Genomic DNA, 57,671 nt, shown 5'->3' with positions numbered 1-57,671 from the left:
TTTTACCGCATGATGGTTTAGTGAATAATCAGATTCCAGGATTTGAAAATGTTTTGATTTCAATTTTAGGCTCACCTGCTCTTGGCGCTAGCTTTAATGATTATATTGCAGAGTTCCAAGAAGGCGGTAAGAACGAACGTGGTTTTGGTGGAGAAGGGCTTGAAACATTTGCTTATGTTATCTCAGGCAAATTAAAAGTAAGTGATGGTAAAGAAGAACACCTATTAACAGATGGTGGCTATGCTTTCTTCCCAGTAGATCAATTAATGTATCTAGAAAATGCTCAAAAAGAGATAACAGAAGTTTTCTTGTACCAACGACGTTATGATGCTATTGAAGGTCATGAAGCGCATAAAGTGGTGGGTAATAAAGCTGATTTACAACCAATTGAGTATGAAGGTATGAAAGACGTCCTCTTATGGAACTTCTTGCCAACAGATGATTTTGGCTTTGATATGAATATTCATATTCTTGAATTCCAACCAGGAGCTAGTCATGGATATATCGAAACCCACTATCAAGAACATGGTGCTTATCTACTTTCTGGTCAAGGAATGTATAACCTTGATAATAAGTGGTTCCCGGTCGAAAAAGGTGACTACATCTTTATGGGAAGATATTCTTTACAATGTGCTTATGCTGTTGGACGTGACGAACCTTTATCTTATGTTTATTCTAAAGATGCTAACCGCAACCCTAAACTATAGGAGGATAAAATGACAGATAAAAATGAAACAGTAAAAATTCAAGCCAGTCGTCTACAAGACTTAATAAAAAAGAAGTTAATGGCAGCAGGACTACCAGAAGATTCGGCTTTAGAAACGGCTAAACACTTAACTTATGCTGATTTATCTGATATTCATTCTCACGGAGCTGTTCGTGTTGCATATTATGCTGAACGCATTGCCAAGGGGGGCGTGACCAAAGAACCGAAGATTACTTATACAAAAACAGGTCCTGCGACAGCTACTTTTGATGGTGACAATGGTCAAGGACATTATATTGCTAATCTTGCTTTAGAAAAAGTCATCGAATTAGTAAAAGAAAATGGAATTGCCATGGTAGGAGTCACCCATGTTAGTCATACAGGTATGTTAGCTTACTATGTTGAGAAGTTGGCAGAAGCTGGTTATGTTAGCCTGTCGATGACACAATCTGATCCTATGGTAGTGCCTTTTGGAGGGTCTGAAAATTATTTTGGAACCAATCCGATTGCTTTTGGTGCACCTCGCAAGGAGGGTCGTCCAATCTTCTTTGATATGGCAACCACTGTTCAAGCTTGGGGCAAAGTCTTGGATGCGCGTTCAAAGGGCGAGTCAATTCCGGATACCTGGGCAGTTGATGCTGAAGGTAATTCGACCACCGATCCACATAAAGTAGCAGGTCTTTTACCAATTGCGGGTCCCAAGGGATATGGTTTAATGATGATTGTTGATATTCTTTCGGGTATGCTCTTTGGCTTACCTTTTGGTAAGAGTGTCTCTTCAATGTATAATGATTTAGACAAGGGCAGAGACTTAGGACACGTTTATATCGCGGTCGACCCAGCACGCTTTACTAGCTTGGATCAATTTACTTCCAATATTGAACAAATGGTAGAGGAGTTGCATGCTATCAAACCAGCTGATGGCTTCGATCAGGTCTACTATCCTGGAGAATTAGCGGTTTTAAGCACAGAACGTAATCTTGAAAAAGGGATTGATATTCCAAAACATATTATCGATTACCTTGAGTCAGATACTGTTCATTTTAATCAGTATGGTAATAAAGGCGCTTTTGCTGAATAAACCACATAAGCTTAGAAAAAACAAGATAATTAATAAATTTAAAAATAGTCTAACAATCTATCAATTGCTAGACTATTTTTTATATTGAAGAAAGTGATAAGCGTCAAGTCTTTTAAAAAAGGAAGATGAAAATCAGTTATAAAATTGCTCAAGCAAGAAATTGTTATTTTGGTTAGTCTCAGTCTAAGTTGTTTTATATCCTATAAAAGATGGCTTGTAAAAGTAGGAAGGAATTAAATCTCTTGGTATAATGAGTTTACTAAGGAGATGGTTTGTGTGGTATCCGTAGAAAAATTATTAACAATCGACTACCTCTCGGAGATTAAATTATTAACAGATAGAAAAACAATTGAACACCAAGAAGTTAGTAACGTCGAAATAACTGAAACACCCGATGTTGAGTTTTATATCAGTCCGGAGACGTTAATTCTTACAACCGGAATGATTTTTAAAGATGATCAGTTGCAGATGATTCCCTTTATCGATTCATTAATTCGTGCTAAAGGAGTAGGTTTAGCCATTAAATCAGGACGTTTTCTTAATGGAGAACTCCATCCCAAAGTGATTGATTATGCCAATCAGCGCAACTTTCCTATTATTAATATACCTGATAAATATCCACTCGGACGCTTACTCCATCAAATTTCAAATTATATCTGGAATCAACGAAAAGAAGAAATTGAGTTTGCGCTAAGTATTCAAAAGCAATTCTCAGACCTTTTACTTAACAATACTTCCATTGATAAAGTAATCAATGAATTCAGTAAAATCATTAAATGTCCGATTATTCTCTTGAGCCCAATAAAAAAAGTGGTGAGTTATTCGCATCATTTCACTAAAAAACCACTTCTTATCCAATCGTTGCAGGAGCAGTTTCAAAAGCGATTTAAACAAAAACAAGTCCCTAATGATTATTTTAAAATGAAAGATGAAAATGACCAGACACTTCTAATCTCTGCCAGCAGTGTCTTTGTATTTAAATACTTTCCCCATTACTTGCTCATACTAAACCCAGAGAATATGACCTACCCCATATCTGCCTTTACGATTGATCAAGCCAAATTAGTTCTTTCCTATATTCTTTATAAAACGGAAAAAGTTTTTTCCAGCTATTTACACACTTCCTCTAGTTTTATGTTAGAGACTATGGGAGGAGATACCTTAAATAAAGGGATTCTTTATAAAACGATTGAAGAAATTAAATATGTTGACTCCAACTATTACTTGGCTGTTGAAGTAAATGTTTCAAGTGCACTGGAACCTAAATTAAAAACAGTTAAACTCTATGAAAAATATGCGTTAATTTTAGATTTTCTAAAAATTTATGGTCAAGAATATTTTAAGGATATGTTTTTATTTCAAACAGACGCTAATGCCCATCTCTATCTAATCTTACAAAATCATGTCGGTAATCTGGATGAGAAATTAATGCAGTGTCATGATGATTTGTTAAAACTGGTTAATATTGACATGATTTTTAGCGTCGGCGAATCAGTCAGCTCAATTGATCAAGTATCCAGGTCGATTGACCAAGCGTCCTTAGCATTTAAAGCTCGATTGACAGATTATAATAAAGAGACTATTAGCTATTATAACAATTCGGGAGTTCAACATCTTTTTCACGATATCGACAGTAAAGATATTAATTATTTTTGCGAATCAGTACTAAAAGAGTTAGCGTATCCTCAAACAAATAATTTAAAAGAATTACGTGAAACCCTTAAGGTATACTTAGATAATCAGTGTGAGACAACGTTAACTGCCAATATACTATTTGTTCATCGAAATACCGTCAAATATCGTATTGAGAAATGTCAAGAATTATTAGGAGTTGATGTTACCGACCCAAGAGCGTCCTTAAACATTAGAATAGCCTTAATGCTTAGCGTCTAGCTTATCAGTCATATGCAGATCAGTTTGAGCAAACTCTTATGGCTCATCGCTGGAGTTAAGAGAGTTTGCTATTTTATTGCAAAGGACTTTAATAAAGATAAAAAATGCTAAAAGTTAAAACCTCTTGAAAAAAACGAACGTACGTTCTATAATGTTGAAGAGGTGATTCGATGTTGAAGGAAGAACAAGCGCTGGAAATTAATTTTTTTGATTTGGCCTATCGACAATTAGAAGAAGATTATATGAGATATTCAGCTGTAGGTTTGCCTCTTTATTGTGTAATCGACAGCATTATTAAGATGATGCAAAGAGATGAGATAACATTTTTTATCTTACCTCGAGCAAAAAGTTTAGACGGCAAAAATCATTGTTTTTATTTTCGTGTAGTTGATAAGTTCTATGAATATCGTGGCTGTGATTTGTTTTAAAATTTATTTAATGGACAAACATGCAGAACATATTATTAATAAGTAAAGATGTTATAATCAAAATGGAAACGTTTTTTTGAATTGAGTTGAGGGGTACCTAAAGGTCGTTAGTTTAAAATGTAAAAAGGAATGATAAATATGTTAGAACAAACAAAGAGTCAAGCTGTTAATAGAACAAATTTTTGGATAATAGCTGATTTCATCTCTTTTTTTCTTACCATATTTGTCAATTATTTGGGGGGATCAGGTTTAATTAATGATATGAGCCAGCAAGAAGTATCTGCTAAATATACAACACTGATTACTCCCGCTGGTTTTGCTTTTAGTATATGGGGTGTGATTTACACCTTAGTGTTAATCACGCTGACTTATTTAGCCTTTAAGCGTGATGATAAAAAAATTATGCATACTATTTCACTGATTTCTCCTTTATTTATCGTTTCCTGTCTTTTTAATATGGGTTGGATCTTTAGTTTTTCATACGAATTGATAGGTCTTTCTGTTGTGATGATTTTTATATTACTCTTAGCATTAATGAAACTGATTGAAAAAATTAATTATAATAGTAAAAACATTTCTTATAATTTACCAGCTTACGCTTTTACACTCTATGCTGCTTGGGTTTTAATCGCAACTTTTTTAAACATCTCTATTTTCTTAGTCAAAATAGGCTGGGATGGCTTTGGTATCTCAGATTCAGTGTGGTCATTGGTGGTTATTATTATTGCCATTGTTTTTGTTGTAGGCTATGTCTTTATGTATAAGAATGCTTTCTTTCCTATCTCAATAGCTTGGGCTTTCTATGGCATTTATAGTAATTATGAAGAAGGTGTACATAGTTCGGAATTAGTAACAAGTATTAAAGCTGTCTTATTAGCTGGTTTAGCTATCTTAGTAGTATCGTCTATCTATCGGTTTGTTAGGAATAAAAATAGCATCTTCCCAAAGGATCTAAACAGCCAAAATCAATGAGTAGAAAGGGAACAAATATGGTGGGTCAAAATTTCAAAAAAAGAAAGTCAATCTCTTTGGAGAAGAAATAAGTATTTAGTTCTTTCTAAATTACAAAATATTTACTTAGAGATTAAAGAGCACCTTAAAAATGATCATGTTGACCTCGAATATGTTCGTGGAAAAAAGATATTGCCGAAAAATGCCAGAAAACCAAAAGCAAAGCGTAAATGCCTTGCTTCATGGATGGGCTTATTTTAAAAAACAAGCCAATCAGCAGGAAAAAGATGATTTTTAAGCAGCTTAGAGGTCTATCCACAAGGAAAAATCGAACCAAAAGATGTCATTAAATATATCAACCATTTACTTGAGCGATACACCAATTCTTATTTGCAGGCATCGACTTTACTAAAATAAAAGCGAATTTAAATAAATTTCCAATTAGAGTCTTCTACTCATTTAATTTAAGTTTTTAACTAGGATTGAATGGTGAAAGGCTCTTTTTATTAGAAAAAACCTTCCAAAAGGAAGGTCAAAATTAATTAGAGTTAATTTGAAGGTTGATATCTACCAAATGCGATAAGCTATAGCAAAATCCATTTGGCCAATAGCTTTATCCCAACGACAAGTCATAAAGGCAGCCATGTCATCGCCATTTCCGTAATAGGCAAGGAAGGGAATAGAATCTTCATTATAGAAATAGTTATATTGGAAGTCGGTTTGAATGGGAATGATTGCTGTGATTTCATAGCCTTTGGATATTCCGTCCTTATCTGTAACAATAAATTCATTACCCGGTTCAAAATAATTGTTGCTAGCAAAGGGAGCAAAAGCTCCTGTATTAATATGGTCATAATAATGACCAAAAAAGGTACGGATACCATTCATTCCAACTTGAGGAACACCATCTATCCCTAATACATCATTCACTTGGTCAAAGTCATCTTTACTGCCTGTATTATCTTCTAAAGGAATATATTCGACGACGATCCCATTTGATTCGATGGTATTGGGGGTTTTTCCTAAAACTTTTCCCTCGGTATGCATAACGTCTAAATAGTTTTTTGGAATGATGGCTTCTTGATTTTGATAGTCTTTGTTCTTCTTATCATACTCTGTGACTTTTGAATTGCCATCCTTGATTAATTGTTCGGTCATCGCCCCTGCTTTAGCAGTTTCTTTTTTTTCTAGTTTCAAACTGGATTGAATTTTTGCAGGAATTCTCTCTTTTTCTTTATTTTCAGCACTGGCCTCAAGGGTTACTGTCATAATTCCTAATGTTAAACAGAGGACTTTAATAAAAAATTTATTCTTCATAGTGACCACCTCTCAAATGATTTGTTATTTATAATATGCTATACTAGTTATCAAATAGCAACAACTTTCACTTTAATGTAATATAGAAGAAAGATTGATATATAAATCTATAACATTAAATCAGATTATTCAGCTTAAAATTATCAAGCAATAAATTTAATTCTTAGCTAAAAAGGGTGTGTAAGATGAATATTCATTATCAAAGTAAACAAAATCTATCTAATAACGACATACAAGCAGCAAAAGATCTCTTAACACACAAACATCAAGTGGATCGAACCTTTTCTGATCCGTATCTATTTAATCGATACAATTTTGATCGATCAATGCCTAGTTTTTTTACGGCCTATAAAGATCGGAAAATGATAGGTTTATTAGCAGTTTATGCCGATGATGCTGAAGCGGAACTTTCAATAATTGTCGATCCAAACTATCGACGCAAGGGCATAGCATCTAAACTTTACGAAAACTTTCAATCAGAAACTGCTTCTTATGGAATTAAATCTCTTACTTTTAAAACGGAACGCATATTTATAGATGAAAATCCAAAATTTTTAGTCTCTTTAAACTTATTGTTAACAGATGAGGAAGTATTAATGGCTTATGGGACAAGTCCTTACTCAGTTGAAGAACGTTTTGATATTAAAGTTCTGATTGCTTCTGAGGAACATGTAGAGGAAATTGCTCGCTTTCAATCCGAAAGCTTTGAGGATGATTATGAGCTGAGCCTACGATATGCTAGAGAAACAGTAGCAAACCAAGAAAGCCCCATCTATGTAGCCCTATGCCAAGGGAATGTAGTTGCATCCATTTCTGCTGACCAAAGCTCAGATGTCAATTATTTATTTGGTGTTGCAGTGGACCCAAATTTTCAAGGGCAGGGAATTGCCACTTACCTAATGAAGCAAACAATTAATGATTTGATTCAATCAAATCATAAGCCTTTCCACTTAACAGTTGAAGCAGATAACCAAACTGCATTTAATCTTTATAAAAAGTTAGGGTTTAAGGAAATCACTCGTATTGTCCACTTAGAACTTAAAAAATAGAACATTTAGTACAGCCACTTGACTTTCTAGCTCTTAATTTATGAAAGCATTATTTACTTTCAAATAAAGTTTGACAGATCAATAATTTTGGACTATACTAGGTGAGTAGTAAAGAAATAAGTTAATTAAGTCATTTCCATTCAACAAATGTAAATCTTCTTTTTAATTATTTAGTTATTGCAATACAAAGTGCTTAAGACGCACACAGGAGGATTTATATATGAATACAGGTACAGTGAAATGGTTTAATGCCGATAAAGGTTTTGGTTTCATCGAAGGACAAGATGGGAAAGATGTTTTTGCACATTTCTCAGCTATTTCTGGAGACGGCTTCAAAACATTAGATGAAGGCCAAGCAGTGTCTTACGATGTTGTTTCAGGCGATCGTGGCGACCAAGCCGCAAACATCGTAAAACTTTAATATAATTTAAACCCACCAGCTTTGCTGGTGGGTTTTTTTGTGTTTTTTATAAAAGGGTTGACAAGTGTTATATACTGTTATACACTGTTTACGAAAGGGGCAAAATGCATGCAAATAATTATCGATAATACAAGTATGACTCCTCTTTATGAACAAATTGTAGACCAGATAACTGCAATGATTCTAGCAGGAGAAATACCGACTGCAAGTGCGCTTCCTTCCGTGAGATCCCTTTCTAAGGAATTGAAGATCAGTGCGCTAACGGTCAAAAAAGCTTATGACCAATTGGAGAGAGAAGGGTTTATTGAGACAGTTCATGGTAAAGGCTCCTATGTTTTAGAAGCCAATCAAGAACTTTTACGTAATGAACAGTTGATGCAAGTGGAAGCTATAATGGCTCAAGCAATTGAGAAAGCACAACTTTTTCACTTAAGTAAAGATGAAATGCAGTCCATATTTGATTTATTAATGGGGGATTGGGATGTTAAAAGTTAATCATTTAAAGAAAAATTACGGTTCTTTTCAGCTCGATTGCAGTTTGCAAGTTAAAGAAGGAATGGTAACTGGCTTTTTGGGTAGGAACGGATCTGGCAAGACAACGACGATTAAGGCGATTCTTGGTTTGATCTTTCCTGATCAAGGGGAAGTTGAACTTCTTGGGCGTCTGGTTAATCAGTTATCTGGTCATGACAAGGAGAAGTTGGGGGTCGTTTTGTCGGATTCCAATTTTAGTCGAGTGATGAATTGTAAAGATGTTTTAGCTATCTTAAAGCGTAGCTATCGAAACTTTGATGAGGCCATGTTTAGACATTTTGTAGACCAGCAAGGCTTAACGTGGGATAAAAAGTTTGAAAAATTTTCGACAGGTATGCAGGCAAAACTGAAAGTAATTACGGCCATTTCGCATAAAGCTCAATTTTTAATAATGGATGAGCCGACCTCAGGGTTGGATGTAGTGGCGCGTGAAGAAATATTAGATATTTTGCGTGAATACTTAGACGAGTCTCCGCAAACGAGCATTTTAATTTCTTCCCATATTGCCACAGATTTGGAAGGGATTTGCGATGATTTCTACCTTATCGATCAAGGTAAAATAGTTATGTACGAGGAAATGGATCAACTTTTATCTAGCTATGGTATTTTAAAGCTTCGTCAAGAAGAACTGGATCAGATCGATCAATCGCATATCATTAAGATTGATCAGACAAATTATGGTTATTGCTGCTTAACCAATCAAAGACAGTTTTATTTGGAAAATTATCCACAAGTAATTATCGAAAAAGCTTCGGTGGATGATTTAATTAAATTAATGGTAGGTGGTTGCAAATGAAAGGATTGCTTTATAAAGATTGGCTACTAATTCGTAAGATGGGTCTGCAATTTCTGATACCAGTAGTGGTAGGAATCATTGTGCTTTATAGTGGGGACGATAAATTATTTTTTATGACTTACACCTCGATGGTAGGTCTATTCTCCATTATTTCGACTATTTCTTACGATGAGTATGATAATGGCATGCCCATGCTTTTATCGCTACCGTATACACGGCAAGACTATGTGCGTTCAAAATATTTGTTTGCAGTTATAACCATCGTTACTTTATTGATTTTTGAAGTGGGCTTAATCACCAGTATGGCTACCTTCAAAAATATTGAAGAATTTTCTTTTACTGACAACTTTCTTGAAATATTGAGTACTTTAGTGGTATCTTCTGCTATGTGTTGGATTTTGCTTCCCATTTATTTAAAATATGGTGTTAAAAAAGCAATGATTGCCATGATGGTAGTAGGTGGCTTATTATTTGGAGGAATAATGGGAGTTCTTTATCTTATTAAGGAGTTTAAGTTAATTTCATTGGATCAAATACAGTTCTTGCAAAATTTCTTAGCAAATGATTGGAATGTTTTCTTTTTATTTATACTAGTGATAGCAGGAATGATGGGCATATCCTATTATATAAGTAGCAGAATTATGCAAAAGCGGGAGTATTAAATTGTGAAGGCAAATATAGAAATGTCATTGATCAAGATTAAACGTTCACTTAAGTCATTCATATTAAAATTCAGCTTAGAAAATCAATGCCCCTTTTTGATGTTCTCCACGAATAATTAATCAGTGTAAAGCGATGTAAAATTAATAAAAGGAGGTGGTGGCTTATGAAAGGTTTGCTATATAAAGATTGGCTATTAATTCGCAAGACCAAGTTACATATTTTTTTACCAATAATAATGATTTTCATTATCTTGTATATTAAATCTGGTGACCTGGCTTTGATGAGTGTTATTTCAGTTTCAATCTTATCTTTGATACTGTCACCCATGACTTATGATGAGAGGGAAAATGGGATGCCAATGCTTTTGACCCTACCATATACCCGCCAAGATTACGTATATTCAAAATACTTTTCCTTAATCATAGGGTTAATAGGTTTATTAGTTTTTGAAGTTTATTTGACTTCACTCGTCGCTTATTTTCAAAGTCCACAAACTTTCAATTTTATAGACAATCTTTTGACGATACTAATGATTTTGGCTGTTAGCTCAATCCTGGTTTTGATACTGTTACCTATTCAATTAAAATTTGGCTCAGAAGGGACACTATTAATAATCTTTAGCTTTTTAGTCCTTTGTATTGTTGGAGTGGTTCTCTTTTTATTCAGTGAAAAGATAATTTCAACAGATTTATACAGGATTTTGAAAAACTTCTTTTCAAATAAATGGAGCCAACTCTTTACTTCCATACTAGTCATGAGTTTTACTTATTTTGCTTCCTTAATTATAAGTATGAAGATTATGAGAAGACGTGACTATTAAATGAACAAGGGAGTAAAATTCGACAATCATTTAAGTGTTTTCAGCTGAAACAATTCATCGAGTAATAATATATAGGATGTTAAAACAGTTATTTAATAATTTGTATCATTTCAATTGGCTTACAGCCACTTGACTTTCTAGCTCTTAATTTATGAAAGCATCATTTACTTTCAAATAAAGTTTGACAGATCAACAATTTTGGACTATACTAGGTGAGTAATAAAGAAATAAGTTAATTAAGTCATTTCCATTCAACAAATGTAAATCTTCTTTTTAATTATTTAGTTATTGCAATACAAAGTGCTTAAGACGCACACAGGAGGATTTATATATGAATACAGGTACAGTGAAATGGTTTAATGCCGATAAAGGTTTTGGTTTCATCGAAGGACAAGATGGGAAAGATGTTTTTGCACATTTCTCAGCTATTTCTGGAGACGGCTTCAAAACATTAGATGAAGGCCAAGCAGTGTCTTACGATATTGTTTCAGGCGATCGTGGCGACCAAGCTGCAAATATTGTAAAACTATAATATAATTTAGACCCACCAGCTTTGTTGGTGGGCTTTTTTTGTTTGTGCTTTAAGAGTTTAATAAATTTTAAAAATCTCCGTACTGATTTCTAACATTTGAAGCGCGCATTGTCTGAGATTTCCCAATGTTTCATAAGCATAATCTTCGCCGAGAATAGCTCGTGTAGAATCACTCGGTAACAATTCTCTTTTTTCCATTTCAAGATGCTCATACCATTCTTGACTACCATAATAATCGATGAGTTTTGCTATTTTTTCGATTTGGCCTTGGAACGCATCGAGTTGTTCCATTAATTGATTAACAGATTGGTCAACGGCTAAATAGTTTGTTTCCATTTCGATAAAATGCTCAATCTTATCCATTTTATATCCCCCTAAACGAATTATTATTATTATTATTTTATCATCATTTATTAACCTTGCGCTAAAAAGAGTGAAACGAAAGTGGCAGGGACAGTTTATTTAGGTAATAATAGAAAGAGAACAATAAATGGAGGCAAGATTATGAAGATTATTGAAGGAAAGATGCCTTTCAAAGGGCATGAAACCTATTACCGCGTTGTAAATCAAGCAGGTAGCAAACCCCCTCTACTCTTACTCCATGGGGGGCCGGGATCTACTCACAATTACTTGGAAGTTTTAGACCCACTTGCTGAATTGGATGATCGCCCATTGGTTATGTATGATCAAATTGGTTGTGGTTTATCGATGGTTGAAGGGCATCCTGAATTATTTACCGCACAGGTATGGAAAGAAGAATTAATTGCTTTAAGAAATTATTTAAAATTAGACCAAGTTCATATTTTAGGACAATCTTGGGGTGGGATGCTGCAGCAAATATATCAGATTGAAGAACAACCAGAGGGGATAAAATCTTATATCTTTTCATCAACGCTTTCATCCGCCAAGCTTTGGCGCCAAGAAGGGATGCGCCGAGTGAATCTAATGCCAGAAGTCTATCGTCAAGCGATATTAATGGCTGAAGAAAGCGGCAATTACCAATCACCGGAATACCTTGAAGCACTTAATGTGTTTATGGAAAGATATTGTTGTGGTCCAGTCACTGAAGATTCACCTGCTTGCCTAAAAAGAGAAAAGGCAGCTGGTTCAGAAGCTTATCTAGTGGGTTGGGGGCCTAATGAATTTACGCCGACTGGGACTTTGTCTGGCTTTGAATATACGGAGCACTTAAGGGAAATCGTACAACCATCCTTAGTGATCAGTGGGGCTATGGATCTTTCTTCTCCATACATTGCTAAAACTTTGTATGATAATCTACCCAATGCTGAATGGGAGTTGTTCCAGTATAGTCGACATATGTGTTACATTGATGAAACGGAAAAATACATTAATGTCTTAATGAATTGGTTAAATCGAAAGGATTAATGAAATCTGAGGAGGTTCTATTTAATTAGACATTCAATGCGAGACCTTACTGTTAAAAACGGATAAGTGCCTTTAACGGTTGAAGAAAAAATTGATTGAGGAGTTGGCAATTTTTTGAAGATAAAGAAATCAGTGCTATTTATGCGAGTCCATATCTTCATGTCAAACAAACCATTGAACCTACAGCTGAACGATTAAATTTAAAATTTATTTAGCAGAAAGATTTACGAGAGCGTAGGATTGGGGAAGGGGGAAGAGTTTTCTACAATTGCGCAAAACCAATGGGATAATTTTAATTATAAGTTGTCGAATAGTGAGTCATTACATGAAGTATCTCATCGAGTCGTATCTTGTTTTAAGGAAATAACAGAGCAATCACAAGCTAGTATCATTGTTGCTAGTCATGGCACAGCTTTGTCCGTACTAATGAATGTTTTGACAAAAAACAGTTTGCTTATCAAGATTTCTTAAGTATGAAACAACTGCAAGTTTATGAATTAAAACATTCTCAAAGACAAGTTGAAGAGTGGGAAAAATTAAAATTCATTAGTTCGAGAAGCGGACTATTTTACTGGACATCGCATTTTTAATGAAGGAGTGACCCTCAAGTTCAGATATTAATCAACGTATCTTAAGGCATTATTGATGGATCATGTAAGAATCATGAAAGGTAGTAATTATTATCTTCCCTCACTAAGCATAATAAAAATTGTCTTTCTCTTGTTAACAACTAGAGTATTTAGTAGGATAGAAAAAAATGAGAGGAAGGATATGAATAGCCACTTACCTTTACATGAATGGGATCATAATCCCCAAGCCATTATTAACCCTAAAGAAGTCACAGAGAAAGTAGTAAATTTTCCAGACACAGTAGTTTTTTGCTTTTCCTGCTTAACTTTCCAAAGAATGATCAGTGATTATCCACATGAAGCGATTGCTTCCACTTCTACTGCTCAGGGCGAGATTCCTATTTATCAGCTACAAATTGGAAAACAAACGATTGCTGCTTTCAATTCTCAAGTAGGAAGTCCGGCTTGTGTAGGCGTCCTGGAGCACCTATGGGCAATGGGGATGAAACGTCTCGTTTTATTTGGAACCTGTGGTGTGCTAGACCCTAGTATTGAAGAGTTATCAATTATTATTCCAAATCGAGCGGTGCGAGATGAAGGAACCTCTTTCCACTATCTTAAACCAAGCTATGAATTAGATGTAAATAAAAGGAGCTTAGAAGATTTTCAATCATACCTCAATCAAAAAGGGGTTTCATCGCGTATTGGTAAGGCCTGGACAACGGATGCTATTTTCAGAGAAACAATTGATCGGTATAAAAAACGAAAAGAGCAAGGCTGTATCAGTGTCGATATGGAATGTTCAGCCGTAGCCGCCTGGGCTCAATTGCGATCAGTTGAAGTGTGTCACTTCTTTTATGCTGCCGATCATTTGAGTGAAGAAGCTTGGGACAGCCCGTTCTTTATCCGATCATCTTGCCTTAGATTCTAAGGCTTTCATTGCTCAAATAGCAATTGAGTTTGCTTTAATATGGAAGTAGACTAAAACAAAAGCAGCGACAAAAAGGTCGCTGCTTTTTCACTATAAAACGTCGTAAAGGTCGATTAAAGCACGTGCAGTATCCAGCGAAGAATAATTAATGATCTGATATTCAAAATTTTTATTTTTAAGTGTGTAGTGTTGATCATAGTATGAAAGGATGAGATCTTTAATGACGGATGCATAGTCACCTTGATTAAGGGATTCTATATGCATAGCCTTGCGTTGCGGGTTCATCTTATCCATTCTGTTCAAGCTTTCTTTAATCTCTGCTAAATTTTTTTGATCAGAAGCATTAATATATTCATCTTCGATTCGTTCAATTCGTAAATCTATTGGTGAATCAATGTAGACTTGATGGGGGGATTGTTTATATGCTTGATAAAGGGTGTGGGGGGTGTGCACCTTACCAATGCTAGCACTTTCTCCTTCAATAAAAACAATGCCTGGTTGGAATGATTCAAGTTTGTTAATTAGGGCTGCCTCGTAATTAGCTTGGCTAGGTTGTTGACCCAATCCAATCTGACCAAAATGCGACCCTCTATGATTCGCTAAACCTTCTAAGTCTAATACTTGGCCACCCATTGCTTCGATGTGTTTTAAAATCAAGGTTTTGCCCGTTCCAGTCATACCGTCTAAAGATACGAATTGAAAGTGATGAGGTAGTACTTCGAGTTGATCTAATACACGTTGGCGATAAGCTTGGTACCCTCCAGCTAATTGATAGACAGTCAAACCGAGTCCATCTAATAAACCAACAATTGAAGAAGAGCGAAAGCCACCACTTTTACAATAGAAAATTAATGTATGGCCATGACTAGCTGTTATAATATGTTGAAAAAAGGTCGGTAAAATACCACTCATAAAATTAATACCAACTTGTTTAGCCTGGTCAATCTGTCCTTGGCTATAAAGTGTTCCAACCTCATGGCGGGTTGAATCATCCATAACAGGAAGATTGATAGCATTTGGAAGGTGGCCTTGAGCAAATTCCTTAGGACTTCTGACATCTATCCAAAGTGGGTTTAATAAAGATTTTGATTGTTGATAAGAAATTAAATATTTCAAAAGATCACATTCCTTTAGTTACTAAATAGATAAGTTCAATATTAAATTTTACATCTAATCACTATAAAATGAAAGATTAGATTATTTTTCTTGAAGAAAGACTGTCAACCCCAAGCGATTATGTCCCGAAATTTGATTAATTTGGGTACAAGTAAGAATTGATCGAAAGTCCTACCGGGCTTTGCTTGGTTGCCTCTTCTTGTCTTCATTTTATATCAATACGGTTGATAGGAAGCTGCTTTCTACGGATGAGACAGAGGTGGGATAGAAGGTTTAGCTTGTTCAATTATCGCTTGCTCTTATAGATTTTCACTGACCGACTTATGCCGATGAATTTCTTCCAATGCATAGAGTTGATCTTTGTAAGAGGCAAACAATTCTTGTTTACGGCTTTCAATCACCAACACTTTTGTCTTTTTATTCAAATAGACGGGCTTAGCTTGCTGATCAATGAGACGATAACGATGCTTTTGATACTGAATGGCATGCTTAGCTTGAATACGACACCAATTAAAGCGTGCGAGAATAGGATCTAAATTCATACCCTTAGCTAGTCTTTCAAAGGCGGTTATGCTAGGCTTAATTGAGAGGGCAATTTGATTATTAAACGTCTCTAAGATGGATGGGAGATAGCAATTGGCTTCTTGAATGGTTTGGATATTTGCAAGCTTCATCTCATTGAAAAGACGGTCTTGAAACGTACCGAAGAGTCGCTCAATAGGTCCTTTGGTTTGCAGAATTGAAGTGGAACTTAATTGAATACCATGCGTCTGACACGCATATCCAAATTGAGTGGAGGCCTTTTGTTCGATAACTTCGGACAAAGAGGCCTCTTTGCGTTGTGTCCCTCTTTGATCGAAAAACGATCGATTATCTGTCAAAATTTCATAAGGTATGCCATATTTTGTAAGAAATTGTTGAGTAACTTCAGAATAGCCATTGAGGGTTTCTTGCGTATCAAACGAAGCTCCAACACCCCTTCCCATCGCGTCATCAATAGTAGTGTGAAGATGATAATAGGAAGTATCTCCTTCAAACCACTGGTGTTGTGAAGCATCCATTTGAAGGGGATCGCCAGCATATTTTTTACGTGGACATACCAGGTGAGCCTTTTCAGGAGAAAGAGTAATTACCGTTTGAGAGAGCGCCTTATCCCGTTGAGAGAGTGTTCCTTTGGCTTCAATTTTTTGTTCGAGAGCTTGTCTTGGCTGACGACGTGTTTGTCTTCGCGCTTTAGGAGACACTGTCTGATGTTTTTCATGATATTTGGAAGAGTCGATTCGAAAATTTGAATCTGTTCACATGCCTTTAATTTTTCACAGAAGTGTTTAAAATTGAACCCTTCATAGACAGTTTGGTACAAATGGATAATCTTTTTTCAATTGTTTGACTTATTTTATTAATTGGGGAGTGATTAACATTTCCATGTTGAAAGCCTAATTTAACATAGGTTTTATAGACAGTTAATCGTCGTTTATTGAGCGACGCGATAAAGCGAGCTCCACTTGGTCTTTGGCTTTTGATTTTCGGCCCTGTGCAACCGATTGAATGACAGCATATTTTCTTTGCTCGAACATTGTTAATCAAACTTTCATCTAACTACCCCTGAAAGAAGTATAACTCAGAAGTGGGACATTTTGATTTGTGTTCTCTTGAGACATTATCATTTACGTTTAACACAAAGAGTCGATTATTTTTAATAAAGTCTTGATTTTTTTGAATGGTCGGGCTATAATAAGGAAAAATTTTATTAGTCTTTAACCGTGTACGAGATACATGAAAGATTTATTTGAATAGTTCATTGGAGAAACTCTCTCTAATGGGATATCCTTTTATGTGCGCAAGAGGTCAGTAACGGTTTTTCGTTACTGACCTCTTTTTTGGTTAAAACTAAGCGAATTCAACTTATGAAAGGAAGTATGAAATGACGCTTACGACCCAAATTGCCAATCAACATTTTAAATCCTGTTTAATGAATGCCGCCGGGGTTCATTGCCAAACAAGAGAAGAGCTAAATGAAATTTTAGACTCTCAAGCTGCTACTTTTGTTACCAAAACAGCTACTAGTCAAGCGAGAAAGGGCAATCCTGAGCCACGCTATGTGGGGAATCTTCACGGTTCAATCAATTCGATGGGCTTACCGAATTTAGGGATTGATTATTATCTAGACTATCTTTCTGAGTTAGATCGTTCAGATCTTTTCTTGTCGGTAACGGGCCTTTCTAAAGAGGAAATCTACCAAGTTTTGCATAAAGTACAAGATGCTTCATTCAATGGCTTGATCGAATTAAACCTGTCCTGCCCAAATGTAGTCGGCAAACCCCAGACAGCCTATGATTTTGAACTCATGCACGAGATTTTGACAGAAGTGTTTAGTTTTGTAAACAAACCACTAGGAGTAAAATTACCTCCTTATTTTGATCTGGTTCACTTTGATCAAGTGGCCGCAATCTTGAATCAATTTCCGCTTTCTTTTGTCAATTCAGTCAATTCAATTGGTAATGGTTTGTGGATTCAAGATCAAACTGTTGCAATCAAACCAAAGCAAGGCTTTGGAGGGATTGGAGGAGCCGCAATTAAAGCAACGGCTCTGGCTAATGTACATGCCTTCTACCAGCGTCTAAATGACTCCATAGCCATTATTGGGACAGGGGGCGTTGCAAGTGGGCGTGATGCTTTTGAACACATTCTTTGTGGAGCTTCAATGGTTCAAGTAGGAACAGCTTTGATGGAAGAAGGACCACAAATTTTTGAGCGATTGAATCAAGAATTAAAGGCTGAAATGGCATCTTATGGCTATCAAAAAATAGAAGATTACCGCGGTAAATTACAGTACATGGAGGGATAAAATAATGAGTAATCACAACTTAGTTTTTAAGCATTTTGAATCAACCAAGAAACTAAATTCAGGAATGGTAATGAAACTAATTCATCGAGCCATCGAATTTAAAAACCTTGATCGCTCACTATTACCACAGTATCCAGGACACTTTGTTTGTAATGTTTTTTTGGAAAATTCGACAAGAACGCACCTTTCTTTTGAAATGGCTGAGAAAAAGTTAGGTATGCCGGTTATTGCTTTTGATGCTAAAACATCTTCACTTTCCAAAGGAGAAACCCTCTTAGACACTTTAATTACACTTGAATCTTTAGGGGTAGATACAGTTGTGGTACGTACTCGCGAAGAAAATTACTTCGAGCCGTTGATGAAATCACCGCACTTGAATTTGTCAATTATTAATGGTGGGGATGGGGCCTCTCAGCATCCTACACAGTGTATGCTCGACTTGATGACCATTTATGAAAAATTCCAACGTTTTATTGGTTTGAAAATAGCAATCGTAGGAGACCTCAGTCACTCTCGTGTTGCTCATTCTAACGCTGAAATTTTATCTCGTTTAGGAGCTGAACTATATTTTTCAGGACCAGAAGAGTGGTATGATGAAACCTTTGATCATTTCGGAAGCTATCTACCCATTGATGAATTGATTGGAGAAGTCGATGTCTTAATGCTCTTAAGAGTTCAATTAGAACGCCATGACCAGCCAGATAGTTTCGAAGCGGAAACCTATCATCGTTTATACGGTTTAAATACCGAAAGAGCCAGTCGCATGCAAGACCATGCAATTATTATGCACCCTGCACCGGTCAATCGAGGGGTAGAAATTGCTGATGAATTAGTCATGTCAGAAAGATCTGTAATAGCTGAACAAATGAAAAATGGTGTATTTATGCGTATGTCAATTATTGAAGCAGTTATGAACGGAAAGTAGGGGGGAAAAGATGTTATTAATTAAGAATGTGCGAATGCTAAATCGTCAAGGTGGATTTCAAGCAGTAGAGCTTTTAATTAAAGACCAAAAGATTAACGCGATTGGTCTAGATCTGTTGAATGAATTATCTCATGAAGAGCTTAAAATTTTTGATGGTCAAAACGGTTTAATTACTCCGGGGCTAATTGATTTGCATGTTCATTTTCGTCAGCCTGGTTTCGAAGGAAAAGAAACCATTGAAACCGGCTCAAAAGCAGCGGCTCGAGGCGGTTATACACAAGTTTGTGCAATGCCAAATCTAAATCCAGTTCCAGATAATCTAGCAGATTTTACAGCTTTGATGCAATTAAACGAGCAAGAAGCTTGCATCAAAGTACATCAGTATGCACCGATTTCACTAGAAATTACTTCCGAAAAAGAATTGGTTGTTTTTCCTGCTTTAACACAAGCAGGAGCTGTTGCCTTTACCAATGATGGCAAGGGCGTTCAAACAGCTGGTTTAATGCTTCAAGCTATGCAAATGGCTGAGCAATTAGACCGACCAATTGTGGCCCATACTGAAGATAATTCTTTGCTTTTTGGAGGGGTCATGCATAAGGGGAAGGTAAGTGAAAAGTTAGGTTTACCAGGAATATACTCTGCGACTGAATCCAGTCAGATTGCCAGAGATTGTATTTTGGCTAAAGAGGCAAACTGCCACTACCATGTCTGTCACGTTTCAACTAAAGAAAGTGTAGCGGTTATTCGCGCTGCCAAAGCTGAGGGCGTAAAAGTAACTTGTGAAGTTTGTCCCCACCATCTTCTCTTGTGTGATGAAGATATTCCAACTGATGATGGCAATTGGAAGATGAATCCACCATTAAGAAGTCGCGCGGATCAAGCAGCCTTAATTCAAGGTCTACTAGATGGAACGATTGATTGTATAGCAACCGACCACGCTCCGCACATGGCAGAAGAAAAGAATCAGAGTATGCTTAAAGCACCTTTTGGTATTGTGGGATCAGAAACTGCTTTCGCTTTGCTGTATACTTATCTTGTTGAACGAGGAATTTGTAGTTTAGAACAGTTAATCAATTGGATGGCATGGGAACCAGCTAAAATCTTTAATATACCAGCTTCCGATCTTACTGTGGGGTCTATTGCTGACCTAGCTATTTTCGACATTGACCATGAATATCCAATCGATCCAAAGGAATTTGCTTCTAAATCGACCAATACACCCTTTGTAGGTTGGCAAGTTAAAGGTAAAACCTTAGCAACTATTTATCAGGGCCATCTTGTTTATCAGGCGTAAGAATATCTCATGAATTTTTGCTAGAGGCTAATGGCTATTCTTTAGAATGGAAATAAAATAAAGACAGGCTCTTTTGTTTGTGCTAAACTGAACATGAAGTTTTTAATAAATAGAGGAGTTTTATCAGTGAAATCAATAGATAGTTTGACCCTAGACGATCTAATCGAATGGCTAGCTCAAAGAGGAGAAAAGCCATACCGGGCAGATCAAATCTGGCAATGGCTTTACCGTCACCATGTGGCGTCCTACGAAGAGATGACTAATATCCCCAAAACGATTTTAGAACCTTTATCCGAGGAATTTATTTTTTCTCCCTTAAGGGCAAAAATTGTACAGAAAGCCCAAGATAAAACCACTAAATTTTTGTTTGAATTACAAGATAAATCAATGATTGAGACGGTTTTAATGTATCATCATTATGGTATTTCAGTGTGTGTCACAACGCAAATTGGCTGTAATATTGGCTGTAAGTTCTGTGCTTCGGGTTTGATACCCAAAGTAAGAGATCTAGAAACAGGTGAGATAGTCGCTCAAATCATGTACGTTCAACGACACTTGGACCAATTAGGTCAAGGAGAAAAGGTTTCGCATATTGTGGTTATGGGTATAGGTGAGCCTTTTGATAACTATGATAACGTGATGAAATTCTTAAGAATTGTGAATTCAGATAAGGGACTAGCTATTGGGGCACGTCATATTACTGTCTCAACTTCTGGCTTAGCACCAAAAATTCGTGAATTTGCTGATGAAGGTTTACAAGTCAATCTAGCAGTTTCCCTCCATGCCCCTAACAATGAGACTCGTTCTTCGATTATGAAGATTAACCGAGAATATCCCATTGAAGAATTATTTGATGCTATTTATGAATATATTGAAAAAACCAATCGCCGGGTAACTTTCGAATACATTATGATTGATGGTGTCAATGATACACCTCAACATGCTAAAGAATTGGCAAATCTGTTGAAACCGATGCTGAAATTAGCTTATGTTAATTTGATTCCTTATAATCCGGTTGCAGAAAATTCTTTCCGGCGTTCTAAGGCTGAAAATATTGCGCAATTCTTTGATATTTTAATGAAAAACAAGGTTAATTGTGTTGTTCGTAAAGAACACGGAACAGAAATCGAAGCGGCTTGTGGGCAGTTACGGTCTCAATACGAACGTCAAAGAAGAGCTAAAACTGCTAAAAAGACTAAAGAAGAAATCCGTCAATTTTCACAAGCACGTAAAGCTGCAAAGGCAAATGAGTCTAATAATCAATGATAAAGTAATCTTAAAGCGATTAAAATAAGCCCTCAAAAACGAAGATCTTTGGTCGTGTTTTTAAGGGCTTTTACTTTTAATATTAAAAGTTCCGGAGATGTCTATCACATTCTTAAGAAAGTATGATATAATTTCCTAGATAGTCCATATAAAGGAGGGCAACTATGTATAACGCTTTAATGATTTCATTAATTGTAGTATCTATTTTGATTATTTTATTAGTTATTATGCAACCATCTAAGAGTAATGCTGCTTCAACTTTAACAGGTGGAGGAGACGATGGCTCTGTTAAATCAAAAGCACGTGGCTTTGAAGCCTTTTTAATTCGTGCTACAACCGTTTTAGGCGTGCTGTTCTTTGTCATTGCCTTAGCTTTAGCTTACTTATCGGCTAAATAATCGTTAAAGATTTTGAATAGACGCACATGTCGGCTCATTAGGCCACATGTGCGTATTTATTTAGAAACAGAGGAATTTCTTTAGTTTCCAACAAGGTTTAGATACAATGATAATAAGAGGTTAGGAGTGAAAAGTGTGATGAATGTTCCATTTGATAAGGCGGTTTATTTAGAAGGTCAAGATAAGAAGGTAGGGATCCTACTCTTCCACGCTTATACGGGATCAACACGTGATATGAACCTATTAGGAAGGCTATTGAATCGCCAAGGCTATAACGTATTAGTGCCACAATTTAGTGGTCATGATACACAAGACATCAAATCAGTTTTGGATTTTTCTCCAAATATTTGGCGTCAAGAAGCCAATGATGCTTATCATTGGATGCTAGGACAAAAATTTGAGCACCTTTTAGTCTTTGGTCTTTCATTAGGTGGAGTTATGGCTACAGATATTATTTCTCAGAAAGATTTTCAAGGAAGTGGTGGAGGAATCTTTAATGCGCCGGTTATGACTGAGGAACCGATCAATATTTCCAACTCATTTATGCATTTAGGTAAATTTTTGGCCAGTCAACGACATGATACAGAGACATTTATGGAAGAGTTTGATGATATATTGGCAGGCCATTGGCAACAAATGAAAGAATTAGAAGAAATTAAAGAAGAAATCGCTTCACAGTTGGTGAATGTTAAGGTGCCTTTTTATATCGCTCAATCAGGCCAAGATGAATTAATTGAGCCAGATGATTCTTATTTATTACAAGATCATTTGGTAAATGCACGCATTGATTTTCATTATTTCCCACATAATACACATTCCATTCCTACAAACCGTGATCGTAAGGCTTTTGAAAAATCAGTTTTAGATTTCATCAAGCAAGTGACCCAACCCTTTTAGGGTGAGAGAGGAGAATAAATTTGAGTTTATCTAGACTAGAAAAAGACATTATTGTTTTTTTACAAGGGAATAAAGAGGATTCCTTTTCGGTGGAACAGCTTTCCCAACATTTTAATTATCGCGGAACCAAAAATTATAAAAAATTAATTAAAGCTTTAGCCTTTTTGGAAAGAATTGGCGAAATTCAATTAACATCTGAGGGCCATTTTAAAGCTTTTTCTTCAAACGAAGAAGTTATAGGAGTATACAGAGCGAATGAAAAAGGCTTTGGCTTTGTATCTCATGAAGAAGGTGAAAGTGATTTCTTCGTGCCTAGAGGTAAAAACGGAGGAGCCATGGAAGGAGACACAGTCCGTGTTCGAATCGTTAAACATGTTAATCCTACAACAGGCAAAGGTTCGGAAGCTCAAGTGCTTGAAGTAATAGACCGTAAAGTTAGTCAGTTAGTTGGCGAGTTTTATGGTTTTAATCAAGAAGAACGTGAAACCACAGGCTATGTAGGATACATTAAGCCTCAAGGCGAATTTCCAGATGAGACTAAAATTTTCATTCGTCCAGATGGTATTCATCCAGCTAACCACACTATTTGTATTGTAGAAATCGCTGAATACCCAGATAGCCATAAGCCCAATGAAATGGTAGGCCTTGTGACTAAAGAAATTGGCCATAAAGACGCTCCAGGTGTTGATATACTAGCCGTTCTCTTCCAATTTGGTATTCCGCACGAATTTCCAAAAGAGGTGGTCAAAGAATCTGAAGCCGTAGAGCAAACAATTAAATCTGAAGAAATCCAAGGACGTAAGGATTTACGTGATCAATTAATCATTACAATTGATGGAGCAGATGCCAAGGATTTAGATGATGCCATCAGTTTAGAAAAAATTTCGGATAAAGAGTACCAATTAGGTGTCCATATTGCCGATGTATCGCATTATGTAAGACCAGACACTGCTATTGATCGCGAAGCTTATGAGCGAGGAACATCTGTTTATTTGACAGATCGCGTGGTCCCTATGTTACCGCAAAGATTGTCTAACGGTATTTGTTCTTTGAATCCTCATGAGGATCGCTTAAGTCTAACTTGTGAGATGGTGATTAATAATCAAGGGCAAGTAATTAAGCATCGCATTTTCAAATCAGTCATTCATTCATCCTATCGGATGACCTATTCAGATGTGAATGCTATTTTAGATGGTGATCCAACTTTAAGACAAGATTATCAAGAAATTGTTCCTATGTTGGAGGACATGGCTGAGTTACATGATATTCTCTATCAGATGCGTCGACATAGAGGAGCACTCGATTTTGATGCGCCTGAAGCCAAGATTTTGGTAGACGAAAAAGGACACCCGACAGAGATTGTTTTACGTGAGAGGTTTACTAGTGAACGCTTAATTGAATCCTTTATGCTAGCTGCTAATGAAACGGTGGCCAAAGATTATTTAGCTAAGCAGCTACCCTTTATCTATCGAATTCATGAGCAGCCAGACTCTAATAAAATAGACCGTTTTGCGGAATTCATCTCAAGTTTTGGGGTCATTCTTAGGGGAAATACTGAAGATATGGCACCGAAGGCCTTGCAAGAGGCGCTTAAACAGGTCAAGGGTGAAGATTACGAACAAGCTGTTTCAACTATGATGCTAAGGTCGATGCAACAAGCCAAGTATTCAGATGAAGCAGCAGGTCACTTTGGTTTAGCAGCAGAAGACTATACACATTTCACTTCGCCAATACGCCGTTATCCTGATTTGATTGTTCACCGTCTAATTAGTCAATATTTATTAGGCAATCCTTCAAATAAGGAGATTTCTAAGTTAGAAGATCAACTGCCAGCTATAGCGACTCATGCTTCTAAAATGGAGCGCCGGGCGGTTGATGCAGAAAGAGAAACTGATGCTCTCAAGAAGGCTGAGTATATGATGGATAAAGTTGGAGAAAGTTTCTGGGGAACTATTTCATCGGTTACCTCTTTTGGAATTTTTGTAGCGCTTCCCAATACAGTAGAAGGACTTGTCTCTATTCAAAATTTAGATGATGACTATTATCATTTTAATCCAGAACACATGCTGTTGATTGGTGAGCGGACACATAAAATCTTTAGAATCGGGCAAAGGGTTAAAATAGAGGTTGGTAATGTCAGTATCGAAGATCGACAAATTGATTTTAAGCTAATTGAAGCAGAAGCAGTAGAAGGTATCGATCCAAAAATCATTCAATCTTCAACAAAAAATAAGAAAAAGAATAAATCGAACAGACAAAACAAATCAAATAAAGCGAATCCTAAAATGGGTAAAAATTTAGCAGGTAAAAAAATTTCTGCTAAGGGAAACTTTAAGAAAGCAAAAAGAACTAAGAAAAAGAAATACTAGGAGTCCATCAGATGCTAGTAGGTGATGTAAAATAGACTCCTAGCACTAGCAAGGAGATTTTATGGCAAATAATAAAGCAGTACACGATAAACCACTGGCCCAAAATCGAAAGGCCAGACATGATTATGAGATTATTGATACTTATGAAGCGGGTTTAGTCCTCAAAGGAACAGAAATTAAATCCATTCGAGCAGGAAAAATAAATATTCAAGATGGCTTTATTTCAATCTATGGGGGCCAAGCCTGGGTAAAGAATGTTCATATAAGTCCTTATGACCATGGTAATTTATTTAATCATGATCCTTTAAGAGATCGAAAGTTATTATTACACCATAAGGAAATAGTGGATATGGACCAAGCAACGCGTCAGAAGGGAATGACCATTGTTCCCCTAAAGGTTTATTTAGTTAGGGGTCGAGCTAAGCTATTAATAGGAGTTGCACGTGGTAAACATCACTATGATAAGCGACAGGCGCTCAAAGAACAACAAGCTAAGCGAGATATTGATCGGGCTCTCAAAGTAAGATAAATTAAAACAGCAAGCACTCTGGAGGATTTGAGAATGCTTGCTGTTTCTTCGTTAACTGGCCTTAGAATCCTGATAAAGATTCCCATGCCATTGGAGGAGGTAATTTAGTTGAGGTAAGTCTTGTTTCTTTTCGAATGACTCACCAGAAGAAAGCCTTGAGTCGAAAATTAATTCGTCCCTAGAACTTAAAACCTTACTTGTTCCTGAATTAAATTCAATCTGAAACTCTTTTTCAATGGTTCCTACCCATTGCGATTCTTTTTGTTTAGTAAGTTGTTTGTTTAGCCGATAGCCTTGCGAACTGAGGAATATTTGACTAGCATCGAAAGAGCTTTCCTTAGAAGAATTAGGAAAAAGAGTCACTTGGCCATTAGCTAACCATTCGCCATCAGCTTCTATTATTGAAAAGCTTGACTCAAAATTGGATGGATATTCTATAAAAATAAGCGTTTTATAGAGTAAAAGTAAAGACTCAATGTCTAAAGTATCAACTTCGATTAAGTTGACTGTTTGAATTAAGGAATCACTTGTAAACAGGCCCAAGTCATTTAAGCTTTCTTTTTGTAGAAGTTGGCATTCTCTTTGAATAGATTCTTCTATGCTTTTTGTCCATTGGTCTTGGAGAACAGGACGCAGGTTAAAATCTGTTAAAAGAGTTTGAATTTGTAATTGGTAATAATTATTTGACTGGTGGATTCTTTGTCTTTGGAGAGCATTAAGTTGAATGACTCCTAAGTATATAACTTGGCTTAACATCATAAAACATAATACCATTGGTAGGATAAGCCCTTTTTTATGTTTCATCAAAATCTTCCGTTCTTATGTAATCAGTATGAAAGGTATGTGAGAAGATTTGACCATTGGTTAGCTCCACGGAGATTGTTATAAAAGGTTTTTCGGAATTTAGATGCCAAGATTTTACTTGAAAGAGGTAAGGGTGATGTCCGGGTCTGCGATAAATCTTTTGATTTCTTAAAATGACTGAGCTCTGTTCATAGTAATCCTCTTTGAGACAAAGATTTATTTCTTGTTCAGAGACACCTATAATTAAAAAATGATCAAATTCACTTTCCATCATCAGTGTGAAGTGCTGCCAATCTAGCGAACGATCTTGCCGCATATTTTCATCTAATTTGCGGTAATGTGAAACACTTATCATGAGAGTGTTCATTATTAAAGCAACAATAGAGAGTGTAATAAGGCACTCAATTAAAGTGAAGGCCCATTTTGACTGTTTATAAGGTTTGAATAGCTTGAATTTCAATCTGATAGGCACTCCCTCTCTTAAACTCTATTTGACAGGAATTAGTGTCGCATGAAAAATCATCAACCTCGACTGAAAATAATAATTGGTAACTTTCCATTGTAGATTGAATAAGTGTCTCTTTTTTTATTGAATCTAAATCAGAAAGTTGAATGTCCGCCAGTTGATAAAATAATTGCCATTCATTATTTTCTGATTTTAATTGTTTAAAAGTCCTTAATTCTTGGTTAAAACTGGGTAAATAAAAGCTCAAAATCCAAGACAAGATCAATAAACCTACTAATGCTTCAATTAGACTACTTCCCTTTTTGCTCCTTAAAAACAAATTGACCACTTCCTAGTTGAAAAACAAGCTCAAAATTATCGCCTTCTGCATTTTCAAAGTAAACAGTTTCAAAATCATTAATACGACCACTACTTAAGTAATAAAAAGAAAAAGAATTAAGTAAATTTAAATGTTTAGGGAGTTTGAGTTGACTAAAATTTTTGCGGGATTCTACTTGCCAGAAGTAGACTACTCCTCTTTTACTAAAGACAATCTGAACTGGATCTTGATCAATAATTGCTTTATCTTGAGCTAAATGTAGCTGACTCTTCAGTTGGTCTTTAAAAACTTTTGTCTGATAATCAGCTTTTAATTGTTGATAGGGTAAAGCAATTAGCAAAATCATCAATATACTAAAAATTGAAAGTACGCACAAAGCTTCGATTAGGGTAAAGGCTGATTGATTTTTTGATTTCATTAAGGGGTCAGTATTTGACTGAGGACTTCAGCTTCAATTCTCTCAGTCGCTTCGTCTGCTTGCTTTTGAGTGAGGTAACCTTCAGCAACCAAAGTTTCTAAGCTTAAAGGCTCTTGGGTATCCTCTACTAGATAATAGGCATCCGCTTGAGTTTCAACAATCTCTGTGATATTTTCAACTGCTTGTTGGTCAATACGATCTTTTTGGCCAGAAACATTGGGAATAATAATAGCCATTAATAGTGAAACAATAATAAGAACAATTAGCATTTCGATAAGTGTGAACGCTCTTTTAGACTTTAATATTTGACAAGACTTGACTTTTCTGATGGTTCTTTCTTTCATAATAGCTCCTTTTCATATCTCCATGGTTAACATCGGCAACATTAGAACAAGGTACATGGCCATTACAATAATAGCGATAATTAAAAACAGTATGGGTTGCACTAAAGTGAGCTTCTTATTAAGATCTTCGACCACCTCCTCAAATATTTTTTTAGCATAAAGCTTACATTTTTGACCGGTCTGACTGGTTAGTTCACCCTGATATATGACTAAACTAAGTGTTTTAGTGAAAATACCCATGTTTTCTAATGAATCGCTCAACTCGCTCCCAGCCAAAAATTGTTGCTGCAGATAATCAGCTATTTCACTGATTAAAGGATCAATGGGATATGAGATTAAAAGATCTAGTGTCTCTTGCATGGAAAAGCCAGCTGCGTAAAAATATGAAAGTTCATCAGCTAGACGATAGGATACATATTTCCTAATTAGCTTTCCAAAGAGAGGTATCTTAACTAAGTGTTGAAATCTGTTAATAACAGGGAGTCTTAATAAATAAAAATCAATAGCTAAGTAAATAATTAAAATGACTGCTAAAAAGCTGATGCTAATTTGTGGAAGAAAGGTAAAGAGAATGAGTAAATAACGAGCTAATAAATGAGTTTTTAAAATTTCTTGATCGATGAAGGATAAAATATGTGGAAGCATCCAATGTCTCATTGCAAACAATAAGCAGGAGAGAAAAAGCATTAAAAAACAGGGATAGATAAGTGTTTTTATTAATTTTTTTTGATAGCTTCTAATCTTTTTTAAATGGTTTACAATTTCAAAAAGCGCTTGAATAAATCGGCCTTGTCTTTGAGCAAAAAATAATTGAGCGGCAATTCGGTTTGAATACCCATAGTTTAAAAGAACTTGATCAAAGCTTTGTCCTACATTTAATTTTTCCAGCATTTGATTAATAATTAAAATTCTTTTAGGTAATAGTATTTTCATAAATTGCAGACTTTGATAAATTGAGAAACCTTCATCAAGCATTTCAGCTAAAACCTGTAAAAAATATATTTTTTCCTCTTGATTAAAGAGCAATTTTTCTTTATTAAAGAACTTCAAAGTGTTCATACTCTTTTTTAGTGATGTATCCATAGGCCCATGCCTTTCTTAGTTGGTGATTAAGGGGCGAGAAGTTTAAAGGTAAATTAAAATGATTCAAATATTCTTTCAATTGTTGGCCATCTAATATTTCGAACAAAGCGGCTCGGTGAAATTTTTTAGGAATATGATTGCAGGATACTTGAACACTACTTTTACAAAAAGGACAAAAGCGAGGCACTAGTCTTTGTGAGATGACACCAATGAGAGATTGTTTTAATTGTTGCTCACTAATGGTTAACTCTTTAAGACGCGCAATCACTCCGAAAGTATCTTTAGCATGGATCGTTGCAATCATCAAATGCCCGGTTAATGCACCTCTTAAAGTCATACGCGCCGTCTCCTCATCCCGAATTTCTCCAATAAAAAGAATATCGGGATGATGTCTGAGTGATGATTTAATCAGTAGGTCATAAGAAATACCTATTTTTTCATTTACCTGCGTTTGTAAAAAAGAAGCTTCTTTGATTTCTACAGGGTCCTCCATAGTAATAATTTGTAACTTTTCTTCATTCATTCTTTCTCTTAAAAGTTGATAGATCGTCGTGGTTTTACCTGAATTGACTGGGCCAGAAATTAAAATCATCCCTGATTTTCTTCTAATTAATTTCCGAATGCGGTCAATTTGATTGGGAAAGTAGCTGTTGATTTGTTGAAAATTATGAATTTTACTAAAAATCACTCGAACCACTAAGGACTCTATGAGGTTGACGTTAGTAATAGTGGACAATCTTAATTCAATCGTTTGTTCTTCTGAGATCTTAAACGGACAAGCACCTGATTGGGGCCGTCTTTTTTCACCGACATCCATATTGGCTAAAAATTTATAATGAGCGATTATTTTTCTTCCTAGACTTAAAGGGACATTTTTGTGGAAGTGGAGTTGACCATTGACTCGAAAGAAGATTTGATAGTTATCAATTATTGGCATGAAATGAATATCGGAAGCCAACAAACTGATGGCCTCGTTAATCAATGATTTAGAAAGTTCTTCGATCATCAACTCACCCTTTTGATTAGTCTAATGATAAATACAAGATAAAGGTTAAAAGGGTGCTTATATTTTTTCTCAAATAAGCGTCTCAGTGTCTAACTATACCTATATATGAAAGTATGATAGAATAAATTGACAACGAGTGTTTAGCTCACCCACCAGTTGAAATAAAAAATAATAAAGGAGTTTTATTACATGATTTTTAAAGTAATGTACCAAGAAAGTAAAGATCAAGTTCCAACAAGAGAAAGGACACTTTCCCTTTATCTTGAAGCAGAAAATCGCGTAGAAGCGATTGAAAAAGTGACTCAAAATACATCTTACAACATCCAATATGTCCAAGCCTTAGATGAGGCGCATTTGGCATATGAAAAAGAACAAGCAGGCTTTAAGTTGGTGGAGTTCTAAGATGTCAGTAAATATTAAAAATAATGAAGTAGGCGTATTTGCCTTAGGCGGTTTAAATGAAGTTGGTAAGAATATGTATGGCGTCCAATTTCAAGATGAAATTATCATTATGGATTCTGGTGTGATGTTCCCAGAAGACGAATTGTTAGGTATTGACTATGTCATTCCTGATTATCAATACCTATTACAAAATCGTAATAAGATTAAGGGAGTTATTATCTCTCACGGTCACGAAGACCATATAGGTGGAATTCCATTCTTATTGAAAGAGATAAACGTGCCTATCTATGCTGGCAAGTTAGCCTCAGCTTTAATTCGTAATAAATTACAAGAACGTGGACTGTTGCGTGATGCAGAAATTCATGAAATTGATGAAGATTCTGTGATCCGTTTCCGTAAAACAAGCGTTAGTTTTTATCTAACAACTCACTCCATTCCAGAAGCATATGGTGTGGTAGTTAAAACACCTCCTGGAAATATTGTCTTTACAGGAGATTATAAGTTCGATTTCACACCGGTAGGCAAACCAGCCGACTTACATAAGATGGCACGAATTGGTGAAGAAGGAGTCCTATTATTACTAGGTGATTCAACAAATGCCGAAGTACCAACCTTTACTAATTCAGAAAAAATTGTCGGCCGTTCGATTCGCAACATTATCCAAAAAGAAGAAGGACGCGTTATTTTCGCTACTTTCGCATCCAATGTGTCTCGATTGCAACAAGTCGTAATGACAGCCTATGAGACAGGTCGTAAGATAATTGTTTTCGGTCGTTCGATGGAATCTTCCATTAAGACAGCTAGAGAATTAGGTTATGTGGATGACAAAGGGGCAGATATTTTCATTGAACCAAGAGATATTAATAAATATCCTGCTAATAAGATTTTAATTCTATGTACTGGTTCACAAGGGGAGCCAATGGCAGCTTTAAGCCGTATCGCTAATGGTACGCACCGACAAATTTCGCTTCAACCTAATGATACCGTTATTTTCTCTTCTTCACCTATTCCAGGAAATACTATGAGTGTTAACCGTGTCATCAATCAATTAAGCGAGCAAGGTGCCAAAGTGATTCATGGAAAGGTCAATAATATTCATACTTCTGGTCACGGTGGTCAGCAAGAGCAATTATTAATGCACCGTTTAATGAAGCCTAAATATTTCATGCCAGTTCATGGGGAATATCGCATGTTAAAAATCCAATCGGAATTAGCTCAGATGACTGGGATTCCAAAAGAAAATTGCTTTATTATGTCTAATGGCGATGTTCTAGCTCTTACTGCCGACTCTGCTCGTGTAGCAGGACGCTTTCCTGCTCAGGATGTATATGTCGATGGTAATGGTATTGGTGATATTGGTAACATTGTACTGAGAGACCGTAAAGCTCTGTCAGAAGAAGGACTAATCATTGTTTCAGCTACTATTGACTTTGAAGCTAAACAATTGATTGCCGGACCGGATATTATGTCTCGAGGCTTTATTTACATGCGAGAATCAGCAGACCTGATCAATGATATTCAAAATAAGGCGCGCGCAATTATCAACCGCGGCTTAAATGAGTCAGGCGCTAATATAAATGAACGGAGCGTGCGAGATCTATTGCTCAGTCAATTAGAACCGGCTATTTATCAGAAGACGCAGAGAAATCCGATGATTATGCCGATTTTATTAGATATTAATAAAGGGGTAAGACCTCATCAAACGAAGTAGCAGTTAGTATTAGAGTTAAAACAAGTAAAGGAGCGATCATATGTATAGAATCAACAAATTACGTCAATCACTTAAAGAACAAAAATTCGATGCAATCTATGTAACGGATATGTTAAATATAAGATATTTAACCGGCTTTACCGGCTCGGCTGGTGCCGTATTTGTAACTCAAGATAAGGCCTTCTTTATTACCGATTTCCGTTACAATACTCAAGCTAGTCATCAAGTTAAGTCTGCAACAGTTGTTATCCATCAAAACGGAGTAGATCAAGAAGTTAAAAACTTAATCGATCAAGAAAAGGTTCAAACACTAGCCATAGAAGCAGATAATATGAATGTCAGTCAATATCTAAAAATTAAAGATCTATTTGCAGCAGATATTAAAGCAAGTCAAGGGTTAATCGAAAAAATTCGCTTAATTAAAGATGAATCGGAACTTGAGACCATTCGACAAGCATGTGAAATTACCGATCAAGCGTTTGAACATATCTTAACCTTTATTAAACCTGGTGTAACTGAAATTCAGGTTGCTAATGAGTTAGAAGCTTTTCTTAAGGATAAAGGATCAACAGGCATGTCTTTTGATACTATTGTCGCTTCAGGTGAACGCTCTGCCATGCCTCACGGTGTAGCGAGTGAAAAAGTGATTGAAGATGGCGATATTGTGACGCTAGACTTTGGTTGCTACTATAAAGGTTATTCGTCTGACATGACTCGTACGATTGCGGTAGGATCGATATCAGATAAAATGAAAGAAGTCTATGAAATTGTACTTGAAGCACATCAACGCGTAATCAGAGAGGCTAAAGCTGGCATGACTGGTAAGGAAGTAGATGCGATAGCTCGTGATTATATTACGGAAAAAGGCTATGGTGAGTACTTTGGACACTCTACTGGCCACGGTGTCGGTTTAAATGTCCATGAAGAACCTGCAGTCTCTAGTCGTTCTGAAGCGGTTTTAGAGACGAACATGGTAATTACTGATGAACCCGGTATTTACTTACCAGGTATCGGTGGTGTTCGCATTGAAGATGATTTAATTGTGCAAGCAGATCGTGTAATACCAATCAACCGTAGTCCCAAAGAATTAATAATTATATAGGAGGCTAAAGGATGTTAAATAAACAAACTGTCGCATTTGAATCTCTCAGCGAACAATACTTAGGCGAAATTAATATTACGATGGGTGTCTTGGAAGACATTGCAGCCAAAGCTGCTTCAGAAATTGATGGTGTACTTAGTTCATCACAAAAAAAAGAAGCAGGAAAATTTTTGCGTATTCAAGGATCAGGTGTTAATGCTAAAATGCGTCAAATTGAAGACCGTATTTCGATTGATATTAATGTAAGCATTGCTTACGGTAAAACAGTTCCAGTTATAGCCGCTGCTATTCAAGAACGTGTTAAAGAACAAATTCTATACATGACAGATCTTATCGTCAGTGAAGTGAATGTTCATGTCCAATCGATTGATACAGAACCAAAAATGAATTCAGAGTTAAAAACTATTAGGAATAGCGAAAAAGAAATCGGAGAATAGGATGAAAAAATTATCACGTCATCAGCTAAGAGAAAAAGCAGTCCAGAGTTTATATCAATTAGTAATTGCTAGTGACCAGTTTCAAAGTGAGGATGCTGTAGAATTCGCTTTAGAAGCCGGTAATGATCCTGAGAAGGGATACTCAGGTGAGATAGATTCTTATCTAATAACCTTAGTTAGAGGAGTAAGAGACAATCAGTTGGCGTTAGATGATATGATTAAACAATATCTCAGCCAATCTTGGACTCTTGATAGAATAGCAAGTATTGATCTAACCATTTTACGCTTAGCTTTTTTTGAAGTGCTCTTCATTGACGAAGAGAAAGTTCCAGCCAAAGTAGCGGTTGACGAAGCGATTGAATTATCTAAGACTTTTTCAGATGATCGATCACGACAATTTATCTCAGGTGTTCTCGCTAAACTTTTAGCTAACCAAATCTAAATGGCGCCAGAAGAAGAATGTGAAGAAATTATTCTTTTTCTGGCTTTTTTCTTATAAGAATTTATTAAAGAAATGGGTATAACTTGTATAAGTATTTTAGGATGGATATAATCAAAGTGTCATCATATTAATTTAAAAGGAGCATAAAATTATGAAAAAACAAAAAGTTTTACTACTTGCTTTAGCTGCTTTAACAACTTTTCCAGCCAGTATGCCTTTGATTAGCCAATCAGCTATGGCAGTTGAACAGGCTGAGCAAACTTTGCAAGTAGAAAAATTAGCTTTAGGAGCGACTTTAAATTCACAACAAGCCCAACAAACCATTCAATTATTAGGCGCTAATCAGGTAACTCCTGAGAATACAATTTATGTTGACGGTGTGATGATTGATCGCTATTTAAACATTGGATCAGATGCTTCAACAGATGTATACTCGTCCGTATATATTAAGCCTCAAGCACCTGGTACAGGAATTAAAGTTCAAATTGTAACGCCTGAAAATATCACTGCTGTTTCAGCGACAACCTATCAAAATGCAGCTATTACTGCAGGGGCTCAAAATGCTTTATTAAAAATTGGTAGTTTTTTACCTGTAACGGGTGAGGGGGCACTTACTGGCTTATACGCTCTATTAGAGTCACAAGGTGTAGAAGTTAAGCAGCATGACATGCAAACGGCACAAAAAGAAATTTCTGTCGTAAATAATGTTAAGACTGAAACAGGGTTAACCGATGCACAAGTAAACGTAATTATTGCTGAAATTAAGAAAGAAGTTGCTGCTCAAGTTCAAAATAATGGTCAAGTAAACTCGACTGAAATTGTAAACACAGTTGTAAATAATGTTATTAATAACACTAATATTGAAGGCGATGGCAATGTTGTCGATAATTCAGTTGCTACCGATGTAAAGATTTCTAATCAAACGAAGCAAGAATTAGAGAAATATGCCAATGATTTTGCCCAGACCGATGCTGCTGCTAATGAAGACACTGTTCAACAACTAGATGCATCAATCGAAGACAAAAAATGGGACAATATTCTTGCTCAACTAGAGCCTAAAATGACTATTGATGAAATTAAAGCAGTAGAAACACCTGATTTTTCTGATACTGAAAAGTATCACGAAATTTTACCTGCTTTATACAATCGTTTCAAGCAAGCAGTCGATCAGGGGATCCGTGTAGATGATATCTATGCTCATACTTTTATTCTTGAAGCGATTCAACCAAATTTAACAGTTGAAACGAAAGCAGAGTTAGATAATTTTAGAGAATTGCTTTATCAATATACAGCAACCTTTGAAGGAAATATAAAGGCACTAGCTGAAAGTGAAGGCTTCGAATTCCAACCAATCAAAGATCAGTGGATGGCTAAATTACAAGAAGCTGAAAATCTTAAAACTTCTGATGCAGCTTTAGCTGAGATTATTCAGTTAATAGCTAATGCCACAGGATACGCTCCTCAGGTCTATACGTTTACTGATATTGAACAGGATGATAAAGTGATTAATCTATCTGTAGCAGAGGAAACACATTCTAAGGTGATTAGATTAGCTCGTTTTGAATATGACTTAGAAACAGGAGTAATTAGTGAAGTGGATCCAGCGTCATTAGAAGCTGTGCCATTAAATCAGGATACCTATGATTTCAATGCTGTTTATGGTGTCAATGTTGAAAATAATTATATTGCTAATAAAATCCCAGTTGATTATAGGATTCCTGGTTACACACCAGTTGAATCCACTGAAGAAGAAACAACTTTAGAAGAAATGGTTGAAGAGCCAGTTGATTCTGTAGAAACTCAAACCCCTGCAGAAGAGCCAACAGAAGAACTTCTTGAGGAAGAAGCACCAAGTGAAGAAAGCGTGGATGAGACAGTTCCAACTGAAGAGACAGAGAGTGTCGATCCAGTGTAAACTGATAGATGGTCTTAAGCTATAAAAAGAACCAGGGTCAATGATTGCCTGGTTCTTTTTGTTTTCTAGTTCTCTGAATTAGATTGTGCTAAAATAGAAAAGAATGATATCAAGAGAGGTGATGGAGTGACCCAAGATCAAAAGAACTATATCACGGTAGGAGCCTTATCAAAATATATCAGTCAAAAATTTGATCGTGACCCGCATATTCAAAGGATTAGAGTCTTGGGAGAGATTTCTAACTACCGTTATCGTCCTAATTCTCATCAATATTTTTCTTTAAAAGAAGGCCAAGTCCAAATTAATGCGATTATGTTCAAGAGTCAATTTCACCGTTTAAAATTCCAATTAGAAGAAGGCATGAAAGTTTTTGTAACGGCTAGAGTAGGAGTTTATGAAGGTGGAGGAAGGTATCAACTTTATGTTGAAAATATTGAGCCTGATGGAATTGGCTCTTTATACCTAGCACTTGAACAATTAAAAGAAAAAATGAAAGCCCAGGGACTTTTTGATCGTCCCAAGAGAAAAATATGTAAATATCCTAAACGACTAGCAGTGATAACTAGCCCATCGGGTTCTGTCATACGTGACATTATTACGACTGTTCAACGTCGTTATCCAATTGTCGAAATTGTTGTCTTTCCTACTAAAGTTCAAGGTAAGGAAGCGGCTAAAGAAATTGTTGCGTCATTTAAGCGGCTAGAAGAAAGCACTATTTCTTTCGATGGTGTTATCTTAGCACGCGGAGGTGGTTCGATTGAGGACTTATGGTGTTTTAACGATGAAGGAGTTGCCCATGCTATTCTTGCATGTCCCTTGCCAGTAATATCTTCGATTGGCCATGAAACCGATACTACGATTGCTGATTTAGTGGCTGATTTAAGAGCTCCAACTCCGACTGCTGCAGCGGAACTATCTGTTCCTGTGCTGCAAGAAGTTTTAATGACGATTAGCCAGCAACAAGTACGATTAATAAATGCTTTTCGAGGGCGCTTAGAATGGTCTCAAGAGCGTCTGGCAAGATCTGCTCGATCATATGTTCTTACTCAGCCAGAAAGACTGTACCAATCCTACGTGCAGAGTGTTATGCATTTAAATGAACGATTGAAAATGCGTCAAGAACAATATTTTTCACGCCAAAAACAAAAAATCAATCAACTAAAACAGGCTGTATATGCTTATAATCCTCAACAACAAATTAGCTACCGTCAAGAAAAATTAGGGACACTTCAACTAAGTTTACAACGCTCCTTCAATGATTATTTAAGAAGAAAATACGATAGGCACATGAAGGCAAGTGCCTTATTAGATGCATATAGTCCGCTGAAAATAATGGCAAGAGGATATTCTTTAGTTGAAAAAGAAGGTCAACAAGTAACTTCAAGTCATCAATTAACTGAAGGAGACCGTTTAAATATCCAATTATATAAGGGGTGTGCGAATGTTTTAGTAGAATCACTCGATAAAAATGAGCCAATAGATAGGGAGGATTAATCGATGACAGAAAATAAAACAGTAGAATCAACCATTAGTTTTGAACAAGCTTTACAAGAGTTAGAAGAAATTGTTCAACAATTAGAAAGAGGGACACTACCACTTCAAGATGCCTTACAAGCCTTTCAAAAAGGAATTTCATTAAGTCAGCATTGCCAAGAAGAATTAACGGAAGCCGAAGCGACAGTTACCAAAATGATGACTGAATCGGGATTACAGCCTTTAGATGAGGAGAATAAAACAGAATGATATTAGGTGGGCCCTTACGTTCCAAATTTGAACAGGCTTTGCAAGAGCAAGTTATCTCTTTAAATTCACCTTTAGAAATGGTGAAGCCAATGGTCTACTCGCTTAATAGCGGTGGAAAGAGATTAAGACCCTTACTTTTACTGACAACTATTGCGATTTTTAACAAAAAGAAAATTGATCAGGCTATGTTAACAGCCATTGCTTTAGAATTTATCCATACTTATTCTTTAATCCATGATGACTTACCAGCCATGGATGATGATAAACTGCGAAGAGGCCAACCAACCTCTCACGTTAGGTTTGATGAAGCCACAGCAATCTTAGCTGGTGATGCCCTTCAAGCGGATGCTTTCGCAATTTTATCTAAAGATGAAAGCTTGCAAGCCCATCAGAAGGTCGCTCTGATCAGAGAATTGGCTCATGCTGCAGGTTCATCTGGAATGGTTGCTGGACAGCTTTATGACATTAAGGCAGAAAATAAAACGATAGACATTGAGCAGTTACAACAAATTCATTTGATGAAAACTGGCCTTTTATTTATATTTGCTATGAAAGCAGCTACAATTATTTTAGAGGCTGATCAAGCTGAAAGCGATCTAATGATTACTTTTGGACAGCACTACGGTGTTGCGTATCAAATTCATAATGATCTAAAAGATGTCATAGACTTGAATGAAGAAGTGGATAGCTTAACTTACTCAGATATTATCAATCATAAATCAACTTATCCTAGTCTTTTAGGAGTAGGACAAGCTAAAGCGAGTTTGATTGAAGAAATCAAGTTAGCAAGAAAAGCTTTAAACGATTTAGAAAAGCTTAGCCATAAATCTTTCAAACAGTTAGATAACTTTCTATCACCTCTTGAAAAACACCTATAAGGAGTAATGAATGAAAAAAGAACGAGTCGATAAGCTAGTGGTCCAAGCAGGAATTACTCACTCACGTGAACAAGCACGCCGTCTGGTTATGTCAGGAAAAATCTATGATCAAAACGATCAGCGCTATGATAAACCAGGTGAAAAAATACCGATTGATCGCGAGCTCTATCTGAAAGGGAAACCTTTCCCTTATGTATCGCGTGGGGGATTAAAGTTAGAAAGAGCCTTATCTTCTTTCAATATTGATATTACAGACCATCTACTTTTAGATATCGGTGCTTCAACAGGAGGATTTACCGATGTGGCTTTACAAAATGGCGCACGCTTATCTTATGCTTTAGATGTAGGTTACAATCAATTAGCTTATTCCTTAAGACAAGATCCTAGAGTAGTCGTAATGGAACGGCAAAACTTTCGCTATGCTCGCTTCGAAGATTTTACAAAAGGACAGCCAACAATAGCAACAATTGATGTCTCTTTTATTTCTTTAGCTTTAATTTTGCCACCATTACAGCCGATTCTAAAAAAAGATGGTTCTGTTATTGCCTTGATTAAACCACAATTTGAAGCAGGACCTAGTCGGATTGGTAAAAAGGGTGTCATAAAAGACCCAGCAGTTCATCAAGAGGTCCTTGAAGAAGTATTAGCCTTTATTAGTAAAATTGGCTTTGTTATTAAAGAGCTTACCTATTCGCCAATTACAGGAGGCGAAGGGAATATTGAATATTTAGTGCATTTAATCAATGCTAGGCAAGTAGATAATCAAAGCCACTCAACAATTGCCATCGCAAAAATTGTGGAGGAGAGCCATCAAGCTTTTGAATAAACAATGCAAAGAGGTGCCTTATGTTAATCAGTTTAAGAATTGAAAACTTTGCAATTATTGATCAAGTTTCTATTGATTTTGATGAACAGATGACAGTGCTCTCAGGGGAAACTGGAGCGGGAAAGTCGATTATTATTGATGCGATTGGTATCTTATGTGGTGGAAGAGGGTCTACTGAGTTTGTGCGAAAAGGAAGCCCAAATCTCTTTATTGAAGGTCTTTTTAGTTTACAAGGAAATGAAAAGCTCTTAATGCAATTGCAAGCAATTGGAATTGAAATTGAGGATCCAGAAGATGCCCTTTTGATTCAACGCGAGATCCATAAGAGTGGACGAAATGTTATTAAAATTAATCAACGACCAGCTAATGTGACCATGCTAAAACGAATTGGTCGTTATTTGGTAGATATTCATGGTCAAAATGAACATCAAGCTCTGTTAGACTCCTCACGACATCTTGAGTTACTGGATCTTTTTGCTAGTGAGAGCTTACTTCAAGTTAAAGAAAAATATCAGCTAGTTTATAATCACTATCAAGATTTAAGACAGCAATTGTTAACTAAGAAATTTGACGAACAAGATGCACTTCAACGTTTAAATTATTTAGAGTTTCAGTTAGAAGAATTAAAAAATTTAGATTTAGTGGCAGATGAGGATCAGCAACTGCTACAACAAAGCAAGAGACTTCAAAATGCACAGTTAATGAGTCAGTATCTTAATGAAATCAACCAGCTAATGACCGATCAAGAAGCTAGTGTCGATCAGCAAATTGAGCGAGTGCTTTATCTGTTACAGCACTTGGGAAGATTTGATAATCAATATTTGTCATTTGAGGAGCGCTTACAAGGCCTGCAAGTAGATTTAAAAGAATTAAGCCGAGAAATTGCTTTTTCTTTTGATGTGCCAGATTATGATGAACAGGTGATGGATGAAATTCAAAGAAGACTAAGTCAGTTGGAAAAAGTTCAAAAAAAATATGGACGTAATATTGAAGAGTTAATCGATTACCAGCTTGAACTCGTTAAGGAAATTGATCAAATTAAACATTTTGAAAGTTATCAAAAACAAACACAGGAAGCCTTCCTCAAAACTTATGAAGAAGCCTTTGAATTAGCTCAAAGCATATCCAATCTCCGTAAAGAAGCAGCCAAAGCAATTGTCTCAGAAGTTGAAGGTCAATTAAAAGAACTCTACATGCCGCATACTGAATTTGAGGTCAAGATGCGACAGGTAGAGTCTGATTCTAATTTGCAACCATTCTTTTCCAATTCTTATTTACGTTTGAATGAAGCGGGTATGGACCAAGTTGAATTCTACTCAAGGACTAATTTGGGAGAAGAAAGTCAACCACTGGCTAAAATAGCATCTGGTGGTGAACTTTCACGATTTATGTTGGCCTTGAAGACAATTTTCGCAAGAAATCAAGCAGTTGAGACCTTAATATTTGATGAAATTGATACAGGGGTTTCTGGTAGAGTCGCTAGTGCTATAGCGAGTAAACTGGCTAAAATCGCTCAAAATAAACAAGTCTTATGCATCACCCATTTAGCACAAGTAGCTGCCGCAGCCAATCAACAGCTAATTATTAAAAAAGAAATTAATCAAGAGCGCACGGTTACACAAGTGGATTATTTATCAGAAGAAGAGCGAGTAGCCATGATTGCTGGCATGATGTCTGGTGAAGTACAATCTGAATCCAGTCTACAAGTAGCTCAAGACCTGCTCACATCCTATCAAAAGAATTAGGGGGTTTTTGTTTGAATAAACTACCGATAGTAGTGATTACAGGACCAACAGGAGTTGGGAAAACCACTCTTTCAATCCGTTTGGCTAAACGTTTCAAAGGGCAGATTATTAATGCGGATTCAATGCAAGTATATCGTGGATTGGATATTGGAACAGGAAAAATTAAATCGGAAGAAATGTCAGGAGTACCTCACCATCTCTTAGACATCTACGACCCGCAAGATAATTATGATGCCAGTCAGTTTCAGGCCGATGCCAATCGTGCAATCGAACAAATTTCGGCGGAAGGAGACTTGCCCATATTAGTGGGGGGGACAGGTCTTTATTTAGAGGGTTTACTTTATGACCTTTCATTTGGTGGTCAGGAATCAATGGATTCTCACTACCGTAAACATTTAGAAGAAAGATTGCAAAACGAAGGCGAAGGTATTCTATGGCAAGAATTGAATGCTATCGACCCTTTAGCTGCAAAGAAAATCCCAATACAAAATGGCCGTCGGATTGTACGAGCTTTAGAAGTTATTAAGCAAACAGGCAAACTTTTTTCAAGTCAGACCGATATAAGTAACCGTCAATCACGGTTTAATGAATTATTGATTATTTTAAATCGTCCGCGCGAGGAATTGTATAGTCGAATTAACCGCAGAGTTGAATTAATGGTCGAAGAAGGATTGGAAAATGAAGTCCATCAGCTGTATCAGCTTAACAAAAATCTAGAGCTTTCAAGTATGAAAGGTATTGGCTATAAAGAGTGGTGGCCTTATTTTGAGCAAAATCAATCACTTAAAGAAACGATTACGACTATCCAGCAAAATAGCCGGCGCTATGCAAAAAGACAATTAACTTGGTATCGTAACCGCATGAAAAATCAGCATTGGATTGATTTAAGCAATCCAGATTATGAAGATGAAGCAAATGAATTAATCGCAAATTTCCTAGAAGAAATTGAAAGGGAGAAAAATGATTGAAACAAGAAAAGGGCCTGAACGAGTCCTAATAGTGGGTATCCGAACGGATACTTATCAAGAAGATCGTTTTATGGAATTAATCTCAGAGATGGAATCCTTGACCCAAACAGCAAAGGGTGTGGTCATTAAAACAATGATACAAAACTTACCCAGACTCAATCATCATTCTGCCGTTGGGTCTGGCAAGTTAGAAGAAATCCGGCTCTATGTAGAAAGTGACGCTATTGACCTAGTTATCTTTTTTAATGCACTCTCACCAAGTATGAACAAAGTAATTGAGGCTGAATTAGGTGTGAAAGTCATTGACCGTGTTCAATTAATCCTCGATATCTTTGCCATGCGAGCTAAGAGTCGCGAAGGAAAGCTACAAGTTGGTTTAGCGCAATATCAATATTTATTACCAAGAATTGGTGGCCAAGGTAAGTCTCTGTCTCGTTTGGGAGGAGGGATAGGTACCAGAGGTCCAGGTGAAACGCAATTAGAGACCGATCGCCGTCATATCCGCTCTCGCATTACCCAAATAAAAAAAGATTTGCAGGAAGTGGTGCAGCATCGTAAACGAACACGCGAAAATCGCCACAGTGGTCGTGAGTTTAACATTGGCTTAGTAGGCTATACTAATGCTGGCAAATCGACTATTTTGAGTCAAGTAACGGAAAGTGAAACTTTCGTACAAGATCAATTATTTGCCACTCTAGATCCTCTCACTAGACAATTTGCCATTCATGGTCACCCAATGTTTACTTTGACAGATACCGTCGGTTTTATTGAAGAACTACCTACTCAATTAATCGAATCCTTCAAGTCAACATTGGAAGAAATCCGTTATATGGATGTCTTACTACATGTGGTTGATGCTTCCAATCCTGCCCATCTCATGCATGAAGAAACAGTCAACCGTATTTTGAAAGATATTGAAGCAGACCATATTCCGGTTTTAACGGTTTATAATAAAAAAGATGCAATGGAAGAGTCATTTGTTGCTGTTCAAAAACCAAATATAACGATTTCCGCTTTAGAAGCGACGGACATTGAAAAATTAAAAGAAGCGATTTGGGCTCTTTGTATTCAGTCAGCTGAGGCATACTCTGTAAAAATTTTACCCGAAGAAGCAGACCTCTTATCGCATTACCAACAAAATACGCTAGTCGAGAGTTTAGACTTCGATGAAGAAAATCAATTCTATCGAGTGACAGGATACCGTCGTAAACAAAATGACTAGCAGAGACTATAAAGGAGGATGAAAATGTTAACGATGAAAGATATTATTAAAGAAGGTCACCCAACCTTGCGTTTAAAAGCAAAAAAGGTAACTTTCCCAATGGATCCTTCGTTAAAACAAAAAGCCATGGAAATGTTAGAGTTTCTAAAGAATAGCCAAGATAAGGAAAAAGCAGAAAAATATGGGTTAAGACCGGGGGTAGGTTTAGCAGCCCCACAGATAAATATAAGCAAACAGATATTTGCTATGCATATTTATCAATTTGATGATGAAGGCAACATTTCTGGTGAAGAAATGAGTCAAATTTTCGTTAACCCAGTGATTACGAGACACTCTGTTCAGGAAGTCGCTTTAAGTGAAGGTGAAGGGTGCTTATCAGTGGATCGTGAAGTAGAAGGTTATGTGCCTCGTCCACAAAGAATAACACTCAAGTATCAAGATCTGGAAGGGAATGAACATAGTTTAAAATTAAGGAATTATCAAGCTGTGGTAGCTCAGCATGAAATTGATCATTTGCATGGTATCATGTTTTATGATCATATTAATGAGCAAGCGCCTTGGTATGCTAACAAGGATTTAATAATAATTTAGTTTAAGTATTAGCTAATCTAGAGAATAGATTGTTTGAATTTAATATTCTATGATATAATACTTAAGTAATTTGAAGAAGTTAGGAGAAGATAAGATGATTTCAGCAACAGATTTAAAAGCCGGTATGACTTTTGTGGACGAGGGAAACTTGATTAAAGTTTTAGAAGCTAGTCACCATAAACCGGGTAAAGGAAATACTGTTATGCGTATGAAGCTTCGTAATGTTCGCTCAGGTGCAACCTATGATACTACTTTTCGACCTGATCAAAAGTTTGAACGCGCATATTTAGACACTAAAGAAGTTCAATATCTTTACAAAATGGACGGTATGGCTGTGTTTATGGATTTAGAAACATACGAGCAATATGAACTGCCAGCTGATACCATTGAAAATGAGCTATTCTATTTATTAGATAATATGAACTGTAAAATTCAATTCTTCGGTCATGAAGTAATCGGAGTTGAATTACCAGGAACGGTTGTCTTGACTGTTTCGGAAACTCAACCTTCGATTAAGGGAGCAACCGTTACTGGCTCAGGCAAGCCAGCTACAATGGAAACAGGTTTAGTTGTAAACGTCCCTGATTTTATTGAAGCAGGTGAAGCATTAGAAATTGGAACAGCTGACGGATCTTATAAGGGAAGAGCTAACAAATAAGTTTAAAAGACGCAGCTTAATGAATTTTTTATATCATGATTGTTCGAAGATAAAAGCCCCTTGCTGATTAAAGATTCAGCAAGGGGCTTTTAATCAGTTAATCAAGTTCAGTAAAGGTTGCCCAATTATAATAAGAACCTTCATAGTTCTTAACATTTTCAAAACCTAGCATTTCCATAATTAATTGCATATAGGCCGAACGAAAATTGCTTGGACAATAAGTGACGATGGCATCCTCTTTATTAAATCCTTATTCTATGAAAAGAGCTTCGAATTCTTCATTTGATTTTAATAAAACCTCCTCATTATAAAGGTCTGTATTCTGTATATGGAATATTAATTGCGCCAGGCAAATGACCACCTTTTTTTCAAGTGAGTCAAGGATTTTATAATTGGCAATTGTCTCAGTTAATTCGTGTGTATCAATAACAGCTGTACGATCGATATCTTTGACAGTTGCTTCCACTGGTTCTAAGGTTATTTGATCTTTAACCAATTGAATATCAGATTTAGCAATTGCTCCTGAAACATGGCCTTTTTTTGCTTCTTTTTGACCGCGGGTGTCAATAATTATAGTATCTGAATTGCCAAATCTGGAAGCCAAATAATTGACATCAACGATATAAACTCCATTGAAACGATTGAAATCAGCTTTATCTCCATTTAACTCACGCTCAGCTGTTTCAGCACTTGAGTTCTCCGTGTCACTTGCAAATGCAATAAAACTGTTATACGAGCTAAGACCTAGTGATAATAAAAATACTAAAAGTATATTTATGATTTTTTTATAATATCCTTCCTTCATGTATTTTAGTACTATTGAGTAATAAATGGTAATAAACATCTGTGAAATAATTATATAAGTAGAAGCAACCTATCAGAATATTAAATAATCAAAATAAAAACCACCTCAACGAACTCTATTAATAGAGAACAATTGAGGTGGTTTAATGTTATAAAATATGCCAGGCAGGATTCGAACCTGCGACCTACGGTTTAGAAGACCGTTGCTCTATCCAGCTGAGCTACTGGCACATAACAGCTACATTATTATAGTTTTTTTTTTTTTGATTGTCAAGCTGTTTCATAAAAAATCACTAAATATAACAGATTATCACTGAAAATTATAACAGATAAAACAGAGTTCTTTGTGCATTTTTTATCAAAGTTTATTATAAAAACCTATGATTTAATTGTAATTGTATGCATAACTCATCTTTTTTCTTGCAATTGGGCAGCTAAGGTGTTATCGTTGAAAATGAGCAATTATTGCTACAGTTTTAATTTAACTGTTATTAAGGACAAAAAATGAGAGGAATGTGAAAGAATGGCACGAGCTAAAGCAAAAGTGACAATGGATGAATTATTGATGCCAGATAATTTTGATTTTTCAATGGTTCAAGTGATGGATGAAGCGGGGAAGATTGTTAATCCAGATCTTTTAGGTGATGTTACTGAGGAAGACATGGTTAAATTTATGGAAGAAATGGTTTGGGCTCGCGAATTATTTGAGCGTTCAACAGCGCTTAACCGTCAAGGACGTTTAGGTTTCTATGCTCCAACCTCTGGTCAAGAAGCTTCTCAATTAGGTACTGTATTGGCTACTGAAAAAGAAGATGTACTGTTACCTGGTTACCGTGATGTTCCTCAATTAATTAAGCATGGACTTCCTTTATATAAGGCTTTTCTATGGTCAAAAGGACATGTAGCTGGATCAACTTTTGATGAAGACCTAAAGGCGTATCCACCACAAATTATTATTGGTGCACAGTATGTTCAAGCAGCGGGAGTTGCCTTAGGAATTAAAAAGAATAAACGACAAGCGATTGCGATGACATGGACGGGTGATGGTGGTTCTTCACAAGGAGACTTTTATGAAGGAATTAACTTTGCTGGTGCATATCAATCACCAGCTGTCTTTGTTGTTCAAAATAATGGCTGGGCGATTTCAACGCCCCGTTCTGTCCAAACAGCCGCACCGACTTTAGCTCAAAAAGCTGTAGCAGCCGGCATTCCTGGTATTCAAGTGGATGGGATGGATATTTTAGCTGTTTATGCAGTTACAAAGGCTGCTAGGGAATATGCGATTGCAGGTAATGGACCGGTACTAATCGAGACTGTTTGTTATCGTTTTGGTCCTCATACCCTTTCTGGAGATGATCCAAAACGTTACCAAGCAGAAGGCTCTCAAGCAGAATGGCGCGCTAAAGATCCTTTAATTCGTATGCGTAACTACCTAACTGCTAAAGGACTTTGGTCAGAAGAACAAGAAGAAGAAGTTATTCAAAGGACAAAAGAAGAAGTTAGAGATGCCATTAAATTAGCTGACCAAGAACCAAAACAAAAAATCTCAGATTTTTTAAAAAATATGTATGAGACACCAGATTTTGTAACACAAGAACAAATTAGTAAATTTGAAGCAAAGGAGAATAAATAATTATGGCTAAATTAACAATGATTGAGGCTATTACAGAAGCCTTAGCCAATGAATTGCGCACAAACGACCGCACACTTGTTTTTGGAGAAGATGTGGGTAAAAATGGTGGGGTTTTCCGAGCTACTCAAGGCTTACAAGAAGAATTTGGCGAAGAACGTGTAATGGATACACCGTTAGCTGAATCTGGTATAAGTGGCATGGCTATCGGGCTAGCTCTTGAAGGATTCCGTCCAATTCCTGAGATTCAATTTAATGGATTTGTTTTTGAAACAATGGACTCTGTTGTAGCTCAAGCCGCGCGTACCCGTTACCGTATGGGAGCTTCCCGTAACCTACCAATTACATTCCGTTCTCCTTTTGGTGGAGGAGTTCACACACCTGAGCTTCATGCAGACTCATTAGAAGGTCTCTTAGCTCAATCACCAGGCCTTAAAGTGGTAATTCCTTCTAATCCATATGATGCTAAAGGCTTATTAATTTCAGCGATCCGAGATAACGATCCAGTGTACTTTTTGGAACACATGAAATTGTACCGTTCTTTCCGTGAGGAAGTTCCAGAAGGAGAATACACTGTTCCTTTAGGCAAGGCAAAAGTTGTTAAAGAAGGTACAGACTTAACTTTAATTGCATATGGTGCTATGGTACAAGAATCGGTCAAAGCAGCAGAAAAATTAGCTAAAGAAGGCGTTGATGTTGAGGTACTTGACTTAAGAACAGTTCAACCATTAGATATTGAAACAATTATTGCTTCGGTAGAAAAAACAGGAAAAGTAATTGTAGTTCAAGAAGCGCAACGTCAAGCGGGTGTTGGAAGCAAAGTGATTGCTGAGATTTCTGAACGTGCAGTTCTTTCTCTGAAAGCACCAATTGGATTCGTAGCTGCTCCTGATACCATCTTCCCATTTGGAATGGCTGAAAGAGACTGGTTACCAAATGCAGAAGATATTGTGGCCAAGGCTAAGGAATTAGAAGATTTTTAGACGATAAATGATTTCAAGCAGATGTTCCATCTGCTTGCTTTCGAGTCAAGTTAAGAAAAGGAGAAAAATTATATGGCATTCCAATTTAAATTACCAGCTTTGGGCGAAGGGATTATGGAAGGTGAAATCGTCTCTTGGGCGGTTAAAGAAGGAGACACAATTAAAGAAGATGACACTTTAGTCGAGGTCCAAAATGATAAATCCGTTGAAGAATTACCTTCTCCAGTTTCTGGAACTATAAAAAAAATTCATGTAGCAACCGGTCAAATTGCTCAGCTCGGTCAAATAATTGTTGAAATTGATGCGCCAGGATTTGAAAACGAAGCTAACCCTGAGAGAGAAGAAACGCCGGCGAGTCCAGCCAAAGAAGCATCTGATTCAAAAGTAGATCAAACAGCAAAAGCCAATTCGAACACAGCATTTTTCCAATTTAAATTACCTGCTTTAGGGGAAGGGATTATGGAAGGAGAAATTGTTTCTTGGTCCGTAAAGGAAGGTGAAACAATTAAAGAAGACGAAACCTTAGTAGAAGTTCAAAATGATAAATCAATTGAAGAATTACCTTCTCCAGTTTCTGGCATCGTTAAGAAAATTCATGTACAGACTGGTCAAATTGCGCAATTAGGGCAAGTTTTAGTTGAAATTGACTCGCCAGAACACAATGGTCAAACCGACAATTCAACTAGTAGGGAAGAACAAGGAGAAGCGCTAGCAAACTCTTATGATGATGCAGCCTCGCCAGTTGAGAAAAACCCAGTAATTGAAACGACAGTAACTAAAGAGTCACCACATGTTCAAGGGTTATCGGATGAAGAGGTAGAGAACCGTCGCGTATTAGCAATGCCATCCGTTCGTAAACTTGCACGTGATAGGGCAATTGATATCACACGAGTAGCAGGAACCGGCAAGAACGGTCGCATCACAGCCGAAGATATTAATAACTTCGCCGCATCGGCCAAAATGGAGTTACCAGTTAATAAGTCTGAGCAAAAAGTGGCTACTTCTAGCACAAATGAAGAAATTGCGGCTAAAACGGAAGCTCAACAGTCAAAATCTGAAGCAAAGCCATTTGTATCCAATCAAACTGAGCGTGAAGAACGTGTGCCTTTATCAGGCACTAGAAATGCCATCGCTAAGGCAATGGTCAATTCTAAGCATACGGCTCCCCATGTTACTTTATTCGATGAAGTTGAAGTGTCTAAACTATGGGAACACCGTAAGAAATATAAGGTCATTGCTGCTGATAAAGAGGTCAAATTGACTTTTCTTCCATATGTTGTGAAGGCTTTAATCGCAGCTGCTAAGCAATATCCAGTGATAAATTCATCAATTGATGATGTTTCTAATGAAATTGTTTACAAAAACTATTATAATGTAGGTATTGCGACAGATACAGAACGGGGACTATACGTTCCAAACATTAAAGAAGCTAATACTAAGAATATGTTCCAAATTGCTAATGAAATTGTTGAGCTTTCTGAAAAGGCTCATGATGGTTCATTATTGATGTCTGAAATGTCAGGTGGAACAATGACTATTTCAAATATTGGTTCAGCCGGCGGAAAGTGGTTCAGCCCGATTATCAATCATCCTGAAGTAGTCATCTTAGGATTCGGTTCGATTGTGCAACAGCCAGTTGTCAATGAAGCGGGTGAATTAGCTGTGGGACGTGTATGTAAGTTGTCATTAAGCTTTGACCACCGTATTGTTGATGGAGCAACTGCACAGCGTGCACTGAATGAAGTGAAACGTTTTCTTGCAGACCCAGAACTATTATTAATGGAAGGATAGTGATCAAATGGTAGTTGGAGATTTCGCAATGGAATTGGATACCGTCGTAATTGGAGCAGGTCCTGGAGGCTATGTAGCAGCTATTCGTGCTGCACAGCTTGGACAAAAAGTAGCAATTATTGAAAGAGAATACTTAGGAGGCGTTTGTTTAAACGTGGGTTGTATTCCTTCAAAAGCCTTGATTCAAGCAGGACACGTGTATCATCAAGCAAAACATGGTGAAACATTTGGTGTATCTACTTCAAATGTGGAAATTGATTGGGAAAAAACCCAAAATTGGAAGCAAAATGAAGTTGTAGCGAAAATGACTTCTGGTGTGGAAATGCTTCTTAAGAAAAATAAGGTGGAGATTATTGAAGGAGAAGCTTTTTTCTCTGATAAAGATACTCTTCGTGTTGTCAACGGTGAAGAAGCGCAAACCTATACTTTCAAAAATGCAATTGTTGCAACAGGATCTCGCCCTATTGAAATTCCAGGTTTTGAATTCAAAGGCCGTGTGATTGACTCAACAGGTGGATTAAACTTGCCTGAAATTCCTAAAGATCTAGTGGTTATCGGTGGTGGAATTATCGGTACAGAGCTAGGAGGCGTTTATGCAAATCTAGGAACAAATGTGACTATCTTAGAAGGATCTAAACAATTTATTCCTTCATTTGAAAAGGATATGACACGTCTTGTTGAAAGAGATCTAAAAGCTTTAGGAGCCGAAATTGTCACAAACGCAATGGCTAAGAAGGCTGAGGAAAAGGGAGACCGTGTGGTTGTAACTTATGAGCGCAAAGGTAAAGAAATTCAAGTTGAAGCGGACTATGTAATGGTTACTGTAGGACGCCGTCCAAACACTGACAACTGTGGTTTGGAACAAGCAGGTGTTGAATTAGATGAACGTGGATTGGTTAAAGTAGATAATCAAGGACGTACTTCTAATCCAAACATTTTTGCCATTGGCGATATCGTTCCTGGAGCCATGTTAGCCCATAAAGCTTCATTCGAAGCGAAAGTTGCTGCATCAGCAATTTCTGGTGGAAAAGACATTGTTGATTATAAAGCCATGCCGTCTGTATGTTATTCTGACACTGAATTAGCTTCAGCAGGACACACTAAGGACTCTGCTAAAGAAGCGGGGATTGATGTAACTGTAACTAAATTCCCATTCGGTGGTAATGGCCGTGCAGTAGCTTTAGATCACTATAATGGTTTTGTTCGTTTGGTTACAAGAAAAGAGGACGATGTTATTATCGGAGCTCAAGTGGCTGGGCCAAGTGCCTCAGATGTATTAGCAGAAATCACCCTCGCAATTGAAGCCGGTATGAATGCTGAAGATATTGCCTTAACTGTTCATGCGCACCCAACGTTAAGTGAAGCAACGATGGATGCAGCTGAAGCAGCACTCGGCATGCCAATTCACATGTAATAACTCTATAACCCCTGATAGAACAACTTCTATCAAGGGTTTTTTTATTCGTTTTCTAAAAGGGACAGTATTTAATAATCAACTAGGGGAAAAATTTAAGCCCCATGCAAAAATCATGCAGGGGGCTTAAATTTTAAGGTTAGACGATTTGCATCCTTAAAGAGGTGGCAGTGTTCCCAGATCCTTTTTTGGCATTGATTGGAATTGATGATAAATGACATAGCTAGCTAAGATAAAAGCCATTACGTCCGCGATAGGGGCTGCCAAAGGGACTTGTTCGACACCGAACTGGTGGCCAAAAAACAAAATGAGGGGAAGCAAGAAAAAAATCTGTTTACTAAGGGCCAATAATGCACTCTTAAAGCCATAACCAATGGCTGATAGGAGATTTGCCATTCCAATGTGCATGCCTATAATAACCGTCATGAATAAAAAGCTACGTAAGTAATGCATGGCATAAGTAAAGTATAACTCCTCACCATTACCAAAGATACGGATTAAAGGACGGGTGAGGGTTTGGAAGATAACAAACATTATTAATGAGAAAGCGGCTAAAACTTTCATCTCTAATTTGAAAGTGTCTCTAACGCGCTGATAGTTTCTAGCGCCGTAATTGACACCCAAAATAGGTTGAGCTCCTTGAACGATTCCGATGACAACACCTATGAACAAGGTGTTAATTTTAATGGTAATACCAGCAGCAGCGATTGGGATATCCGCTCCGTAAATAGAGTTGGCTCCGGCAAATTTAAGAGTATTATTGAGGACAATTTGAACGACGGTATTTGACAACTGAAAGACAAAAGAGTTGATACCCAGTTTAAATATTTGCCAAAGTTCGTTCAGTTGGATAGTTATTTCACGAAAATGAATGGATACTAGTTTGAATTTTGGAATATAAGCAAGAATAAAAAGTCCTGAGACTATTTGCCCGATAATTGTGGCCAAAGCAGCACCACGCATTCCCCAATTAAATCCGAAAATAAACAGAGGGTTCAATGCTGTATTGATTGCTGCCCCTACGAGAACACTTATCATGGAGTATTTTGCACTACCATCTGCTCTAACGAGATTTGCTCCACCAATATTCAACATAAAAAAAGGAATACCGATAGCAATAATTTGTACATATTGAACGGACAGAGGATAAACTTTTTCAGTAGCTCCGAAAAATTTCATTAGTGGACCTGCTTGCCAAAAGATTACAAGAGCGAGAAGAATTCCCGATAAAAGTAAAAATCCAAAGGCTGTTGCGAGTGTATTGCGAGCCGTAGTGAAATCTTTTCGACCAATAGTTAAATTAAAGTTAGCAGCGGCGCCAATTCCTGTGAGTAATCCGATGGCTAAACAGACCGTCGTTATCGGAAAAGCGATATTGGTTGCTGCATTTCCTAAATAGCCAACTCCTTGTCCAATAAAGATTTGATCTACGATATTGTAAAGAGAGTTGGCCAGGTTGGCAATAATACTGGGAATTGCAAATTGTTTAAGTAATTTGGACACGGGTTCAGTTTCAAGAGGGTTGTGTATGTTAGGAATTTCAAGCGAGGGATTAGTTTCTGTCACAAATTTCTTCCTTCCTTAGCAAATTTATTTTTATTATGATAATCGACTTCCCATTATAACATAAAAAAATTCTAAAGGTAAAACGATCCAATTAAACAAGAAAATTTGTGATCTAGAGTTGTCAAACATATGTTACACAAGGTGCTTCTAAAATGGCATGCTTATGTCTTAGCGTCTAGCCCTCAAATTCTTTATATCTGTCAAAGAGGAAAGCGGAGCGATCCTTGACAGAAATAAAGAATTTGAGATCATGGGCAAGACTAAGCAGGCTTGTTCCTAAAGTATTCGCGTACTACTTCATTGGGACTCTTAAAATTTAAAACCTTTCGATGGATATTATTGCCTCGGTTCACATATCGACGATGTGCTTTCTTCAATTCTTGCACACTCTTAAATTCTCGACGATTGTAGAATCGTTCCCCATCTTCTCGGTGACTTCTTTCAACTATGCCGTTCTGCCATAGAGAATAGGGACGGGTCTTGAGATACTCTATCTCCTTACTCTCTGATATCTCTTCAAAAAAGTATGCTTAACGCTCAAAGTAGTCCCGAAAGTGGAAAGAGAGTTTACCAACACTCTTTCACCGGAGTATTATGCCTTTCTAAACAAGCAAGAAACAGATCCATGAATGAAAGATAAAAAGATACGTTGCAAATAAAACACTATTTTTAACATTTTATATTTGAGGCGTTCAAAATATTGAATGTGAGGAGTTTTTGACGGTAATTAGTATGCTCTATTGACTAGGATCCGCTTTTTGATTGAGTAGAACAATGTATCTTATTAAGAAAACGTTTTATATTCGAAATACTTTTTCATTTGCGTAAAAATGCGTTATATTAGTATTAACCGAAATGAATTTGTTGGAGGTGTAATAAGATGTCTAGTTATTCCTATCCATTAAATGAAGATTGGTCAAGTCAAGAAATTACGATCGTTGTTGATTTTTTAGCAGGGGTTGAATCCGCCTATGAAAGAGGAATTAGAGTAGAACGGATTAAAGATAAGTATCGAGCATTTAAAGAAATTGTCAATTCGATAAGTGAAGAAAAACAAATTGATCGTGAATTTCAAGCGGCTTCGGGATACTCTATCTATCGATGCATGCAAAAAGCTAAAACATTGAAAGATTCCCAAACGTTAAAAATGCCTTAGGAGGTCACTATGGATTTTCAATTACATCAACGTGTAATATCTTGGTTAAAAACAGCTGGGGACTCGTTGATCGCTTCCTTGAATACCAATTTAATGGTTGAAGAAAAAACGAACGCAAGTGATTTAGTCACACGGATGGATAAAGAAGTAGAAGCCTATTTTACCCAACAAATTAACACTTACTATCCCGACCATCGTGTATTAGGCGAAGAAGGAAAGGGACATTCGATTAAAGAGACTCATGGAGTCTTATGGATAATTGACCCGATTGATGGAACTTTGAATTTTGTCAAGCAAGGGCGTTTTTTTGGCGTCATGATTGGTATATATAAAGACGGTCGGCCGCTAGCGGGCTATATCTATGATGTAATGCAAGGCGATCTTTATTATGGGTTTGTCGGTCAAGGCGCTTTTTTGAATGATCGTCCTCTGATACCATTAGAAATTAATTCGTTAGAGCAAGGGCTTATGGTGACAAACGCCCACATTTTAGTTGAAAACCAATTTAATAGTCAAGCATTATTACATGCATCTCTGGGTTCAAGGTCTTATGGTTGTGCAGCTTATGAAATGATTTCCGTTATTAGAGGGGAATCCGCTTTTTATTTAGCAAGTCGTTTAATGCCGTGGGATTTTGCAGCGGGAGTAGCAATTTTAGAATCTTTAGGTTTTAAGTATAGTCAACCTAACGGACAGGATCTGAATCTTTTAACAGCGAATCCTGGTCTCTTCTCTAACGCTGCAGTTTATGAGGAAGTATTACAGATAATTAATTCAAAAGAAAATTAGGAGAATTTAATGAAAATAAGAAATGACATAAGAAATATTGCAATCATTGCCCACGTTGACCATGGTAAAACCACTTTGGTTAATGAGCTCCTTAAGCAATCGGATACTTTAGATGCTAGAGCTCAGATAGACGATCGTGCAATGGATCGCAATGATATTGAAAGAGAACGTGGCATTACCATCTTAGCTAAAAATACAGCTGTAAATTACAAGGGAACACGGATCAATATCATGGATACGCCTGGACACGCAGACTTCGGTGGTGAAGTAGAACGTATTATGAAAATGGTTGATGGCGTTATCTTGGTAGTAGATGCTTATGAAGGTACTATGCCTCAAACACGCTTTGTGTTGAAGAAAGCCTTAGAAGAAGGTAAGACTCCTTTAGTGGTTGTTAATAAAATTGATAAGCCATCGGCTCGTCCGGAGGTAGTTGTTGATGAAGTGCTTAACCTATTGATTGAATTAGGCGCAGATGATGATCAATTAGAGTTCCCAGTTGTTTATGCTTCAGCTATTAATGGGACTTCTTCGCTTTCTAGTGATTTGCAAGACCAAGAAAATACCATGGATCCAATTTTTGAATCAGTAATTGAACATATTCCAGCACCAATTGATAATTCAGATGACCCACTGCAGTGTCAAGTCACCATGCTTGATTACAATGACTTTGTCGGCAGAATTGGAATCGGTCGCGTTTTCCGTGGCAAGATCAAAGTTGGGGATGCGGTAACGGTTATTAAGATTGATGGCTCTAAGAAGAATTTCCGGGTGACAAAATTATATGGTTTTCTTGGATTAGACCGAATTGAAATTAAAGAAGCGATGGCCGGAGACTTAATTGCAATTTCTGGAATGGATGATATTTATGTAGGAGAAACGATTGCTTCAGTTGATAATCCAGAGGCTATGCCATTGCTTCATATCGATGAGCCAACTCTAGAAATGAACTTCTTAACCAATAATTCTCCATTCGCTGGCCGTGAAGGGAAGTATGTTACTGCGCGTAATTTGGAAGATCGTTTGATGCAGGAATTGCATACAGACGTTTCTTTAAATGTTACGCCAACAGACTCGCCAGATACTTTCAAGGTGGCTGGACGTGGGGAGTTACATTTATCGATCTTAATCGAAAATATGCGACGTCAAGGCTATGAATTCCAAGTCTCACGTCCGCAAGTGATTATAAGAGAAATCGATGGCGTTAAGTCAGAACCATTTGAACGTCTTCAAATCGATACCCCGGAAGAATACATGGGGGGCATTATCGAGGCTATCAGTAATCGTCGGGGTGAAATGGCAGATATGGTTCACTCTGGCAATGGACAGATTCGTCTGGTCTTTTCAATTCCAGCTCGTGGTTTAATTGGTTTCTCAACCGAATTTATGTCTTTAACAAGGGGATACGGCATTATGAACCATACTTATGATGAGTACCGTCCGGTGATTAATGTAGAACTTGGTCAGCGTCGTAACGGAACCTTAGTTTCCATCGATAGCGGTCAAGCAACCACATATTCAATTATGAATCTTGAGGATCGTGGAACGATTTTTGTTGAACCTGGTACGGAGGTATATGAAGGAATGATTGTTGGCGAACATAATCGTGAGAATGATTTGACGGTTAATATCACTAAAGCAAAACAATTAACGAATGTCCGTTCAGCTAACAAAGACCAAACAGCTGTGATTAAATCCACTAAAAAAATGACATTGGAAGAAGCTATACAATTCATGGCAGATGATGAATATTGTGAAATTACACCAATGGCAATCCGTTTACGCAAACGTATTCTAGACAAATCAACCCGTGAAAAAGCGAAAAAAAATAAAAAATAATATAAACATAGAACTCGAAGATAATAAAAGAGTATCTTTGGGTTCAATGCCTTTGTGAATAGATATATAAGCATATTTCTTTGTCTGACTATAGTGGCATGATATGATAAAGATCATAACAGAATTAGGAGGAGTAAAAATGACATTCAAATTACCTGAATTACCCTATGCATATGATAATTTAGAGCCCGCTATTGATCAAAAAACCATGGAGATTCACCATACTAAACACCACAATGGTTATGTTACTAAATTAAACGCAGCCGTTGAGGGAACCGAGTATGCTGACCAATCGATTGAAGAAATTATCAAGAGCTTAAAATCACTTCCAAGTGATATTCAAACAGCTGTTCGCAACAATGGTGGAGGCCACTATAACCACTCGCTATTCTGGGAATCATTACAAGCTCCTCAAGAAGACAACAAGCCTTCTGGAGACTTAGCTAAGAAAATTGATGAAGAATTTGGGTCTTTCGAAAAATTCCAAGAAGAATTTACAAAAGCTGCAACCGGTCAATTTGGATCAGGTTGGGGTTGGTTAGTTAAAGATGGCGACAAACTAAAAGTTTTAGGCACTCCAAATCAAGACAATCCTTTAACTGAAGGTTTAACTCCTTTATTAGGTTTAGACGTTTGGGAGCATGCTTACTACTTAAACTATCAAAATAGACGTCCGGACTACGTTAAAGCTTTCTGGTCTATTATTAATTGGGACAAAGTTGCAGAACGCTTTTCAGCATAATATTTATGAATAAATAAGTATAATGATTATTTTTAAAACTATCTATTTAGTTTTCACTTACTTTCCAAGTTTTTAAACTTAAGAAAAGTAAGTGCTTTTTTAATTGGCTCTTTGTCAAATAGGGTTGATGAGTAGGTGAGGTAACCGACTGGTTACTT

General features: G+C 36.7%; 58 protein-coding genes, 1 tRNA gene and 5 pseudogenes (1 of these 64 running past the window's edge). 47 read left to right on the top strand and 17 right to left on the bottom strand.

Features of this window, described 5'->3' with window-relative positions; translation table 11 throughout:
• From allE to ACQV2R_RS04700, 6 genes and pseudogenes are all read left to right on the top strand, one after another.
• Positions 1 to 707: the 3' portion of a (S)-ureidoglycine aminohydrolase gene (allE, locus tag ACQV2R_RS04725; protein WP_428875333.1), read on the top strand. 82 nt of this gene lie to the left of the window's left edge; the window shows 707 of its 789 coding nt (coding positions 83-789); its start codon lies off the left edge, out of view; its stop codon occupies positions 705 to 707.
• Positions 708 to 716: 9 nt separating this feature from the next.
• Positions 717 to 1,787 carry an ureidoglycolate dehydrogenase gene (allD, locus tag ACQV2R_RS04720; protein WP_428874216.1) on the top strand — a complete coding sequence of 357 codons (1,071 nt, stop codon included), beginning with the start codon at positions 717 to 719 and terminating at the stop codon, positions 1,785 to 1,787.
• A 276-nt stretch (positions 1,788 to 2,063) separates the two neighbouring features.
• Positions 2,064 to 3,680, top strand: a complete 1,617-nt coding sequence (locus tag ACQV2R_RS04715) for a PucR family transcriptional regulator (protein ID WP_428874217.1) — start codon at positions 2,064 to 2,066, stop codon at positions 3,678 to 3,680.
• A 170-nt stretch (positions 3,681 to 3,850) separates the two neighbouring features.
• Positions 3,851 to 4,108: a DUF5960 family protein gene (locus ACQV2R_RS04710; RefSeq protein WP_428874218.1), complete on the top strand. Its 258-nt coding sequence runs from the start codon at positions 3,851 to 3,853 to the stop codon at positions 4,106 to 4,108.
• A gap of 138 nt (positions 4,109 to 4,246) precedes the next feature.
• Positions 4,247 to 5,080, top strand: a complete 834-nt coding sequence (locus ACQV2R_RS04705) for a TspO/MBR family protein (RefSeq protein WP_428891880.1) — start codon at positions 4,247 to 4,249, stop codon at positions 5,078 to 5,080.
• A gap of 130 nt (positions 5,081 to 5,210) precedes the next feature.
• Positions 5,211 to 5,476 (top strand): annotated as a pseudogene (locus ACQV2R_RS04700) (DUF1722 domain-containing protein).
• A gap of 150 nt (positions 5,477 to 5,626) precedes the next feature.
• Here ACQV2R_RS04700 and ACQV2R_RS04695 read toward each other — a convergent pair.
• Positions 5,627 to 6,376 (bottom strand): hypothetical protein, encoded by a 750-nt coding sequence (locus ACQV2R_RS04695; protein WP_428891879.1) that lies wholly within the window; start codon positions 6,374 to 6,376, stop codon positions 5,627 to 5,629.
• Positions 6,377 to 6,561: 185 nt separating this feature from the next.
• Here ACQV2R_RS04695 and ACQV2R_RS04690 point away from each other — a divergent pair, with 185 nt between their 5' ends.
• The 7 genes from ACQV2R_RS04690 to ACQV2R_RS04660 all read left to right on the top strand — a co-directional run bounded on the left by ACQV2R_RS04690 (position 6,562) and on the right by ACQV2R_RS04660 (position 11,191).
• Positions 6,562 to 7,425: a GNAT family N-acetyltransferase gene (locus ACQV2R_RS04690; RefSeq protein ID WP_428885290.1), complete on the top strand. Its 864-nt coding sequence runs from the start codon at positions 6,562 to 6,564 to the stop codon at positions 7,423 to 7,425.
• Positions 7,426 to 7,645: 220 nt separating this feature from the next.
• The gene (locus ACQV2R_RS04685) at positions 7,646 to 7,846 is read left to right on the top strand and encodes a cold-shock protein (protein ID WP_428885289.1); all 201 of its coding nucleotides are present in this window, start codon (positions 7,646 to 7,648) and stop codon (positions 7,844 to 7,846) included.
• A 108-nt stretch (positions 7,847 to 7,954) separates the two neighbouring features.
• Complete coding sequence (locus ACQV2R_RS04680; RefSeq protein ID WP_428875552.1) at positions 7,955 to 8,341, top strand: GntR family transcriptional regulator; 387 nt, start codon at positions 7,955 to 7,957, stop codon at positions 8,339 to 8,341.
• Positions 8,328 to 9,176, top strand: coding sequence for an ABC transporter ATP-binding protein (locus ACQV2R_RS04675; protein ID WP_428891878.1), 849 nt, complete (start codon positions 8,328 to 8,330; stop codon positions 9,174 to 9,176). Before ACQV2R_RS04680 ends, ACQV2R_RS04675 begins: the two co-directional genes overlap by 14 nt.
• Positions 9,173 to 9,838 (top strand): ABC-2 transporter permease, encoded by a 666-nt coding sequence (locus tag ACQV2R_RS04670; protein ID WP_428875554.1) that lies wholly within the window; start codon positions 9,173 to 9,175, stop codon positions 9,836 to 9,838. The genes ACQV2R_RS04675 and ACQV2R_RS04670 overlap by 4 nt, the downstream gene beginning before the upstream one ends.
• Positions 9,839 to 10,002: 164 nt before the next feature.
• Positions 10,003 to 10,659 carry an ABC-2 transporter permease gene (locus ACQV2R_RS04665; protein ID WP_428891877.1) on the top strand — a complete coding sequence of 219 codons (657 nt, stop codon included), beginning with the start codon at positions 10,003 to 10,005 and terminating at the stop codon, positions 10,657 to 10,659.
• 331 nt (positions 10,660 to 10,990) lie between these two features.
• Positions 10,991 to 11,191, top strand: coding sequence for a cold-shock protein (locus tag ACQV2R_RS04660; protein WP_428874223.1), 201 nt, complete (start codon positions 10,991 to 10,993; stop codon positions 11,189 to 11,191).
• Positions 11,192 to 11,248: 57 nt separating this feature from the next.
• On the opposite strand, the gene ACQV2R_RS04655 is transcribed toward ACQV2R_RS04660, so the two are convergent.
• Complete coding sequence (locus ACQV2R_RS04655) at positions 11,249 to 11,554, bottom strand: DUF4298 domain-containing protein (protein ID WP_428875559.1); 306 nt, start codon at positions 11,552 to 11,554, stop codon at positions 11,249 to 11,251.
• Between the two features lie 141 nt (positions 11,555 to 11,695).
• On the opposite strand from ACQV2R_RS04655, the gene pepI reads away from it, so the two are divergent.
• The 3 genes and pseudogenes from pepI (at position 11,696) to ACQV2R_RS04640 (ending at position 14,126) form a co-directional block, all read left to right on the top strand.
• Positions 11,696 to 12,577, top strand: a complete 882-nt coding sequence (pepI, locus tag ACQV2R_RS04650) for a proline iminopeptidase (RefSeq protein WP_428875557.1) — start codon at positions 11,696 to 11,698, stop codon at positions 12,575 to 12,577.
• A gap of 240 nt (positions 12,578 to 12,817) precedes the next feature.
• A complete protein-coding gene (locus ACQV2R_RS04645; RefSeq protein WP_428875556.1) occupies positions 12,818 to 13,048 on the top strand; it encodes a histidine phosphatase family protein in 231 nt (76 codons plus the stop codon).
• Positions 13,049 to 13,348: 300 nt separating this feature from the next.
• A pseudogene (locus tag ACQV2R_RS04640) lies at positions 13,349 to 14,126 on the top strand (nucleoside phosphorylase).
• 41 nt (positions 14,127 to 14,167) lie between these two features.
• Here the strand turns inward: ACQV2R_RS04640 and mnmH are convergent.
• Positions 14,168 to 15,193 (bottom strand): tRNA 2-selenouridine(34) synthase MnmH, encoded by a 1,026-nt coding sequence (gene mnmH, locus ACQV2R_RS04635; protein ID WP_428875313.1) that lies wholly within the window; start codon positions 15,191 to 15,193, stop codon positions 14,168 to 14,170.
• Positions 15,194 to 15,492: 299 nt separating this feature from the next.
• Positions 15,493 to 16,437, bottom strand: a complete 945-nt coding sequence (locus tag ACQV2R_RS04630; protein ID WP_428891876.1) for a hypothetical protein — start codon at positions 16,435 to 16,437, stop codon at positions 15,493 to 15,495.
• A 680-nt stretch (positions 16,438 to 17,117) separates the two neighbouring features.
• Between ACQV2R_RS04630 and ACQV2R_RS04625 the strand changes: the two genes are divergently transcribed.
• The 8 genes from ACQV2R_RS04625 to smpB all read left to right on the top strand — a co-directional run bounded on the left by ACQV2R_RS04625 (position 17,118) and on the right by smpB (position 25,719).
• Positions 17,118 to 18,041, top strand: coding sequence for a dihydroorotate oxidase (locus ACQV2R_RS04625; RefSeq protein ID WP_428875311.1), 924 nt, complete (start codon positions 17,118 to 17,120; stop codon positions 18,039 to 18,041).
• A gap of 4 nt (positions 18,042 to 18,045) precedes the next feature.
• Positions 18,046 to 18,966: an aspartate carbamoyltransferase catalytic subunit gene (locus ACQV2R_RS04620; RefSeq protein WP_428874264.1), complete on the top strand. Its 921-nt coding sequence runs from the start codon at positions 18,046 to 18,048 to the stop codon at positions 18,964 to 18,966.
• A 10-nt stretch (positions 18,967 to 18,976) separates the two neighbouring features.
• The gene (locus ACQV2R_RS04615; RefSeq protein ID WP_428891875.1) at positions 18,977 to 20,260 is read left to right on the top strand and encodes a dihydroorotase; all 1,284 of its coding nucleotides are present in this window, start codon (positions 18,977 to 18,979) and stop codon (positions 20,258 to 20,260) included.
• A gap of 126 nt (positions 20,261 to 20,386) precedes the next feature.
• Entirely contained in the window at positions 20,387 to 21,526 is a 1,140-nt protein-coding gene (gene rlmN, locus ACQV2R_RS04610; protein WP_428874266.1) for a 23S rRNA (adenine(2503)-C(2))-methyltransferase RlmN, read from the top strand.
• A 164-nt stretch (positions 21,527 to 21,690) separates the two neighbouring features.
• Entirely contained in the window at positions 21,691 to 21,924 is a 234-nt protein-coding gene (secG, locus tag ACQV2R_RS04605) for a preprotein translocase subunit SecG (RefSeq protein WP_090290184.1), read from the top strand.
• 126 nt (positions 21,925 to 22,050) lie between these two features.
• Positions 22,051 to 22,821 carry an alpha/beta hydrolase gene (locus ACQV2R_RS04600; protein ID WP_428876150.1) on the top strand — a complete coding sequence of 257 codons (771 nt, stop codon included), beginning with the start codon at positions 22,051 to 22,053 and terminating at the stop codon, positions 22,819 to 22,821.
• A 20-nt stretch (positions 22,822 to 22,841) separates the two neighbouring features.
• Positions 22,842 to 25,190 carry a ribonuclease R gene (gene rnr / locus ACQV2R_RS04595; RefSeq protein ID WP_428891874.1) on the top strand — a complete coding sequence of 783 codons (2,349 nt, stop codon included), beginning with the start codon at positions 22,842 to 22,844 and terminating at the stop codon, positions 25,188 to 25,190.
• A gap of 61 nt (positions 25,191 to 25,251) precedes the next feature.
• Positions 25,252 to 25,719 carry an SsrA-binding protein SmpB gene (smpB, locus tag ACQV2R_RS04590; protein ID WP_428874269.1) on the top strand — a complete coding sequence of 156 codons (468 nt, stop codon included), beginning with the start codon at positions 25,252 to 25,254 and terminating at the stop codon, positions 25,717 to 25,719.
• Between the two features lie 51 nt (positions 25,720 to 25,770).
• On the opposite strand, the gene ACQV2R_RS04585 is transcribed toward smpB, so the two are convergent.
• The 8 genes and pseudogenes from ACQV2R_RS04585 to comGA form a co-directional block, all read right to left on the bottom strand.
• Positions 25,771 to 26,523, bottom strand: a complete 753-nt coding sequence (locus tag ACQV2R_RS04585; protein ID WP_428874270.1) for a hypothetical protein — start codon at positions 26,521 to 26,523, stop codon at positions 25,771 to 25,773.
• The gene (locus tag ACQV2R_RS04580; RefSeq protein ID WP_428874297.1) at positions 26,513 to 26,878 is read right to left on the bottom strand and encodes a competence type IV pilus minor pilin ComGF; all 366 of its coding nucleotides are present in this window, start codon (positions 26,876 to 26,878) and stop codon (positions 26,513 to 26,515) included. Before ACQV2R_RS04580 ends, ACQV2R_RS04585 begins: the two co-directional genes overlap by 11 nt.
• Before the next feature lie 9 nt (positions 26,879 to 26,887).
• A pseudogene (locus ACQV2R_RS04575) lies at positions 26,888 to 26,995 on the bottom strand (prepilin-type N-terminal cleavage/methylation domain-containing protein); the annotation flags it as partial.
• Complete coding sequence (locus ACQV2R_RS04570; protein ID WP_428891873.1) at positions 26,955 to 27,308, bottom strand: pilus assembly FimT family protein; 354 nt, start codon at positions 27,306 to 27,308, stop codon at positions 26,955 to 26,957. The gene ACQV2R_RS04570 and the pseudogene ACQV2R_RS04575, both read right to left, overlap by 41 nt.
• The gene (gene comGD, locus ACQV2R_RS04565; RefSeq protein WP_428875304.1) at positions 27,280 to 27,726 is read right to left on the bottom strand and encodes a competence type IV pilus minor pilin ComGD; all 447 of its coding nucleotides are present in this window, start codon (positions 27,724 to 27,726) and stop codon (positions 27,280 to 27,282) included. The genes ACQV2R_RS04570 and comGD overlap by 29 nt, the downstream gene beginning before the upstream one ends.
• Positions 27,726 to 28,070 (bottom strand): competence type IV pilus major pilin ComGC, encoded by a 345-nt coding sequence (comGC, locus tag ACQV2R_RS04560; RefSeq protein WP_428874273.1) that lies wholly within the window; start codon positions 28,068 to 28,070, stop codon positions 27,726 to 27,728. The genes comGD and comGC overlap by 1 nt, the downstream gene beginning before the upstream one ends.
• Positions 28,071 to 28,082: 12 nt before the next feature.
• Positions 28,083 to 29,129: a competence type IV pilus assembly protein ComGB gene (gene comGB, locus ACQV2R_RS04555; RefSeq protein ID WP_428885208.1), complete on the bottom strand. Its 1,047-nt coding sequence runs from the start codon at positions 29,127 to 29,129 to the stop codon at positions 28,083 to 28,085.
• On the bottom strand, positions 29,107 to 30,159 hold the full coding sequence (gene comGA / locus ACQV2R_RS04550) for a competence type IV pilus ATPase ComGA (RefSeq protein WP_428874277.1): 1,053 nt from the start codon (positions 30,157 to 30,159) through the stop codon (positions 29,107 to 29,109). The genes comGB and comGA overlap by 23 nt, the downstream gene beginning before the upstream one ends.
• Before the next feature lie 189 nt (positions 30,160 to 30,348).
• Here comGA and ACQV2R_RS04545 point away from each other — a divergent pair, with 189 nt between their 5' ends.
• The 15 genes from ACQV2R_RS04545 (at position 30,349) to efp (ending at position 44,799) form a co-directional block, all read left to right on the top strand.
• Positions 30,349 to 30,561 (top strand): DNA-directed RNA polymerase subunit epsilon, encoded by a 213-nt coding sequence (locus ACQV2R_RS04545; protein ID WP_428874278.1) that lies wholly within the window; start codon positions 30,349 to 30,351, stop codon positions 30,559 to 30,561.
• A 1-nt stretch (position 30,562) separates the two neighbouring features.
• Positions 30,563 to 32,272: a ribonuclease J1 gene (gene rnjA / locus ACQV2R_RS04540; protein ID WP_428874279.1), complete on the top strand. Its 1,710-nt coding sequence runs from the start codon at positions 30,563 to 30,565 to the stop codon at positions 32,270 to 32,272.
• A gap of 40 nt (positions 32,273 to 32,312) precedes the next feature.
• A complete protein-coding gene (locus ACQV2R_RS04535; RefSeq protein WP_428874280.1) occupies positions 32,313 to 33,374 on the top strand; it encodes a M24 family metallopeptidase in 1,062 nt (353 codons plus the stop codon).
• Positions 33,375 to 33,385: 11 nt separating this feature from the next.
• Entirely contained in the window at positions 33,386 to 33,811 is a 426-nt protein-coding gene (locus ACQV2R_RS04530) for an Asp23/Gls24 family envelope stress response protein (protein WP_428875302.1), read from the top strand.
• 1 nt (position 33,812) lies between these two features.
• A complete protein-coding gene (gene nusB, locus ACQV2R_RS04525) occupies positions 33,813 to 34,253 on the top strand; it encodes a transcription antitermination factor NusB (protein ID WP_428874282.1) in 441 nt (146 codons plus the stop codon).
• 151 nt (positions 34,254 to 34,404) lie between these two features.
• Positions 34,405 to 36,168: a DUF1002 domain-containing protein gene (locus ACQV2R_RS04520; protein WP_428891872.1), complete on the top strand. Its 1,764-nt coding sequence runs from the start codon at positions 34,405 to 34,407 to the stop codon at positions 36,166 to 36,168.
• Between the two features lie 126 nt (positions 36,169 to 36,294).
• On the top strand, positions 36,295 to 37,662 hold the full coding sequence (gene xseA / locus ACQV2R_RS04515; protein ID WP_428885188.1) for an exodeoxyribonuclease VII large subunit: 1,368 nt from the start codon (positions 36,295 to 36,297) through the stop codon (positions 37,660 to 37,662).
• A 3-nt stretch (positions 37,663 to 37,665) separates the two neighbouring features.
• Complete coding sequence (locus ACQV2R_RS04510) at positions 37,666 to 37,911, top strand: exodeoxyribonuclease VII small subunit (RefSeq protein ID WP_428874285.1); 246 nt, start codon at positions 37,666 to 37,668, stop codon at positions 37,909 to 37,911.
• A complete protein-coding gene (locus ACQV2R_RS04505; RefSeq protein WP_428874286.1) occupies positions 37,908 to 38,789 on the top strand; it encodes a polyprenyl synthetase family protein in 882 nt (293 codons plus the stop codon). The genes ACQV2R_RS04510 and ACQV2R_RS04505 overlap by 4 nt, the downstream gene beginning before the upstream one ends.
• A 10-nt stretch (positions 38,790 to 38,799) precedes the next feature.
• Positions 38,800 to 39,615, top strand: coding sequence for a TlyA family RNA methyltransferase (locus tag ACQV2R_RS04500; RefSeq protein ID WP_428882402.1), 816 nt, complete (start codon positions 38,800 to 38,802; stop codon positions 39,613 to 39,615).
• A gap of 20 nt (positions 39,616 to 39,635) precedes the next feature.
• A complete protein-coding gene (gene recN / locus ACQV2R_RS04495; RefSeq protein WP_428875299.1) occupies positions 39,636 to 41,360 on the top strand; it encodes a DNA repair protein RecN in 1,725 nt (574 codons plus the stop codon).
• Positions 41,361 to 41,371: 11 nt separating this feature from the next.
• Entirely contained in the window at positions 41,372 to 42,328 is a 957-nt protein-coding gene (gene miaA / locus ACQV2R_RS04490) for a tRNA (adenosine(37)-N6)-dimethylallyltransferase MiaA (protein ID WP_428876143.1), read from the top strand.
• Positions 42,321 to 43,550 (top strand): GTPase HflX, encoded by a 1,230-nt coding sequence (gene hflX, locus ACQV2R_RS04485; protein ID WP_428874291.1) that lies wholly within the window; start codon positions 42,321 to 42,323, stop codon positions 43,548 to 43,550. The genes miaA and hflX overlap by 8 nt, the downstream gene beginning before the upstream one ends.
• A gap of 24 nt (positions 43,551 to 43,574) precedes the next feature.
• Entirely contained in the window at positions 43,575 to 44,141 is a 567-nt protein-coding gene (gene def, locus ACQV2R_RS04480; RefSeq protein WP_428874293.1) for a peptide deformylase, read from the top strand.
• Between the two features lie 94 nt (positions 44,142 to 44,235).
• On the top strand, positions 44,236 to 44,799 hold the full coding sequence (gene efp, locus ACQV2R_RS04475; protein ID WP_428874295.1) for an elongation factor P: 564 nt from the start codon (positions 44,236 to 44,238) through the stop codon (positions 44,797 to 44,799).
• Between the two features lie 97 nt (positions 44,800 to 44,896).
• Here the strand turns inward: efp and ACQV2R_RS04470 are convergent.
• The 3 genes and pseudogenes from ACQV2R_RS04470 to ACQV2R_RS04460 all read right to left on the bottom strand — a co-directional run.
• Positions 44,897 to 45,031, bottom strand: a pseudogene (locus ACQV2R_RS04470) (rhodanese-like domain-containing protein); the annotation flags it as partial.
• Between the two features lie 18 nt (positions 45,032 to 45,049).
• A complete protein-coding gene (locus ACQV2R_RS04465; protein WP_428891871.1) occupies positions 45,050 to 45,604 on the bottom strand; it encodes a hypothetical protein in 555 nt (184 codons plus the stop codon).
• A gap of 156 nt (positions 45,605 to 45,760) precedes the next feature.
• Positions 45,761 to 45,834 (bottom strand) — tRNA-Arg (locus ACQV2R_RS04460).
• Between the two features lie 292 nt (positions 45,835 to 46,126).
• Between ACQV2R_RS04460 and pdhA the strand changes: the two genes are divergently transcribed.
• The 4 genes from pdhA (at position 46,127) to lpdA (ending at position 51,421) form a co-directional block, all read left to right on the top strand.
• A complete protein-coding gene (pdhA, locus tag ACQV2R_RS04455; RefSeq protein WP_428874298.1) occupies positions 46,127 to 47,236 on the top strand; it encodes a pyruvate dehydrogenase (acetyl-transferring) E1 component subunit alpha in 1,110 nt (369 codons plus the stop codon).
• A gap of 2 nt (positions 47,237 to 47,238) precedes the next feature.
• Positions 47,239 to 48,216 (top strand): alpha-ketoacid dehydrogenase subunit beta, encoded by a 978-nt coding sequence (locus tag ACQV2R_RS04450; RefSeq protein ID WP_428874299.1) that lies wholly within the window; start codon positions 47,239 to 47,241, stop codon positions 48,214 to 48,216.
• A 72-nt stretch (positions 48,217 to 48,288) separates the two neighbouring features.
• Positions 48,289 to 50,007 carry a dihydrolipoyllysine-residue acetyltransferase gene (locus ACQV2R_RS04445; RefSeq protein WP_428891870.1) on the top strand — a complete coding sequence of 573 codons (1,719 nt, stop codon included), beginning with the start codon at positions 48,289 to 48,291 and terminating at the stop codon, positions 50,005 to 50,007.
• A 7-nt stretch (positions 50,008 to 50,014) separates the two neighbouring features.
• Positions 50,015 to 51,421 (top strand): dihydrolipoyl dehydrogenase, encoded by a 1,407-nt coding sequence (lpdA, locus tag ACQV2R_RS04440; protein WP_428874301.1) that lies wholly within the window; start codon positions 50,015 to 50,017, stop codon positions 51,419 to 51,421.
• Between the two features lie 156 nt (positions 51,422 to 51,577).
• On the opposite strand, the gene ACQV2R_RS04435 is transcribed toward lpdA, so the two are convergent.
• Together ACQV2R_RS04435 and ACQV2R_RS04430 are read right to left on the bottom strand one after the other, a co-directional pair.
• Positions 51,578 to 52,987, bottom strand: a complete 1,410-nt coding sequence (locus ACQV2R_RS04435; RefSeq protein WP_428891869.1) for an MATE family efflux transporter — start codon at positions 52,985 to 52,987, stop codon at positions 51,578 to 51,580.
• Between the two features lie 260 nt (positions 52,988 to 53,247).
• A pseudogene (locus tag ACQV2R_RS04430) lies at positions 53,248 to 53,508 on the bottom strand (integrase core domain-containing protein); the annotation flags it as partial.
• Positions 53,509 to 53,867: 359 nt separating this feature from the next.
• Between ACQV2R_RS04430 and ACQV2R_RS04425 the strand changes: the two are divergent.
• The 4 genes from ACQV2R_RS04425 to ACQV2R_RS04410 all read left to right on the top strand — a co-directional run bounded on the left by ACQV2R_RS04425 (position 53,868) and on the right by ACQV2R_RS04410 (position 57,513).
• A complete protein-coding gene (locus tag ACQV2R_RS04425) occupies positions 53,868 to 54,143 on the top strand; it encodes a UPF0223 family protein (protein WP_428875364.1) in 276 nt (91 codons plus the stop codon).
• Between the two features lie 9 nt (positions 54,144 to 54,152).
• On the top strand, positions 54,153 to 54,932 hold the full coding sequence (locus tag ACQV2R_RS04420; protein WP_428875365.1) for an inositol monophosphatase family protein: 780 nt from the start codon (positions 54,153 to 54,155) through the stop codon (positions 54,930 to 54,932).
• 9 nt (positions 54,933 to 54,941) lie between these two features.
• A complete protein-coding gene (gene typA / locus ACQV2R_RS04415; protein ID WP_428874312.1) occupies positions 54,942 to 56,771 on the top strand; it encodes a translational GTPase TypA in 1,830 nt (609 codons plus the stop codon).
• 139 nt (positions 56,772 to 56,910) lie between these two features.
• Positions 56,911 to 57,513: a superoxide dismutase gene (locus ACQV2R_RS04410; protein WP_428874313.1), complete on the top strand. Its 603-nt coding sequence runs from the start codon at positions 56,911 to 56,913 to the stop codon at positions 57,511 to 57,513.
• Positions 57,514 to 57,671 lie beyond the last annotated feature (158 nt).

Source organism: Facklamia sp. P12937 (genome assembly GCF_050409505.1).
Taxonomy (GTDB): domain Bacteria; phylum Bacillota; class Bacilli; order Lactobacillales; family Aerococcaceae; genus Facklamia.
This window is presented reverse-complemented; position numbering and strand designations above follow the sequence as displayed.

Coding starts and splice junctions, on each gene's coding strand:
- ACQV2R_RS04580 (WP_428874297.1), bottom strand. CDS start 26,878: ATGATAAGTGTTTCACATTACCGCAAATTAGATGAAAATATGCGGCAA.
- ACQV2R_RS04655 (WP_428875559.1), bottom strand. CDS start 11,554: ATGGATAAGATTGAGCATTTTATCGAAATGGAAACAAACTATTTAGCC.
- rnjA (WP_428874279.1), top strand. CDS start 30,563: ATGTCAGTAAATATTAAAAATAATGAAGTAGGCGTATTTGCCTTAGGC.
- typA (WP_428874312.1), top strand. CDS start 54,942: ATGAAAATAAGAAATGACATAAGAAATATTGCAATCATTGCCCACGTT.
- ACQV2R_RS04660 (WP_428874223.1), top strand. CDS start 10,991: ATGAATACAGGTACAGTGAAATGGTTTAATGCCGATAAAGGTTTTGGT.
- comGD (WP_428875304.1), bottom strand. CDS start 27,726: ATGAAATCAAAAAATCAATCAGCCTTTACCCTAATCGAAGCTTTGTGC.
- pepI (WP_428875557.1), top strand. CDS start 11,696: ATGAAGATTATTGAAGGAAAGATGCCTTTCAAAGGGCATGAAACCTAT.
- lpdA (WP_428874301.1), top strand. CDS start 50,015: ATGGTAGTTGGAGATTTCGCAATGGAATTGGATACCGTCGTAATTGGA.
- ACQV2R_RS04670 (WP_428875554.1), top strand. CDS start 9,173: ATGAAAGGATTGCTTTATAAAGATTGGCTACTAATTCGTAAGATGGGT.
- ACQV2R_RS04710 (WP_428874218.1), top strand. CDS start 3,851: ATGTTGAAGGAAGAACAAGCGCTGGAAATTAATTTTTTTGATTTGGCC.
- ACQV2R_RS04695 (WP_428891879.1), bottom strand. CDS start 6,376: ATGAAGAATAAATTTTTTATTAAAGTCCTCTGTTTAACATTAGGAATT.
- hflX (WP_428874291.1), top strand. CDS start 42,321: ATGATTGAAACAAGAAAAGGGCCTGAACGAGTCCTAATAGTGGGTATC.
- ACQV2R_RS04535 (WP_428874280.1), top strand. CDS start 32,313: ATGTATAGAATCAACAAATTACGTCAATCACTTAAAGAACAAAAATTC.
- ACQV2R_RS04675 (WP_428891878.1), top strand. CDS start 8,328: ATGTTAAAAGTTAATCATTTAAAGAAAAATTACGGTTCTTTTCAGCTC.
- ACQV2R_RS04620 (WP_428874264.1), top strand. CDS start 18,046: ATGAGTAATCACAACTTAGTTTTTAAGCATTTTGAATCAACCAAGAAA.
- ACQV2R_RS04410 (WP_428874313.1), top strand. CDS start 56,911: ATGACATTCAAATTACCTGAATTACCCTATGCATATGATAATTTAGAG.
- comGC (WP_428874273.1), bottom strand. CDS start 28,070: ATGAAAGAAAGAACCATCAGAAAAGTCAAGTCTTGTCAAATATTAAAG.
- allD (WP_428874216.1), top strand. CDS start 717: ATGACAGATAAAAATGAAACAGTAAAAATTCAAGCCAGTCGTCTACAA.
- ACQV2R_RS04450 (WP_428874299.1), top strand. CDS start 47,239: ATGGCTAAATTAACAATGATTGAGGCTATTACAGAAGCCTTAGCCAAT.
- ACQV2R_RS04445 (WP_428891870.1), top strand. CDS start 48,289: ATGGCATTCCAATTTAAATTACCAGCTTTGGGCGAAGGGATTATGGAA.
- def (WP_428874293.1), top strand. CDS start 43,575: ATGTTAACGATGAAAGATATTATTAAAGAAGGTCACCCAACCTTGCGT.
- ACQV2R_RS04680 (WP_428875552.1), top strand. CDS start 7,955: ATGCAAATAATTATCGATAATACAAGTATGACTCCTCTTTATGAACAA.
- ACQV2R_RS04505 (WP_428874286.1), top strand. CDS start 37,908: ATGATATTAGGTGGGCCCTTACGTTCCAAATTTGAACAGGCTTTGCAA.
- ACQV2R_RS04705 (WP_428891880.1), top strand. CDS start 4,247: ATGTTAGAACAAACAAAGAGTCAAGCTGTTAATAGAACAAATTTTTGG.
- ACQV2R_RS04520 (WP_428891872.1), top strand. CDS start 34,405: ATGAAAAAACAAAAAGTTTTACTACTTGCTTTAGCTGCTTTAACAACT.
- nusB (WP_428874282.1), top strand. CDS start 33,813: ATGAAAAAATTATCACGTCATCAGCTAAGAGAAAAAGCAGTCCAGAGT.
- ACQV2R_RS04585 (WP_428874270.1), bottom strand. CDS start 26,523: ATGAAACATAAAAAAGGGCTTATCCTACCAATGGTATTATGTTTTATG.
- ACQV2R_RS04500 (WP_428882402.1), top strand. CDS start 38,800: ATGAAAAAAGAACGAGTCGATAAGCTAGTGGTCCAAGCAGGAATTACT.
- recN (WP_428875299.1), top strand. CDS start 39,636: ATGTTAATCAGTTTAAGAATTGAAAACTTTGCAATTATTGATCAAGTT.
- ACQV2R_RS04510 (WP_428874285.1), top strand. CDS start 37,666: ATGACAGAAAATAAAACAGTAGAATCAACCATTAGTTTTGAACAAGCT.
- comGA (WP_428874277.1), bottom strand. CDS start 30,159: ATGATCGAAGAACTTTCTAAATCATTGATTAACGAGGCCATCAGTTTG.
- pdhA (WP_428874298.1), top strand. CDS start 46,127: ATGGCACGAGCTAAAGCAAAAGTGACAATGGATGAATTATTGATGCCA.
- comGB (WP_428885208.1), bottom strand. CDS start 29,129: ATGAACACTTTGAAGTTCTTTAATAAAGAAAAATTGCTCTTTAATCAA.
- ACQV2R_RS04625 (WP_428875311.1), top strand. CDS start 17,118: ATGACGCTTACGACCCAAATTGCCAATCAACATTTTAAATCCTGTTTA.
- ACQV2R_RS04425 (WP_428875364.1), top strand. CDS start 53,868: ATGTCTAGTTATTCCTATCCATTAAATGAAGATTGGTCAAGTCAAGAA.
- ACQV2R_RS04420 (WP_428875365.1), top strand. CDS start 54,153: ATGGATTTTCAATTACATCAACGTGTAATATCTTGGTTAAAAACAGCT.
- ACQV2R_RS04465 (WP_428891871.1), bottom strand. CDS start 45,604: ATGAAGGAAGGATATTATAAAAAAATCATAAATATACTTTTAGTATTT.
- smpB (WP_428874269.1), top strand. CDS start 25,252: ATGGCAAATAATAAAGCAGTACACGATAAACCACTGGCCCAAAATCGA.
- secG (WP_090290184.1), top strand. CDS start 21,691: ATGTATAACGCTTTAATGATTTCATTAATTGTAGTATCTATTTTGATT.
- ACQV2R_RS04545 (WP_428874278.1), top strand. CDS start 30,349: ATGATTTTTAAAGTAATGTACCAAGAAAGTAAAGATCAAGTTCCAACA.
- ACQV2R_RS04665 (WP_428891877.1), top strand. CDS start 10,003: ATGAAAGGTTTGCTATATAAAGATTGGCTATTAATTCGCAAGACCAAG.
- efp (WP_428874295.1), top strand. CDS start 44,236: ATGATTTCAGCAACAGATTTAAAAGCCGGTATGACTTTTGTGGACGAG.
- ACQV2R_RS04615 (WP_428891875.1), top strand. CDS start 18,977: ATGTTATTAATTAAGAATGTGCGAATGCTAAATCGTCAAGGTGGATTT.
- ACQV2R_RS04685 (WP_428885289.1), top strand. CDS start 7,646: ATGAATACAGGTACAGTGAAATGGTTTAATGCCGATAAAGGTTTTGGT.
- ACQV2R_RS04530 (WP_428875302.1), top strand. CDS start 33,386: ATGTTAAATAAACAAACTGTCGCATTTGAATCTCTCAGCGAACAATAC.
- ACQV2R_RS04690 (WP_428885290.1), top strand. CDS start 6,562: ATGAATATTCATTATCAAAGTAAACAAAATCTATCTAATAACGACATA.